This is a genomic window from Nostocoides veronense, assembly GCF_039531185.1.
Classification (GTDB): Bacteria; Actinomycetota; Actinomycetes; order Actinomycetales; family Dermatophilaceae; genus Nostocoides_A; species Nostocoides_A veronense.
Map to the genome: position 1 here is coordinate 2,068 of NZ_BAAAPO010000050.1, position 57,671 is coordinate 59,738.

The following is a 57,671-nucleotide window of genomic DNA, read 5'->3' on the forward strand; positions in this document are numbered from 1 at the left end:
CCGCCGCATGAACAGACCTTGACACGGAATAGGAGCATCAGACCCTGACCCGGCAACAGCAGCGCGTCGTGCTCTTCATGCAGGGAGACCTCACCGAGCTCAGAGAGCTGACGTCTCCGAGGCATTCCGAATCGGCAGCGCGGGTCACCCACCTGTTCTCCGCCCCAAAGCCCATCGAGATCGACGGCCGCTTCATGGAAGAGGGGTTGATCCACCACACACGCAAGGGCATCCACGTCCGCTCGAAGTCCGAGGTCATCATCGCCGACCTTCTGTACTCCAAGGGGGATCGACTTCGTCTATGAACGCGAGCTGGTCATCGGGGATTCGAAGCGGCTCCCCGACTTCACCATCGAGGACGCCGACACGGGCGAGACCTTCTACTGGGAACACCTCGGCATGCTCAACAACGCAACGTACCGGCGCAAGTGGAAAGCCAAGAAGGCGTGGTACGCGTCCCACGGCATCCATCAGCGGGGCGCGGGACCGGGTGACGATCCTCACGGCTCGCTGATTGTCACAGTGGACGGCCCGAACGGCTCCATTTCCTCCGCCGAGATCGAGCGGCTCGTCGACGAATCGGCGGCTAGCCGGCCTTGAACCCCGAATCGGAGACTTGTCGGCATCTCCCACTAGCCTTGTCAGGCGAAGAGTTCGCGATCCGGAAGGAGGCTAAGTGGGGTTCTGGCACACGGGATACATGGAGTTCCACGAGCCCACGGGCATGGGCGAGGGCTGGACAGCAGAGCCCAAGGTGCCGGAGTTTCCGTGCCCGGACTGCGGGCTGGTATTCGCCACCGAGCGCGACCAGCGCGCCCACCGCTTCGACGGTCACTCGACCAAGCGGCCGATGCTCGTATTCCGTGGTCGGGAGTGTGGCCGCACCCGGCTCATGGTCACAACCCCGAGCGTCCCTTCTGACTGGCACACCGCTGACGTCGCATCCATGAGCCTGAACGGTCGACCGTCCACTGTGGAAGCCATGGCGGACTATCTCTCCGACACAGAGTTCGGGGTGCAGACCGTGACTGTCGTGAACGGGCCGCTGGCGCGCACCTTCGAGTTCGATTTCTGCCTCGCCGAGGACGAAGACCTGAATCTCGTTGACCAGGCACTGGAGAAACTCATCGCAGGCCGAGAGCTGAGCCATTCGACCATCGACAACTTCATCATGCGCGCTGGGCCGGGGCAGACGGCGCGCCGTTACCGCGAAGGGCTTGCCAACTACCTATACGGCGTCCTCGCAAGGGAAGGCAACGCAGACCAAGCGCCGACGGACGCATCCGGAGCACAGCTCTACGAGCAGCGGTACAACCGCGCCGTCGATGAGCTCCGCGCCTTCGACCGTCCCGCCGCTGAGGCCATCTGCGGTCTTGTCGCACTTCACTACAACCAGTTCGACCTGGCAATCCGAAAGACGAACAGCCATCGTGTCTCTGATGTCGCCGCGCGGTTGAGCTCGATGATGGCGGGCTCGCAGTTCGTGACTTCCAGTCTCCTCGACCGAACCCACGGCGGCTTCGACAAAGCTCTGAGCGACTCCGTTACCGAGGAACTCATCAACGTCAGCGCAATGGCCCTCGACGGCACAGAGCGAGCGCCACTCGGTCCTGTATTGGCAGGGATCTCCGATCTCCGGCCAGCAGACCAGTTCAAGGTTCGCCTCATCGCCTCCGAGGCCCTCCTGGCCGCTGGCGACCTCGATGGCGCCCAGCGTCACAGTGAGGCGCTCCGCAACTATCGGGACACAGATGCGTGGTACTCCGGATTCCGCGCCCGAATGCAAGAGGTAGCACGTTGAGCAGCGAGACCCCATCTGAATCGAGACAGCCTGCTGGCGCGTCCGAGCCGTCGCCCGACGAGAGCGCGGCACAACTGCTGGGCGACCCCGCTCCGTCGTCCTCGACACCCACGAACGAATCCCGTGCAGTCGCAGAATCATCCGGGGACGGCGCCGCAGCCGACGTGACGGCGCCAGCAAGCAAGCGTCCAGTGAAGCCGGCCAAGCCGCAAATCGAGACGATCGAGGCCCTTCTCACGGAGGCGTTCGAGACGAAGCCGGAGGTGTTACTCCGCTTCGCCCCCGACAAGTTGAAGAAGCTTCCCGTTGTCGACGACCAGATCATGGCCCAGACAGAGGTAGTCGTTAGGCTGTCCAAGTCCGACCCGACATTGAACGGACCGTTCAAGCTACTGCAGTACGTCGCCAGCCGTGGGGTGCAACTCGGCCGAGGCACCGTAGCACCACTTGACGGCGTCCTTGAGCGCCTCCGCGATCTCGCCTTGTTGGCGCTAGGCCAACACCCAGTCTTCCGCGTGTGGAGCGACGAACTGGCAGATCCGCGCTGGACGCCGGAGCTCACCGTCGAGGTCGTGCGCGAGGCAGTCCAGAAGGTCAGCCGAGAGACCTTGGGGCTACCCGAAGAGCAGTTCAAGCAATCTGACAAAGACCGACTGCTCCGAAACGCCATCTCCTGCCTGAGTCTGGTCCGCGTCCTTCAGCGCGATTGGACGTTGGATGACTTCATCGACGAGACGCAGGCCGCGATCTGGTCGCCCAACGCTCCGAAGGAAGTTGGTCTCGAGAAGGCCGCAGGCCTCCTGAGCGCCTCTCGGGACGCTGGCCTAATCGGTCTTGTCGCGGGCGCGTATGAAGCCAGGGTCCGCGCCCGTGACCACGAGATCCAGAGGCTGAAGCATGATGCAGAGAGGGAAACCCGGCGCGTCGAGATCTTAGAGAGTCAGAAGCTGGAAGCCAGCATGCGCGAAGAGGCTCTGACTGCTCGCGCGGAAGCGTTCTCTGCGGAAATCGTGCGGCTGAGGAAAGAACTTGATGCCGAGCGCGACAACCGGGTGGTCGACAAGAGCCACGCCACAGACGACTACGAGACATTGCGGACTCGCGTCATTCGGCGCCTCACCGGCGAGATCGACCTGCTGACCGATGCCCTGCACGCCCTGCGCAACGGCGCCTCGCCCGTCGCCGAAGAGTTTCTCGACCGCTCTCTTCTCGCGTTGTCCCGCGAAGTCGAGCAACTGAAGGATGCCGCCGGGGGCCTCAAATGAGCGTTGGCTTTGACTTCGGCACCACCAACAGCCTCGTGTCGGTCGTCGTCGGTGATCGCGTCATCGACGTGATGGACGTCGAGACGGGCCGACCGCACCCTTCCGTTGTTCGCTACGAAGGCGAGGAAGTGATCGTTGGTCGTGAGGCCAAGGATGCACTCGGAGCCGCCGGCATCGGCGTCCACGGCAACACCGTGAAGTCACCCAAGTTCCTGCTCGGCGAGGAAGTCATCGCGGTCGGAGGTGTCGACCGCAGCCCCGTCGACATCGTGTCCGATGTGGTGCGCTACGTCCGAACAGAGTCGCTGCGCAGCCCACAGCGGAATGTGCTCGGCGACCTGGACAACGCCGTGGTAACGATCCCCGTCATCATGAACGGCCTCCGTCGGGCGGCGCTCCGTGAAGCGTTCGCCGGAGCGGGCATGAACGTTGTCCAATTCGTGCACGAGCCACTCGCTGCCCTCTATGGATTCATTCGTGGTGCCAAGGACCCAGAAGAGATGGCACGCCGCCTCGCCCGCCGTAACGTCTTGGTGGTCGACTGGGGTGGCGGAACGCTCGACCTCACACTCTGCCGTGTCGACGACAATCAGATTCGCCAGTTGCGAAACGGTGGGTCGGACCAAGTCGGGGGCGATGAGTTCGACAAGGTCATCCTCGATGAGGTCGTCACTCGATTCCGCGCTCGTGAAGGCGTAAGCGAGAGCGACCTTGCAAGCCCCGAGGCGCAGCTTCGACTTCTTCAGGATGCCGAGCGAAACAAGATCGAACTGTCTGCCGACCGTGTTGCCGTCACGTTCTACCGACCGAGCTACTTCCAGTCCGGTGGGACACTCCAATACCAGTTGACCCGGCAGGAACTGGAGGAAATCACCAGACCGCTGGTCTCGGCTGGCATTGCTGAGATTAAGTCCCTCCTCGCCAGCCTGTCGATGGCTCCTGGCCAAGTCTCATTGGTTGTGGTTGTGGGAGGCATGGCTGCAATGCCGGTCATCCGCAGTCGCCTGCACGAGTTGTTCGGACCCGATCGAGTCGAAGTCCCACCGAACAGCGCAACACTCATCTCACAAGGTGCGGCGTGGATCGCGCACGACCGCGCGCGGCTACGACTTGCGAAGCCCATCGAGCTCGAACTCGCCCGCGGATCGAGAATGCCGCTCCTTCTCGCAGGCACCGAGATGCCGATGGGTGGTGAGGTGAAGAGTGAGCGAGTCCACCTGTTCTGCGCCGACCCAACGGACGGGATCGCCAAGTTCCCGATTGCCACGCCTACACGGCTGGCGGCACACCCCCAGGCAAGCGCCCACAGAACCTCACTGGGCATCGTGACCATCAAAGTGGACGACACCGCGCCCCCTCTCCACGAGCGACTCGAACTGGAGGTCGTACTAGACGACGACCTCGTTCTGAGCCTGCGTGCTAGTTCCAGCCGGAGGCAGGACGAGGCCACGTCGCAGTATTACGACCTTGAGTTCGGCCTGGGCCTGCCAAATGGTGCTGACCCAAGGGTTGACCAGGACCCAAAAGAGAGTGACGAGGTCGGCGTCAGGCTCGCGCCCGGCCTCGTCGTGCGCGCGAACGTGACACGAGACAAGGACCTGTCGGCCGTGCCAGGAGACGTGCTCTACAAGCACAACACCTCGGCGTTCGCCCGCCACCTCGAGAACAGGCCCGACGGAGCCACCCAGTCGCAGGTCTTGGAACGCCTCTACTACCAGCCCTGCTCCGTATGTGGTCGCGTATGGGGTCACCCGCAGTGCCGGTGCGGGACGGTCGGGAATGGCAAGCGCTAAGTCACTAGTCACGATCCTCGATCATGGCGTCGAAGTCGAGACCGGCATACGACGCCCGGTGCGTGTGACCCCAGACGGATATGCAGGTGTTGCCTACGCGGGCTCGGTCTACCCCCTGCATCCGGGCGACATCGTCGAACTCAGCGGGCCAAGCTGGGAGCTTGCGGACTGCGAGAAGTTCCTGTTTGCGGGGTCGGGCATCCCCTACGCCTCGGCACACGGGGAAGACGGACACGCTGGCTTCGATCTCGAGTGGTATCTAGAGACGAACCAGTACGGCCACCACGTCGTCTTCAACGCACCCGAACGGCTCGCCAGTCAGTTCATCTCCGCGCTCGAACGCGCGGATATAAGCATCCAACGATGGGATGTCAGCCATCGTGCAGCCGACAACGGCAACTTCTACGACTGGTTCGCCCGTCTCCGGTTCAAGGGCTCGCGCGCAGACGCTCTCGCGATGGTTCAGGCCGTCGTGTCACCTCCGATCAGCGACGTCGAGGTCATCGCCCCCGTTGTTGACCCTCTAACCCAGCGCCTCGACAACGCCGAGGCCCGCATCGAGCAGTTGCTCGACCAGCTCTTCGGCGCGACCAAGCGAGCGGAGGCCGCCGAACGCGAGGTATCCCATCTCCGAAGCCTTGTCGAGGCCGCCGAGACGAGCGAGCAAGGTCACCGAGAAGCCCTCGCTCTTGCAGCCCGCCGCCACGCCGATCTCCAGGATCAGGTCTCCACACTTCGGGAACACATCGGCAGCGGACCGGACACGACCGAGCTGATCAAGAACCTCGCGGACGCCGAAGAACTCAGCGAGATGGCGCTGGCCGAGAACTCGGTCCTTCTTGAGCGAAATCGCTCTCTCGAATCGGAAGCAACGTCGCAGCGTGAGCGAGCCGATGGGCTAATCGACCAAGTCGAGGGGCTCATGGACCAGCTGATTGAGCTGCAAGCGTTGGAGACGGAGCGCATGCGAGCGGCAGCTGCCACACGGCCCAGACGCGGCGGTGTCGTGGAGTTCTTGGCTATCGCATTCAATCGGATTCAGTTCGTTGCTGATTCGGTCGACGTCATCGCCAACCTTGAGTCTCCAGCACCGACCATGCGAGCCCTTTCCGACATCGACAAAGGCGAGGTCATCGGCAAGGACCTCAAAGGGATGCGTGGGTGGTTCGAGGTCAAGAATCTGGCCACCGGGATCGCGGGAAGCCAACGACTCGGACGGATCTACTACAAGCCCGACGGCCAGCGCGTACTGGTCAGCCTCCACATCAAGCAAGACGAAAAGCAACAGCGTCGGCACATCGAACGGCTGCGGGCGTTCTGACCTGTAGTCCATCCGATGACCTGATCCACTCATCTCTCCCACTCAGGCCATCCGGCCGCCGTGGCCATAAAGCCTTCTGAGGGTCGGCACCGGCGAACTACCCGCATGGGATTGGGATCCTTCCTGTGCCGGTCCCGCGGTGGCGACTCCTTTGAGCAGGCGCCCGCACTGTCAAAGGCTGACATCGCACAGCGTGCGGGCGGCCGGCAATCCCTCCGCTTCAGTAACCAGTTCTGCCAAGAGTGCTCGCCCTGACTGAGGATCAAGCACACTGCCCCCGAACGCAGCGATCAGATCGCCCACCGCAAGACCAAGGGATCCAAGGGCGCCCGCCGCGTTCGACGCCGAAAGTACAAGCATCGCAAGACCGTCGAGCGGTCTTTCAACCGGTTCAAGCAGGGGCGTAGAACGGCCACCCCGCTACGACAAGTACGCCATGACCTACTGCGGCGGCGTCCTCCTTGAGCTCATCGTTCTGACCCACCGAGCCAACCGCTGGCAGACACGTCCTAGGACAGTGCGTGCCAGGCGGAGCGGATGTGGGTCTCCACCAACCGCTCGGCCTCCTCGGCGTCGCCGCGCGTCACGGCGGCCTGAATCGCTTCATGGTCCCGTCTCAGGTCCTCGACGATGTCGTCCCACGCGTGCACGTGCCGGAAGCGGTCGAGGATGGGCAGCCGCATCGATTCGCGGATGGCAGCCGTCATGTCCATGGCGAGTCGGTTCCCCGCCGCTGCGGCCAGAGCGACGTGAAACGCGGTGTCGGCGTCGTTGAAAACCTCCCGCTCGATGTCCGGGTCGGCCATGACGTCGATCGCCTTCTGGGAAACATCCAACTGCTCGGGCGTCGCGTTCTGCGCGGCGAGCCGGACGCTGAGCCTCTCCAGGGCGACGCGCACCTCGATGACGTCCTCGTGCGGGAAGTTGGCCAGGGCCACGTGCAGCCGGAGCAGTCGGGTCAGGGCGTCGGACGGGAGAGCAGTGATCGTCGTGCCGCTAGCGGCTCCGGCTCCGACCGACGAGCGCACGACTCCCTGGGCCTGCAGGGTCCGCACGGCTTCGCGGACGGCGGCCCGGCTGACGTTGAGCAGGCGGGCGAGTTCGCGCTCGGCCGGGAGCTGATCGCCGACGGCCAGGTCCCCACTGAGGATCTGCTCATCGACCCAGGCAAGGACGACCTCGAAGGCCCGGCCGGGACGTTCGGCAAAGCTCGGCTGAAGGGAATCGGCGTCCACGCGCCCAGCATGTCACCCCTGGGGTGCCGAAAGAAGAAGTGGTCAGACCATTGACACCGTATCGTCACCGCCCCTATCGTGGCGGGAATCAAGATTGGTCTGACCATCCAGGAACTCCAGCTCAATGACGTGCAACCGGAGGCCCCGCAGATGTCTCATATCCCCACCTTGGCCGGCTCCTTCAAGCCCGATATCGCGCCGGTGCTCGACAGCCTCGCGCTGTCAGCCCTCATCGCGACGCTGCCGCTCATCACCGTATTCGTTACCCTCGGCTGGCTGCGCTGGAAGGCCCACTGGGCCGGACTCGCGGCCGTCGGGGTCGCGATCCTCGTCGCCGTCCTGGCCTTCGGTATGCCGGTCGGTCTCGCCGCGCTCGCGGCCACCCAGGGCGCCGCGTTCGGCATCTTCCCGATCATGTGGATCGTCTTCACGGCGATCGTGCTCTATCAAGTGACGGTGAGGTCCGGCCACTTCGAGGACCTGCGCGCGACTTTCCACCTCATCTCGGACGACCCGCGCATCCAGGCGATCATCATCGCCTTCTGCTTCGGCGGTCTCCTCGAGGCGCTCGCCGGCTTCGGCGCACCGGTCGCGATCACCGGCGTCATGCTCATGGCCGTCGGCTTCTCACCGCTGCGTGCAGCAACCGTCGTTCTGCTGGCCAACACGGCACCGGTCGCCTTCGGTGCCATCGGCATCCCGATCATCACCGCCGGCAACCTCACCAAGATCCCCTACACCGAGATCGGCGCCTACGTCGGACACCAGACCCCGATCATCGCCCTTTTCGTGCCGCTGCTCCTCGTCCTCATGGCCGATGGTCGACGCGGCGTGCGTCAGACCTGGCCCATTGCCGTCGTCGTCGGGGCCACCTTCGCTGTCGCACAGTGGATCTCGGCCACGTGGATCTCGGTCGAACTCACCGACATCATCGCCTCCCTTGCCGGCCTGGCCGCCGCTGTCCTCTTCCTGCGCGTGTGGCATCCGACCGGTCGCGACGAGGCCCTCGAGGCTCTGAGTGCCGAGCGCGAACGGGACCTGGCATCGGTCGCGGCAGGCGACTCCACGGCATACGCCGCTGATGGTTCGGGCGACGCCGCCACCTCGGCTCCGCGAGCGCTCGACAAGGCGGGCGATGACTACAGCGTCTCCATCGTCGAACTCGACGAACGTGCCCGTAACCTCAACGCGCGGGGCATCAGCATGGCCCTGTTCCCCTACCTCCTCGTGATCGCGATCTTCTCGGTCGCCAAGCTCGTCCCTGCGGTCAAGGACTGGCTGGCCAGCACGGACGTCAAGATCCCGTGGCCGGGGACGTCCGGCGAGATCCTCAACCACGCCGGCGAACCGTCGGGTGCCACCACCTACACCTTCCAGTGGCTCAGCTCTCCCGGCACCCTGCTCCTCATCAGTGCGCTCGTCGTCGCTCTCGTCTATGGCGTCGGAGTCAGCGGGCTGGGCGCCGAGATGGCGGCCACGGCCCACAAGATGCGCTTCGCCTTCCTCACGGTGGCGTCCGTGCTCGCCCTGGCCTACGTCATGAACCTCTCGGGCCAGACGATCACCATCGGCATGTGGATCGCCGGTGCCGGCGGCGCATTTGCTTTCCTGTCACCGCTGCTCGGCTGGATCGGCACTGCCGTGACCGGGTCGGACACCAGCGCCAACGCGCTCTTCGCCACCCTCCAGCAGACCGCAGCCACGAACGCCGGGATCGATCCGACGCTCCTCGTCGCCGCCAACACGTCCGGTGGTGTCGTGGGCAAGATGATCAGCCCGCAGAACCTCACGATCGCCGCCACCGCGGTCGGGCTGGTCGGTCGCGAGTCCGACATCCTGCGCAAGGTCCTGCCCTGGAGCGTCGGACTGATTGTCGCGGTTTGCCTGCTTGTCGGGCTTCAGTCCACGATCCTTGCTTGGATGTTGCCATGATGGTAACGACGCCTCGCACGGATCTTCGGGTCGCGCTCTTCGCCACGTGCTTCAACGACACGATGTGGCCGGAGACGCCGAAGGCGATGGTGCGCCTGCTCGAGCGGCTCGGGTGCCGAGTCGAGTTCCCTGCCGCGCAGACCTGCTGCGGCCAGATGCTCACGAACACGGGGTATGCCGGTGAGGCCGTCCCGCTCGTGCGTCGCTTCGTCGACGTGTTCGGGGACTACGACGCGGTGGTCGCGCCGTCGGGGTCGTGCGTCGGCTCGGTCCGAGACCAGCACGCGATGGTCGCCCGGCGCGCCGGCGACGAGGGCCTGGCGAGCGAGGTCGAGCAGGTCGCGCCGCGGGTCCACGAGCTCTCCGAGTTCCTCGTCGACGTCCTCGGCGTCAGCGACGTCGGGGCGTGGTTCCCGCACCGCGTGACCTACCACCCGACCTGCCACTCGCTCCGGCTGCTGCGGGTGGGGGACCGGCCGCTGCAGCTTCTCCGGGCCGTCGAGGGCATCGACCTCGTCGAGCTCCCCGGAGCGGACGAGTGCTGCGGCTTCGGCGGCACCTTCGCCATGAAGAACTCCGACGTGTCCGTCGCCATGGGCACTGACAAGGCGGCACACGTCGCCGAGACCGGCGCCGAGGTCGTCGTCGCCGGCGACAACTCCTGCCTGGCCCACATCGGCGGGATCCTCGGAAGGCAAGGGGCCGGCATACGGAGCCTGCACCTCGCCGAGATCCTCGCCTCGACACGGGAGGAGCCAGCATGAGCACCCTTCCGGTCCAGCAGACCTCGCCGACCTTCGTGGGTATGCCGTCCTTCCCCGAGGCCGCGCGCGAGGCGCTCGCGAACACGCAGCAGCGCGACAACCTCCGCAACGCGACGCACACGATCCGGGCCAAGCGGGCAGCCGTCGTCGCCGAGGTGCCCGAGTGGGAGTCCCTGCGGGTCGCCGGCGCGGACGCCAAGGACGAGGCCCTGACGCACCTCGGCGACTACCTCGAGCAGCTCGAGGCAAGCCTCACGGCCAACGGCGCCACGGTCCACTGGGCGCGCGACGCCGACGAGGCCAACGCGATCGTCGTCGAGATCGCCCGGGCCAAGGGTGTCGACGAGGTCGTCAAGGTCAAGTCGATGGCGACCCAGGAGATCGAGCTCAACGAGGCGCTCGAGGCCGCCGGGATCGCGGCGTGGGAGACCGACCTCGCCGAGCTCATCGTCCAGCTCTTCGGCGACCGGCCGAGCCACATCCTCGTGCCCGCGATCCACCGCAACCGCACCGAGATCCGCGACGTCTTCCTGCGCGAGATGGCCAAGGTCGGCCGTCCCGCGCCCGAGGACCTCACCGACGAGCCGGCCCGGCTCGCCGAGGCCGCGCGGCTGCACCTGCGCGAGAAGTTCCTGCGGGCCCGTGTCGCGGTGTCGGGGGCCAACTTCGCCATCGCCGACACCGGGACCCTCGTCGTCGTCGAGTCCGAGGGCAACGGGCGGATGTGCCTCACGCTGCCCGAGACGCTCATCTCGGTCGTCGGCATCGAGAAGGTCCTGCCGACGTGGGACGACCTCGCGCCGATGCTCCAGTTGCTGCCGCGCTCGAGCACGGGGGAGCGGATGAACCCCTACACGACCATGTGGTCGGGAGTGCACGACGGCGACGGACCGCAGGAGGTCCACGTCGTGCTGCTCGACAACGGGCGCAGCCACGTGCTCGCCGACACCGTGGGCCGGCAGGCGCTGCGGTGCATCCGGTGCTCGGCCTGCCTCAACGTCTGCCCCGTCTATGAACGCACCGGTGGCCACGCCTACGGCTCGGTCTATCCCGGCCCGATCGGGGCCGTGCTCAACCCGCAACTGCGGGGGACAGCGAGCGAGGTCGACCAGTCGCTGCCCTATGCGTCGTCGTTGTGCGGGGCCTGCTTCGACGCCTGCCCGGTGCGGATCAACATCCCCGAGCTCCTCGTCGAGCTGCGGGGAACCGTGGCGGAGCAGGGTGGGCACCGGGCCGAGTCGGCCGCGATGAAGGCCGCGGCCTGGGTGCTCTCCGACCCTCGTCGACTGGCAGTCGCGCAACGCGGTGCCACGACGGCGGGGCGCCTCGTCGGCGACCGGACCATGCGTCGCGTCCCCGGCCTCGGCGCCTGGACCGACGCCCGTGACGTGCCGACGCCGCCGAAGGAGACCTTCCGACAGTGGTGGGCCAGGGAGCGGGGCGAGTCATGAGCGCGCGCGACGAGATCCTCGCCCGGGTCCGGGCCGCCACCGCCGATGTCACCACCCCGGTGGGCGCTCGCGGCGCCACACCCGTGGTCGAGGAGACCTCACCTGGCCCGGGTCGGACTCTCGACCTCTTCGCCGAGAACGTCGCCGACTACCGAGCCGAGGTGCTGCGCGTGCCCGCCGACGAGGTGGCCTCGGTCCTGGCGTCGACGCTGCGTGGGCGCGGCCTCGGCTCCGTCGTCGTGCCCAGCGGCCTCGACGAGGGCTGGCGGGCGGCGCTCGCGGAGGTCGTGACGGTCGTCGGCGAGGGTGATGCCGGCTCGGCCGCCAACCTCGACCGGGTCGACGCCGTCGTCACCGCCTCGGCCGTGGGCATCGCGTCGACCGGCACGATCGTCCTCGACCACGGACCGGACCAGGGCCGGCGCGAGCTCACCCTCGTCCCGGACACGCACGTCTGTGTCATCCGGGCCGACCAGGTCGTCCACGACGTGCCCGAGGCCGTGAACCGACTCGGGGGAGAACCGCACCGGGGCCGGCCGCTCACGTGGGTGAGCGGACCGAGCGCGACGAGCGACATCGAGCTCCAACGGGTTGAGGGAGTCCACGGCCCCCGCACCCTCGTCGTCGTGCTCGCGGAGTGACGGCCGCGCCGCCACAGGCGTGTGCCATGATCGGAGCCATGGGACCCCAGGACGCGGCCAGCGACACCCCGACGCCGGTCTTCTTCCTCGCCGGTGGCACCGGCATCTCCGCCGAGACGCTCGGCAACCTGCTGCTCGCCCAGTTCCCGGGGCTGAACTTCACGCGTCGCAAGATCCCGTTCATCACCTCGGTCGAGAAGGCTGCCGAGGTCATGGCGGAGATCGACGCGGCGATGACCGACTCGGTGACGCCACTGGCGTTCTCGACGGTGTCGGACGACCCGATCCGCCAGGTGCTCCAGGGCACGCAGGCCGCGTTCATCGACCTCTTCGGCTCGCACCTCGACACCGTCGAGCGGATCCTCCACGTCAATGCGACCCACAGCGCAGCCGCCCTGCACGGCGTGGGCGACACCCTGCGCTACGACCGCCGGATGAAGGCGATCGAGTTCGCGATGGAGCACGACGACGGGGCGAGCCTGCGCAACCTCGCCCAGTCCGACCTCATCCTCGTGGCGCCCTCACGGTGCGGCAAGACGCCCACCTCGATGTACCTCGCGCTGCAGCACGGGCTCAAGGTCGCGAACTACCCGCTCGTGCCCGAGGACTTCGACACCGGTGACCTGCCCCGGCCCATCGCCCAGCGGGCCGACAAGTGCTTCGGCCTGCTCTCCACGCCAGCGCGTCTCAGCCAGGTGAGAGGGGAGCGCAGGCCGGGGTCGACCTATGCCACGCTCGCCCAGTGCAGCTTCGAGCTGCGGCGGGCAGAGGCGATGTACAGGGCGCATCGCATCCCGTCGATCAACTCCGCCAAGATGTCCGTCGAGGAGATGGCTGCCGTGATCATGCAGAGCAGCCGACTGCCCGACCTGGCCTGAGCTCACGAGGGCGACGACGCCCCGACGAAAGGACCGCCATGACCGCCACCCAGCAGGGCGCTGGCAGCACCAACATCGCCTGGTTCGCCGAGCTCGGCCTCGACGACGTCGAGCACGTCGGCGGCAAGAACGCCTCCCTCGGCGAGATGGTCCAGCACCTCTCGAAGGCCGGAGTGCGCGTGCCCGACGGGTTCGCCACCACGGCCGACGCCTACCGCCGGTTCCTTGCCCACGAGGGTCTCGCCGACCGCATCAACGCCATCCTGCGCGAGCTCGACGTCGAGGACACCCGGGCGCTCGCCGCCGCTGGCGCGGAGATCCGCGACACCGTCGAGAAGCAGCCGTTCCCGGCCGACCTCGAGAACGAGATCCGGACGGCATACGAGCGTCTGGTCGGCGAGGCGGGAGCGGCGGCCGACGAGGTGAGCTGGGCGGTGCGCTCGAGCGCGACGGCCGAGGACCTCCCGGACGCGAGCTTCGCCGGGCAGCAGGAGACGTTCCTTAACGTCCGCGGCATCGACAACATCCTGCTCGCGATCAAGCGGGTCTTCGCCTCGCTCTACAACGACCGCGCGATCTCCTACCGCGTCCACAGCAACTTCGACCACGAGGCCGTCGCACTGTCCGCCGGCATCCAGCGGATGGTCCGCTCCGACATCGGGTCCTCGGGCGTGATGTTCACGATCGACACCGAGTCCGGCTTCCCCGACGCGGTCTTCATCACGAGCAGCTACGGCCTCGGTGAGGCGGTCGTCCAGGGCGCGGTCAACCCCGACGAGTTCTACGTCTACAAGCCGTCGTTGCGTGCGGGACGCCCGGCGATCCTCAAGCGCGGGGTCGGCAGCAAGGCCACCAAGATGGTCTACACGCAGGACTCCGAGGTCGGCCGCGCGATTGACTTCGTCGACGTCGACCCGGCCGAGCAGGGACGGCTCAGCCTCACGGACGCCGATGTCACCGAGCTCGCCGAGCACGCGCTCAAGATCGAGGAGCACTACGGCCGCCCGATGGACATCGAGTGGGGCAAGGACGGTGTCGACGGCAGGCTCTACATCCTCCAGGCCCGCCCCGAGACGGTGAAGTCGCGCCAGTCCGGCTCGACCCTGCAGCGCTTCCGGATGGACCAGCCCGGCGAGGTCGTCCTCGAGGGTCGTGCCATCGGCCAGAAGATCGGCGCCGGTGCCGTGCGCGTGCTCGCGTCCGCCGAGGCGATGCACGACTTCCAGGCCGGCGAGGTCCTCGTCGCCGACATGACCGACCCCGACTGGGAGCCGGTGATGAAGCGGGCCAGCGCCATCGTCACCAACCGCGGCGGCCGCACCTGCCACGCGGCGATCATCGCCCGCGAGCTCGGCATCCCCGCCGTCGTCGGCACCGGTTCCGCGACGCGTGACCTCGCCGACGGGCGTGAGGTCACGGTCTCGTGCGCCGAGGGCGACACCGGCTTCGTCTACGACGGCCTGCGCGAGTTCTCCGTCTCCGAGACCGCGCTGGACTCGATGCCGGAGATCCCGGTGCGCATCATGATGAACGTCGGCACTCCCGAGCAGGCCTTCGAGTTCTCCCGCCTGCCGCACAAGGGCATCGGGCTCGCCCGGCTCGAGTTCATCATCAACCGCCAGATCGGCATCCACCCCCGCGCGCTGCTCGAGCTCGACGACCAGGAGCCCGAGCTCAAGGCCGAGATCGAGAGCCTCATCGCGGCATACGACTCGCCTCGCGACTTCTTCGTCAAGCGCGTCGCCGAGGGCGTCTCGATGCTCGCCGCGGCCTTCGCGCCCGAGCCGGTCATCGTGCGGATGAGCGACTTCAAGTCCAACGAGTACGCCCACATGACCGGCGGCCCGCGCTACGAGCCGACCGAGGAGAACCCGATGATCGGCTACCGGGGAGCGGCCCGCTACCTCTCCGACGACTTCGCCGAGTGCTTCGCCATGGAGGCCGAGGCGCTCAAGCTCGTGCGTGACGAGATGGGCCTCACCAACGTCAAGATCATGATCCCGTTCGTGCGCACCCTCGCCGAGGCCGAAGGTGTCATCGACCTGCTCGCCTCGCACGGGCTCACGCGCGGCGAGAACGACCTCCAGGTCGTCATGATGTGCGAGGTCCCGTCCAACGCGGTCAACGCCGACGCGTTCCTCGACCACTTCGACGGGTTCTCGATCGGGTCCAACGACCTCACCCAGCTCACGCTCGGGCTCGACCGGGACTCGGCGCTCGTGGCCGGCTCCTTCGACGAGCGCGACCCGGCGGTCAAGAAGATGCTGAGCATGGCGATCGAGGCCTGCAAGGCCCGCGGCAAGTACATCGGCATCTGCGGTCAGGGCCCCTCGGACCACCCCGACCTCGCCGACTGGCTGCTCGACCAGGGCATCGAGTCGATGTCGCTCAACCCCGACACCGTCGTCGACACCTGGCTGCGGCTCGCCAAGCGCGCTGAGCCGGACTGTTGACCGCCCTGTCGCAATAGTCGCTCGTTGGCTAGTCGATAGGGCAGCCCAGGGCCGAGCCGTCCGCCTCGGGAACGAACACCATCACTCCGCCCCCACAGTGGACCGCCGCCCGCTCGACTGACAGCGCAGCTCGGCCGTGAACGCCATCACCATCACCTCTCCTCGTCCGGAATGCACTAGTGCTAACACCTCGATTGTTGTCGGTGGTGACCGCCACGAGAGCACCGGTGGCCTAAGGCCCACGAGATGCAGTGTCGTCCCCACCTACGACATTGCCGACCGACTTATCCGGCTCTTCGCCGGTAAGTGTGGGGTGAGCACGGCGCGCCGGGTCGCGGGTTGAGGGGTGGAATGAGTCGAGGCCCCTGAGGATCGGAGGACTTCTACCTCTCACCGATCTCAAGGACCTCGACGATGCCCGAGCCTACGTTGTGCTGCCGTGCCCCCGGCACCTATTGCGAGCGTTGCGATCTGCTTGTTGGGATGCCCGGCTTGCATGTCACCGCTGTCGAACGCGAGGAGGGTGACCAACTGGTCGTAACGCTCGAGTCCGCTGCGGAACCTGAGGGTTGCCCGAGGTGCGGGGTGATCGCTCACATTCACGGCCGGGTCAGCGTCCGCTTGGTCGACGCGCCCGCTTTCGGTCGGCCGGTCCGGCTCATCTGGCGCAAGCGACGCTGGTTGTGTCACGGTTTCGATGCGTGTCATGTCGGCGGGCGATGGCTACAAGTACCTGCTGAAGACGGTCGCGTCCGCCGATGGCGACCGTCCGCTCTCGACGCCGCTGACCCGCTACTTCATCGAGGAAGGCACCCCGCCGGGACGGTGGCTCGGCAAAGGAGTCGCGTCACTTGGCAAGGGGGAACTGGTCGTCGGTGATCAGGTCTCTGAGGCCCAGCTCCAGCTCCTCATGGGCATGGGGCACGACCCGATCACCAACGCGCCGCTGGGCCGGGCGTTCCCGCCTACAAAGATGCGTCGAAACGCATTGAGGCCCGAATCGCGAAGCTCGATCACCAAGTGGCACGCCTCGCGCCGTGGACAGGGGTTCGAGCGGGCGCTCGCCGATCACCTGCGTTATGGCGGTCTGGAGTTCACGGTCCGCTCCGCGCGGTCGGTGCCCACGAGCAGCCGATCCACTCCGGGGACCGGCCACGAGGAGGTGACGGTGGATGCCGTCCTGGACACCGGTGCCTTCACCATCATTGGCCCGGACGGATCCACGTCCGCCGTGGCGTCGGCCCCGGCGCAGGGGGTCCGCCTGGTTCTGAGCTGGTCGGGCGCGCGTTGGCAGGTGGCCCGAATACACCAGCAGAGCGGGTGAGTGAATGGCCGGTCCCTGGTTCGCCCGCCGAGCCCAGCCCGTCAGCCGCGCGCTGAGCCCAGCCCGTCAGCCACGCGCTGAGCCCAGCCGGACCGGGGCGGTCAGCGGCCGGAGTTGCGCCAGGGGGTGCGTCCCCACGACAGAGCCACCGCAGCAGGGTCGGCCGCAATGGCGCTCTTGTTGCGCAGGGCGAGGGCCTGGAGCATGGTCTCGCGGCAGTACAACTCCGGCTGCGAGGTCCATCGATCCTCCCAGTGGGGAGAGGAGCAGTCCCAGGCCAGGTTCATGCCCATGGTGCTCTCCACGCCGTCCACGATCCGATAGAACTGCACCACCCCCCACTTGCCCGGGCCTGGTTTGAGCATCTTGGCGATCACGTGCGGGCTGGTGGTCAGACGGTTGTTCGTCACCGCCATCCGGGAGCAGGGGAGCGCGGCGTTGTGGCAGCGGCCGCCATTCACCGACAGGGTGCGCATGGGATAGGGGAAGGTGGTGGCGGTGGCGCGAGAGTTGATCTCGGAGGAGTAGACCCGGCCGAAGGCGAACGAGCGCAGCACGATCTTCTGCACGCGGGCATCCTGCTTGTTGTTCGGATAGGCGAAGGCGCCCCAGGCCCGGTCATGCCCACGCGAGGTGAAGGACGGCAGGCTCCCGGTGCTCTCGGCGATGATCCCGGCATCGCTCAGCGTGGTCAGGTTGGGGTAGGTGTTGCTCTGCGACGTCAGAGACCACCCGTAACTGGCCCGCAGCCGGGCCAGGTCGGCCCAGGAGGATTCCAGGGCGAAGTTGTCCGGGCAAAGATGCTTGGTCTCATGGACCCGCGAGGTGACCACCTGGGCCACGGCCGGTAGCCCCAAGGCCGCCAGGTCGATGGCGTTCTGCTCGAGCGTGCGAGCGTTGTCGGGGCGATTGACGCACCCCACGCCACCGGCGGCGGACCAATTCGCCCGGCCCCAGAGGATGCTGATGAAGGAGGGATCCTCGGGAGCCTTGACGGCGAAGTCGAGAAGGGTCGAAGGGCCCTTCGGGGTGGTCGAATCAGTGGCGAAGGCGGCGACCCGCAACTTCGCCGTGGGCAGACCAGTCAGGGTGACCGACCAGGCTCCGGTGGTCCCGGCTGCGCTGTCGGGAGTCAGCCGGGTGAGGATCCCGCGCCAGCGGGTGGCGAAGGCGCCATTGGTGCTGGCGAGAAGGTAGTCCTTGCAGGTCGTCGGACTGTTCGGGCGGCAGAGGACCACAGTGACGGCAGTGACCTTGCTGGTCGAGGCATACCGGCCCCGGATCGTGACGCGCCCGTTCTCGGCCGTGCTGCCGGCACTCGGCTCGGTGATGGTGGTGCTCGGGCCCGTGGCGGCGGCCGCCTCGGGGAGTGCGTTCCCTGGCCGGGCTGCCGAGGCTGCGTGGCCTGCGCTCGTGGTGCTGGCTGCCGGGGCGCCGGCGGCTGAACTGGCTGCGGCCGCCACGGGGACGGTCACTGCGGCGGCGGCCACGGCCGCCAGGGTAGTTCGTCGGCGTGATCGGATGCGGGTCAGTGATGTGCGGGTCGGGCCCATGTTCGAAGTACCCCCGGAGCGAGAAGATTCGTCACGTGTATCGAAGTGCCGAGGCTAATACGGCCTCCAAGGTGTTGTCCTGGTGAACGAATCCCGATCCCAGCAGTCGATCAGGCAGCACTCGCTCGCTGGCCAGGACTTCTTGGGCAAACTGTCCAAGCACAAGGCGCAGTCCGAGACGTGGGGCGGGGAGTACCGCAGGCCGTTTCAGCAGCCGACCCAGGGCGGCCGCGACCTCCCGTTGTCGAGCCGGCACGGTACCGACCAGGTTCACCGGACCGGCCAGCTCACGATCATCGATCAGGTGAATCAGCGCAGCCACCTCGTCCCGCAAGGAGATCACCGGCCAGAACTGCTGGCCCGAACCCAACGGCCCGCCGAGACCGAGCCGGGCCAACCGCAGCATGGGGGCCATCGCACCGCCAGAGCTGGCCATGACCAGCCCGGTCCGGGCCAGCACGACGCTGCCGCCAGCATCGGCAAGGTCGGCTGTCGCACCCTCCCACGCCTTGACGACCTGCGCCAGGAAGCCGGTGCCTGGGGGGCTGTCCTCGGCCAGCACCTCCTCACCTCGATCGCCGTAGTAGCCCACGGCCGAACCGTTGACCAGGCGGATGGGCGCGCCGGAAGCCGTGATCGCGGCGCAGATGGTCTTGGTCGCCCCGAGCCGGGAACGCAGGATCTCGGTCTTGTATGCGGTAGTCCAGCGTCGGTCCCCGACGCCGGCTCCAGCCAGGTTGACCACGGCATCCACGCCGTCCAGAGCGCCCGGGTCGAATGTCCCGATCGCCGGGTCCCAGCGGAACTGCTCCGGCCCCTGCGGATCGCGGCGCACCAGGACCCGCACCCGGTCGCCGCGGGCGCGTAAAGCCGAAGAGAGGGCCCCACCGATGAGTCCGGATGCGCCGGTGATGGCGATCGTGCTCATGGCAAGGCCCTCTCTCGATTCGGCTGTCGGGTACCGCTGGTCAGGCTCCGGTCCGCGCAGTCTGTGGCATCACTGCCCGTGGGTTACAGGCAGAAGCTCACAGGCCGAGCGAGGCCTCGAAACGCCCTTCCTCAAGCCGCTCCTTGACCGTGCTGAGGAAGCGCGCGGCGTCGGCGCCGTCCACAATCCGGTGGTCATAGGAGAGCGCGAGGAACATCATCGAGCGGATGGCGATGGTCTCGGTGCCATCGGCGTCGATCACCACCGGCCGGCGCACGATGGCTCCGGTACCCAACATCGCCACCTGCGGCTGGTTCAGGATCGGGGTGTCGAAGAGGGCGCCCCGGCTGCCGGTGTTGGTGATGGTGTCGCCGGCGTTCTTGAGCACCGGAACGATGAGGCCCTTGGGGGTGTCCACGGCGATCGCCAGGTTCTCACTGCCGTGGTAGACGACCTCGTCGCCCTCGATGCTGGCGTTGACGCCCGGGTGGGCCTTGAGGGCCTCGCAGGTCGCCAGGGCGATGAACGGTAGGAAGGACAGCTTGGTGCCTTCACGCCGCTCGAAGTCGCCCTTGGCCCGGTCGCGCAGCCGCGCAACCTGGTCATGTCGACCTCGACCACGGTGGTGAGCTGAGCCGAGACCTGGAGGGATTCGACCATCCGCTGCGCGATGATCTTGCGCAGTCGGGTCATCTTCTCGCGGGTGCCCCGTCGCGAGTCCGTCGCTGCCGGGCTGGGCGTGGCCGGCGCCGAGCCGGCTGCCGGCGCTTCGGGCGCCGGCGCTGGGGCCTTGGTCTTCTCCGCGGCGTCCAGCACGTCCTGCTTGCGGATCCGGCCACCGATACCGGTCCCGGTGATGCTGGCTAGATCGATGCCATTCTCGGACGCCAGCTTGCGCACCGACGTCGAGGTGCACCTGGCGCCCGGCGAAGGTGAATCCGCGTCCGAACTCAAGAAGCGTCTGCTTGAGGCGATCCATCAAGGCTTGCTCGATATCACGCTCGACCGCCGGCGTTGTGACCACCGTGGAACGCGTCGTGCGTCTCGGCTTCGAGGTGCGGGTGGAGTTGCGTGATGAGGTCGGCGAGCGGTTCGCGGCGCAGATCACCCGCGCCGAGGTAGATCGGCAGCATCTGGCGGCAGGCGAGACGGTCTGGGCCCGGGCCTCCCGGGTCGCCGACGCGCCGGAACCGGCGCTGGCGCACTAAGGCCGTTCCGGAGGGCCCTACCCCCATCGGGGCCGGTCCGGCATACGGGCGAATCCCGAATAGTGCCGTCTCGGAGGGTGAGTTGGTCGGCGTCCATCACTCATGGCGCGACCGATTCGCCCTCCTGGACGGGCGGGCAGGTGAAGTCGACCCCGTCGGCGATCCGGTATGGCCCAGTGGCCACGAGGGCACCGATGGCGCGGCGCAGCCGGCTCATCTCGGCGCGGACGGTCACTTGATGCTCGTCGTCGCCGAAGAGGAGACGGCTCAGCGCAGCGGCCGTCAACCCCTCGGCACCGGCGCCCGCGATCAGGCGCAAGATCGTCGCGTGCCGCGGCGAGAGTTGCGCTCGCCACCCATCCCCGTCCGAGCCGGCGACCTCGAGCACGGCTTCCGCTCCCGAGGTTGCCAAGTGCGCCCGCAGGGTGGCGCCGCGCCGGTCCGGGCGCACGAGCCAGCCCTCGCCGAGCCGTTCGGGCAGGCATAGCCCGAGGCCAGGCACGTGCAGCGGCCGATCGGATCGAGGCGCCGCGATCCGATCGCGGACCAGCACGCCGCTGTAGTGCGCGACCCACCCCTCATCATCGACCAGGAGCAGCGGTCCGCTCGTCGTGGCCAGCACCGGGTCAGCCGAGCGCCGAAGTCGCGACAGCGCCTCCTCATGGCGCCGCCACAGTCGTGCCTCGGCGAGGCGGGTCGCGGTGTCGACGTGGGCAAGGAGGGCTGGATGGAGCATGAGGGCCGGACCGGAGACGTCGACGACGCCGACAAAGGTCCCGGTCCGCGGATCGTGCACCGGGAATGCCGTGCAGTACCACCCGTGCTGACCCTGCTCGAAGTGCTCGGCCGAGAAGAGTTGGACCGGGGCCTCCTCCGCGAGTGCGGTGCCTATCGCATTCGTCCCGACGTGCTCCTCGGTCCAGATCGCCCCCTCGGTGAAACCGAGCCCATCGGCCCGCCGTAGCACTCCGGCCGAGCCTTCGCGCCAGAGGATGACGCCCTCGGCGTCGGTGACGACGACGATGAAGCGGGATGCCTCGGCGACGGACGTCAGGACGGCCCGAATCTCCTGGACAACGAGGGCGAGCGGTGAGCCCGCGCGGCGACGCTCGACCTCGGACCAGGGGAGCGGGTCCCGAGCGTTGGCGTGGGTCGGGTCCAACCCGATGGCCAGGACGCGCGACCACGAGCGGGAGACCAGGGGGCGCAGGTCGCGCGAGGGGCGAGAGCCGCCCATCACCGCGTCATGAACGCGGCGCAGAGCGCGTGCGTGCTCAGCCAGGTCCGTCCCGGGGTGGACGGCGCTGCTGGTGTCCGACGCCATCGTCGACTCCTTCCGCCCGACGCCCAGGTGGCCGGGGGTGCACACAGCGTAGACCGGACCTGAGCGCAGCGCACCGAGTCGAGGGAGTGCCGCTGCAACACCGTGCAACCCTTTTCTCGGATCTCGCGAGGCGGTGTGATCTGCGAGACGCGGGTCGACGAGGACCCCGGCGAGCGGAGGAGAAGTCCGATGACCGACATATTGGAACGACCGGCGCAGGCCCCCTCGGCCGCGGATCGCGCAGACGCGTGGCTCGCCAGTTTCGAGGAGGCATTGGCCAGCCGCGATGTCGAGGCGGCCGCGCAGATGTTCGCGAGGCGCAGCTTCTGGCGGGACCTGGTCTCGTTCAGCTGGAATCTCACCACGGTCGAGGACCGTGACGGGGTTCGCGACCTGCTCACCGAGACCCTCGAGCGGACCGACCCGTCGACATTCGCCTCCAGCGAGCCGGGGACCGAGGCTGACGGGGTGATCACCGCATGGTTCACCTTCGAGACGGCGGTCGGTCGCGGGATCGGCCTGCTTCGGCTCGTCGAGGAGGACGGCCAGGACCGAGCCTGGACCTTCTTGACCGCCCTGCAAGAACTCAAGGGTCACGAGGAGCCGCGCGGCATCCGGCGCCCGATGGGCGCGGAGCACGGCGCCAGCCGGGATCGCACGACCTGGAAGGAGAAGCGAGAGCAGGAGGACGCCTCCCTTGGCCTGACGACCCAGCCCTACGTCCTGGTCATCGGTGGTGGCCAGGGCGGCATCGCCCTCGGCGCCCGACTGCGCCAGCTCGGTGTGCCGAGCCTGGTCATCGACCGTTACCACCGGCCCGGTGACCAGTGGCGCGGGCGCTACAAGTCGCTCTGCCTGCACGACCCGGTCTGGTACGACCACCTGCCGTACATCAAGTTCCCCGACAACTGGCCGGTCTTCGCGCCGAAGGACAAGATCGCCGACTGGCTCGAGTCCTATGTCAAGATCATGGAGGTTCCCTATTGGTCTGACACCCAGGCAAACTCGGCCTCGTGGTCGGAGCAGGAGGGACGCTGGACGGTCGAGGTGACCCGCGACGGTGAGTCGCTCACCCTGCACCCGACCCAGCTCGTCTTCGCCACGGGTATGTCGGGCAAGGCCCGGATGCCGCAGATCGACGGCATGGACATCTTCCGCGGTGAGGTCCACCACTCCTCCCAGCACCCCGGCCCGGATGCTTACACCGGCAAGCGGGTGGTCGTGATCGGCAGTAACAACAGTGCCTTCGACATCTGCGGGGCGTTGTGGGAGCACGGCGCCGATGTGACGATGGTGCAGCGCAGTTCGACGCATATCGTCAAGAGCGGCAGCCTGATGGAGTATGGCCTCGGCGACCTCTACTCCGAGCGCGCCCTGGCCGCTGGGGTGACGACGGAGAAGGCCGACCTCATCTTCGCCTCGCTGCCATACCGGATCCTGCATGAGTTCCAGATTCCCGCCTACGAGAAGATGGCCGAGGTCGACAAGGACTTCTACGACCGACTCGAGCAGGCCGGCTTCTGGCTCGACTGGGGCGACGACGGGTCGGGCCTGTTCATGAAGTACCTGCGACGCGGATCCGGCTACTACATCGACGTCGGCGCGGCGGACCTCGTCGCCAGCGGGGACGTCAAGCTGGCCCACGGTCAGGTCGTCCGGCTGACCGAGGACGCGGTCGTCCTGGAGGACGGCACGCAGCTCCCGGCCGACGTCGTGGTCTTCGCCACGGGCTACAACTCGATGAATGGGTGGGTCGCCGATCTGATCGACCAGGAGACCGCCGACGAGCTCGGCAAGTGCTGGGGCCTCGGTTCCGAGACCACCCTCGACCCCGGCCCATGGGAGGGCGAGCAGCGCAATATGTGGAAGCCGACGCAGGTGTGCAACCTGTGGATGCACGGCGGCAATCTGCACCAGTCGCGCCACTACTCGCTCTATCTCGCGCTCCAACTCAAGGCGCGACACGCGGGAATCGAGACTCCCGTGTACCGGCTCCAGGACGTCCACCACCGCTCCTGAGCAGGCGGTCCCGCCTTCGATACCCCACCCGGTGTCGAATGCGGGACCTGACCCTGACCCACCTCGACAACGGCTGAGCGGCGACCTAGGCACTCAGGCGTCGTGCACCCACAGGCCCCGAGGCAGATCGGTCAGGCATTCGACCCCATGGGCGAGCCGATCGGCACCCTCTGCCGGGGTGAAGGCCGCCATGGGTCTCCGCCGTCAGCTCGCCGCAGCCTGGCCGTAGGTCGTGACGTACAGGGCGCCGAGCTCGTCCGAATAGGGGCCGGACTCGCCGCACATCAGGACCTCGCCGGAACGCGAGGCGATGAGCACCCGCCCGCCGTCCAGGCCGGCCGCCTTCAGGCCCTCGTTGAGCTTGGCGGTCGAGGAGGAGGTGATGGTGATCCGATCGGCGGGGCCGCCGCGGTACCAGTGGTCGGCATCGAAGGTCGCCGTGGTGCCGTCCACGCCGATGAAGGTGCCGGTGACGGCGGTCGTCGCCCGCTGCAGAGCAGCGGTGTCGGCCTTCGTGCACTCTTTCTTGGCGTCAGCGGTCAGCGGGAAGATCTTCAGATCCACGACCGAAAGCGTCGAGTCATTGGTCCGTTCCCGCCATTCCTGGATCGAGGGCCACAGCAGTCCGAAGACGGCGATAGCGGCCAGGCAGAGGGCGAGAAGGAACCACTTGCCGTTCCCGCTCACCGTGCGGCCGTCGGGGCGGGCAGGCGAAGTCATAGCCCGTCCATGCTACCGGCCATTTCACCGACCACCGGTAGAGCCGGACCGGCCTCCCGAACCCCGCGGCAACGCTCCTAGGCGACGCGGCGCGTCTCCAGGAAGCCCGCGATCCGGTCGATCGCCTCGGTGAGCACCTCCACGCCGGGCAGGGTGACCAGCCGGAAGTGATCCGGTGTCGGCCAGTTGAAGCCGGTCCCGTGCGTGACGAGGATCTTCTTGGCGCGCAGCAGGTCGATGACGAATTCCTGATCATCAGCGATGGGATAGACCTCTGGGTCGAGGCAGGGGAAGCAGTAGAGCGCGCCCTTCGGCTCGACACAGGAGACACCCGGAATGTCGTTGAGCAGCTTGCTCGCCAATTTGATCTGCTCATAGAACCGGCCGCCGGGGACGATCAGCTCGTTGATCGACTGATAGCCGCCGAGGGCGGTCTGGATCGCGTGCTGGGCGGGCACATTGGCGCACATCCGCATATTGGCGAGCAGGGTCAGGCCCTCGAGGAAGTCGGTGGCCATGTGCTTCGGGCCGGAGATCATCACCCAACCGGCGCGATAGCCGCACACGCGATAGGCCTTGGACAGGCCCGAAAAGGTCAGGCAGAGAACGTCATCGGCGCAGAAGGTCGCCGCGTGGTGGTGGACCGCATCATCGAAAATGATCTTCTCGTAGATCTCATCCGCCATGACGACGAGATTGTGCCGGCGGGCAATATCGACCATCCCGCGCACGATGCCCTCGCTGTAGACCGCGCCGGTTGGATTGTTGGGGTTGATGATGACCAGGGCGTGCGTGTTTGGCGTGATCTTCGCTTCGATATCCGCGAGATCGGGATTCCAGTCGTTGTCCTCGTCGCACAGGTAGTGCACCGGGGTGCCGCCGGCGAGGGTGACCGCTCCGGTCCACAGGGGATAGTCGGGCGCCGGAACGAGAATCTCGTTGCCATCGTCGATGAAGGCCGTCAACACCATCGAGATCAGTTCGGAGACGCCATTGCCGATGAAAACATCATCGACCACGGTGTCCTTCAGACCCTTGGATTGGTAGTACTGCGCCACCGCGGTGCGCGCCGAGTAGATGCCACGCGAGTCGCTATAGCCCTGCGCGTCCGGCAGGTTGTGGACCATGTCGGCCAGGATCGCCTCGGGGGCGGCGAAGCCGAAGGGCGCGGTGTTGCCGATATTGAGCTTGAGGATCTTGTGGCCCTCGGCCTCGAGTCGCTGGGCCTCGACGAGGATGGGACCTCGCACGTCATAACGGACACCCTGCAGCTTGCGGCTCTGGACGATCGGCTTCATGCCGCGATTGTGCCTTCCCCGCCGGTGCCGGACGAACTCATTTCGGCGCGAGCGGCACCGGCTTGGTCACAGACCCGTCGTCGAGCGCGGATAGGCGATCTCCGGATCGGTCACGATATTGACCAGATAGGGCACGCCCGAGGCAAAGGCGCGGTCGATGGCCGGCCCGATCGCTTCGGGGCGGGTGACCAATTCCCCAGCGCCGCCGAGTGCTCGCACCACCTCGTCATAGCGCGTCTGCGGGGCCAGGTCGGCGAGGATGTCATAGCTGTAGACCATCCGCATCGGGCCCTTTTCCAGACCCCACGCGGAGTTGTTGCCCATCACCACGACGATCGGCAGCTTGTGCCGCACGAGGGTGTCGACGTCCATGAGTGACATACCGGCCGCCCCGTCGCCGACTAGCAGCACGATCGGGCTGTCCGGGTCGGCGACGCGGGCGCCGATGGCGGCCCCCAGCCCGGCCCCGAGGCACCCGAACGGACCTGGGTCGAGCCATCGGCCGGGCCGCTTGGGGTGGATGAAGCGGCCGGCCCACGACACGAAGTCGCCGCCATCGCCGATGACGATGGTGTCGTCGCTCAGACGCGGCATCAACTCGCCATAGATGCGGGCCGGGTGGATCGGATCGCGTTGCGCCGCAAGGATGTCCCCGTCCCCGAGGTATGCCGCCCGGGACGCCTCGCTCAGTCCGTTCACCCACTCGCCCCAGCGCCCGGGGTGCCCGACCAGGTCGCCCAGCGTGGTCAAGATGGTGGAGAGATCGCCGGCTGCGCTCGCCGCAAGCGGGCGGTGCGTGGCGACCTGCTCAGGCGAGTCGGCCAGGTGGACGACGGCGGCGGGGGCGTCATACGGCCCGAAGGCGCCATAGCCGATCCGGAAGTCCAGGGGGGTGCCGATGACCAGCGCGAGATCGCAGCCGCTGAAGGCGGGTTTGCGGGCGCGGGTGACGCAGCACGGGTGCCCGCCCGGCACGATTCCACGGCCCATCCCATTGCTCACGACGGGCAGGCCCAAGGTCTCGACGAAGGCCAGCGCCGCACCCTCCGCGCCATCGCTCCAGACATCGCCGCCGAGCACGACGATCGGGCGCTCAGCCGCTCGGATCAGGGCCGCGATCTGCTCCAGATCACCCGTCACGGCCCGCGGAGCGCCGGCCTCCTCACCGACGCCCCCAGCGCCGGGCGTCGAATCGCGCGGGCTGAAGAGGATGTCGATGCCCGCCTCCAGGAAGACCGGACCGCGATGCGCGCGACCAGCCGTCGCAAAGGCCTCAGCGGTGGCCGTGCCCGCCTCGGCGGCGGTTCGCACCGTGCGGCTGCCCTTCGTCACCGTGCTGAAGATCGGTGCCTGGTCCAGCTCTTGCAAGGCGCCGCGGCCCCAGGTGAACTCCGGGGCGCGGCCGCCGAAGACGACCAGCGGGGCGCCGGCGAAGCAGGCCTGCGTGATCGGGCTGAGCACGTTGGTGACCCCCGGTCCGGCTGTGACCACCGCGAAACCCGGTGTGCGCGTGAGCTTTCCGACAGCCTCCGCCGCGAAGACCGCGCTCGCCTCGTGTCGGACGTCCACCATCCGCAGGGGGGCGTCGCCGCGGTGCGCCGCGTCATACAGCGGGAAGATGTGCGCCCCCGAGAGGGTGAACATCGCCTCGGCCCCGGCGTTCACGGCAGCTTCCACGACCGCGGCGCCGGCGGAGGCGTTCGAGTCGATCGCGAGGCTCGGGAGGTGGCTCACCCCTCAAACCTACTCGCGAGTTGCCCAGTACGCGCGGTGTCAATTTCTTCGGGAGCCGATCACAGCACTGGGCACCCTAGATTGGCGCTCGTGAGCACGCACAGTGGCCTGCCGCGCCGCGTCCGGACCGGTTACGGGCTGGGCTCGGTGGCAACCGGATCCTTCGGCACCGTCCCCGGTCTTCTTCTGCTGCCTTTCCTCACCGATCACATCGGGATCGCCGCCGGGCTCGCGGGGCTGATCGTGCTCTTGCCGAAGGCGTGGGATGTCCTCCTCAACCCGATCGCCGGGCGTATCAGCGACGCCTCCACGCACCCCGGTGGCCGCCGCCGCCCCTTCCTCCTGCGGGCCGGGACGGCTCTCGCCCTGCTATTCGTCCTGCTTTTCGCCGGCCCGACGGCTCCCACCTGGCTCGGGGCGCTGTGGGTGGCCGTGGCCTTCCTCGCGTGCGCGACGGCATACGCCTTCTTCCAGGTGCCCTATGTCGCCATGCCCGCGGAGCTCACGAGAGATCCGGCCGAGCGCACCCGCCTGATGACCTGGCGGGTCGCGATCCTGGCCCTCGCCATCCTGCTCAGCGGCGGGCTCGCCCCCGTGATCCGTGACCTCGGGGGCGCCACCTGGGGCTACCGCCTCGTCGGTCTCTTCGTCGGGCTGCTCATCTTGTTCGGGACGTATGCCGCCTGGCGGGGCACCGCGGGCGCTCCGCTCGCCGACATCCCCGCTCCCAGCGCGGGGTTGGGCGAGCAGTTGCGGCTGGTCGCCGGCGACCGGAACTTCCGGCTGCTCCTTTTGACCTACGTCCTGCAGGCGCTGGCCATTGGTTGCCTGCTCGCCGGTGTCGACTATGTGGCCCGGTGGAGCATGGGGCGCTCCGGTGCCTCCACCATCCTCTTCATCTGCTTTGTCGCGCCGGCGCTCATCGTCACCCCGCTCTGGCAGCTCGTCGCGGCGAAGGCCGGCAAGCGGTGGGGCTATGGCGCCGCCACCCTCTGCCTGCTCCTCGGCGCCCTCGCGGTCTTCGCCGCCAAGGGCCGCTCGCTGGCCGTCCTCGCGGCGGCCGTCGCCGTCATCGGGATCGGGTATGCCGGGGCGCAACTCTTCCCGCTCGCGATGCTGCCCGATGTCGCGGCCGTCGACGCAGACCGCACCGGCGAGAACCGGATCGGCGTTTTCACCGGAGTGTGGACCGGCGCGGAAACCCTGGGCCTAGCGCTCGGTCCCGGGCTGTATGCCGCCGTGCTCGCGGCGGGTGGTTACGTCTCCTCCAGCGGCGGCGAGGTCGAGCAAAGCACCCGCGCCGTGACAGCGATCCACCTCGGCTTTTCGCTCGTGCCAGCTGTTGTGATCGCACTCTCGCTGCTCGCCCTCGCGCGCTATCGGCTCGATGAGCGGAGCGTCCGCGAGAGCGCGACCACCCGGCATACCTCCTGATCTGCCTGTGCGGCAGCGAGATTCAGCAGCCGGTCGGAACGTAGGGCGGGGCGTCCGGCGGCACGGCGGACGAGCCATTCCAGGTATTGGCCTGGGCGCTCCAATAGGTCTTGAGGTTCTTGCTCAGCCACAGCTTCGGCAGATTGTTGCCGGCGAAGGTGCCGTTCATCATCGCCCCGACGCCGAGCGCTTTGGACTTCTCGGTCAACGGATGGATCGCGACATTGCAGCGCGCGACCGACTTGTAGGAACTGCTGTGGAGTGACGGCGCACTGAGCGTGGCGTCCTTGAGCCGGAAGCCGATGCCATAGACCCGGTAGCCATCAACGGTGTTGTACTCCCATCGGTTGCCCCAGCCGGACATCTGGTCGTTGTAGCCGATGGCGACATTGCGAACCGTGTTGTGGTGGATGTAGTTCCAGCTCGCGTCGACATCGGTGTTGATGCCTCGGCCATCGCCGGGCAGGTCGTGGACGGTATTGCCGGTGATCTCGTTGTAGTTCGCCGCCGAGCCGATCCGGATGCCTTCCTGCATGAAGTGCGCTGCGGACGAGATAGCGATATCCGAGACGTCATTGCCTGAGATGGTCCAGCCATTGCTGAAGGTCATCAGCCAGATGCCAGGCCCGATGCCGCACGGGATCTTGTCGATGGTGTTGCCCGTGATCCGGCCGTATGACGTGAGCGCGCCGTAGACCCCACGTCCAGTGAGGTGGTTGTTGGCGATCGTGATGCCTTCGACCATGTCGAGATCGCCGTGGCCGGTGACCGTGCGCAGGAACGGAACCAGCGCGGTGCGCGCCGCGGCCGGGTCGTAGACGCCGTGACCGGGGGCCGCGCGGCGAGCCGACCAGTTGCCGGCATTCACATAGTTCGTGATCCAGTTGTAGGCGTTGTTGGACCGCTTCCCAGCAAGCCAGATTCCGTTGTTGATGCTCAGGCCCTGGATCGTCCAGTAGTCCGCGCCGTCATTGATGGTGATGGTGCGGTCGGGGGCCGGCCTGCTATTGCTGCACGACATGGTCGCCACGGGATGATCCAGCAGGACGGGGCCATTGCCCGCAGGCGTGATGGTGATGGGCGCGGACGCGGTGCCGGAGTTGCGGATCCGGATGGTCTTGTCGTTGCGGTAGGTCCCGGCATACAACCGGATCGTCGTGCCCGGGGTGGCTCGGTCCACGGCGAGTTGCACAGAGCGCAGCGGTGCCGTTGCCGAGCCGGCAGCAGTGTCGGAGCCCGTGGGGCTGACATAGATGCTCGGGCCGGTCGGCAGCGCCGCCGTGGTGAAAGCCACCGAGGTCGCCGGGGAGACGTTCCCCGCCAGATCGCTGGCCGTGACGGTGGCCGTGTATGCCGTTGCGGGGGTCAGCCCGCTGATCGTCGCGGAGGTGCCCGTGACAGTGAGCTTCTGGGTGCCGACGGTGACGGTATAGGCCGTGACCGCAACATTGTCGGTGGCCGCCGTCCACGTGAGGGCAGCCGACGTGGTGGCCGGGGTGGCCTTGAGATTCGTCGGGGCGGTCGGTGCCTGGGTGTCCGGCGCGGCCAGCGTGGTCACCGAGAGCGTGGCCGCTGGGGAGGCGTTGCCCGCCGCGTCCAGTGCCTTGACGGAGACGGAGTATGCCGTCGAAGGCGTCAGGCCGGTGACTGTCGCGGACGTGCCCGTCACGGTGAGGCTCTGCGAGCCGACGGTGACGGTGTATGCCGTGACCGCGACATTGTCGGTCGCGGCGGTCCAGCTCAGGGCGAGCGATGTGGACGCCGGGGTGGCCTTGAGATTGGTCGGGGCCGTCGGTGCCTGAGTGTCCCCGCCGCCACTGGACGGCCTGGTGGTGAAGGTGATCTTCGTTGCGGCAGAGACATTTCCGGCGGTATCGACGGCCTGCACCCTGGCGGTATATACGGTGCTCGGCGCGAGGCCGCCGAGGTAGGTCGAGGTGCCCGTGAGCGTCTTGGTTTGCCCGGCGAGTGTCACGACATAGTTCTTGACGCCGATGTTGTCGGTGGCCGCGGTCCAGGCCAGGCCGACGCCATTGGTGTAGGGCGTCGCCGTCAGGCCGGTGGGCGCGGTGGGTGCCTGAGTGTCGGCCGGCGGCAGGGTGCGGAAGGTCAGCGTGGCCGGGGCGGACTTGTTGCCGGCGGCATCGACGGCCCGCACCGTCGCGGTGTAGTCGGTGCTGGCCGCGAGTTGCCCGACGAAGGCCCGGGTCTCCTTCGGCTGGCGCGTTTGGGTGCCGACGGTCACGAGGTAGTAGGCGACCCCCACGTCATCGGTCGAGGCTTTCCACGTCAGTTCCACACCATAGGTCGCGGGGACCGCCGCGAGGCCAGTCGGCTGGCTGGGGGCCGTCGTGTCGGCCAGGACGCTCGCCTGCTCATCCGCCAGCGGACGAGCCGAGCTTGCCGTACTTCCGGTGAGAATCACCGCCCCGCTGGTCAAGGTGACAAGGGCCAGACGGCCGATTGCGCGCGGGCGGGCCGAGTCGGTGCTGGGCAATGGGGGGACTTCCTCGCGGGGGGGGTGTCCCTATGTTCGGTGTCAAGCGGCAGCGGCGGTGCGGGGCTGGTAGGGCTGGCGGTTGCGGAGCATGGCGTGTATGACGTCGCAGCGACGTCTGGCGAGACAGATCAGGGCCGCGTTGTGCTTCTTGCCTTCGGCTCGTTTGCGGTCGTAGTAGGCGCGGCTGTTGGGGTCGGCGCGCAGGGCGGCGAAGGCGCTGAGGAAGAACGCTCGCTTGAGGTGTTTGTTGCCTGATCTGGCTGGGTGCTCACCGCGGATCGAGATACCGGAGCGGTGGGTGACGGGAGCCAGGCCGGCGTAGGCGGCCAGGTGGCCTGCGGTGGGGAAGGAGGAGCCGTCGCCGACTTCAAGCAGGATCCTTGCGGCGGTCCTGACTCCGACTCCGGGCATCGAGGTCAGGACCTCGGCGAGAGGGTGGACATCAAGGACCTGTTCCACTTCGGCCGCGATCTGGCGACGTTGATCCAAAGTGTCGGCCAAGGAGCGGGCGAGGTTAGGCAGCACCCGGTCCGCGGCAGCGGTTCCTGGGACGGTGACGGTTTGCTCGGCCAAGGCCGCCACGATGGCCTCGATGAGGGTGTCGGCGCCGCGCGGGTTGGCCTTGCGGGCTGCCTGGAGCAACCGGGCTCGTCCGGCCTTGCGCAGGCCGGTGGGGCCGCCGTACTGGGTGAGCAGCGCGAGGGTGGCCTTCTGTGAAACGCGTGGTCCGAGAACGCGTTCGAGCGCGGGATGCACCTGGGTGAGCAGGCCGCGGATCCGGTTGCTCAGGCGGGTGGCTTCCCCGGCCAGGTCATCGTCGAAGCCGACGAGCACCTTCAACTCGGCCAACGCTTCTTCGCCGACGTCGACCCGGCGCAGGGTGTGCGGCAAGGCGCGGGCTGCGTCGGCGATGATGTAGGCGTCACGAGCATCAGTCTTCGCGCTGCCCGGATGGAGATCAGCGATGCGTCGCATCGCCAACCCGGGCAGGTACGCGACATCGATGCCCATTGAGCGGGCGACCGCGATCGGCAAGGCGCCGATGGTGTTCGGTTGATCGACCACCATCAAGACCCGGCCATGGCCGGACAGGTCAGTGAACAGGCGACGCAGCCGGGCCTCGTCTTGGGGCAGCTCCGCATCGAACAGGCGCTTGCCCTCAAGATCCAGGGCGCACGCGTGATGGGCCTCTTTGCCCACATCCAAGCCGCAATACGCGGCGTACTCGGTCATCGTCGGCATCCTTCCATCCGCGCCGAACGGTCGCCGATCGGAGGAGCGTCAGCTGCCGGCACCCACGTTACGAAGAGACCACGCATGGTGGCCATGTCCCTATCAGCGGTCGGCCAACGCCACCGAGCCCGGTGACAACACCCCCCGGATCATCGACGACAGGGGCAGTAAGTCATGCCGGACTCAGCGACCGAGATCCTCAGGTCGAGGACCCATCACGAAGGTAACGGGGGGGGGGGAGGCCGGGCCCGCGAGATCGGGGGGAGGATCCTCGCGCGGCCGACATTGGTCGATCAGGGACGATTTGTGCTGCTCAGAGTGAGTGACCGAAAAGTGCGCAGTCGGCGGGAGACTAGCGGGCCCGCCCACGGGGAGGCAACAGCGCACGGCGCGTCGGTCCACCAACGACCGTCCCCAGGCCGGGCTGGGGCGGCCTACCTCTAGGCTCACAGGCATGGGCCACATCTCTTGGTCCGGTGCCCAGCGCGGGGTGTCGGCGTCGCACGATCCGGCCGCTTTGCAGCACCCGCGGAGGCGCCGATGACGGCGCAGGAGATCCTCGCTCGGCTGCGCGCTCTGGGCGAGCGCGATGTGCCGACACAGGGGGGTCGCACCCTGTCCTATGTCTACGACTCCGGGCTCGCCGAGGCTGACGAACTCGGCCGCAGCGCACTGGGGATGTATGCCGGCACCAACGGTCTCGATCCCACCGCCTTCCCCTCCTTGCTGGCCATGGAGAACGACCTCGTGGCGATGGCCGGTGGGCTGCTCGGGGCGCCCGCGGGATTCGTCGGAAGCGTGACCTCGGGCGGCACCGAATCGATCCTCTTGGCCGTGCTGGCAGCCCGGGACGCGCACGGGGCCACCGAGGCGCAGCGCGCGGCACCGTCCATGGTGTTGCCCACGACGTCCCATGCCGCCTTCCACAAGGCCGCGCATTACTTCGGGGTTCGGCCGGTCTTCGTCGATGTCGATCCCGACTCTCACCGCGCCGATGCGGACGCGATGGCAGCCGCGATCGACGACACGACCATCCTGCTCGTCGGCTCGGCCCCGTCCTATGCCCACGGGGTGATCGACCCGATTCCGGCGATCGCCGCGCTCGGTCGGGAGCGGGGGATTCGCGTCCACGTCGATGCCTGCATCGGCGGGTGGTTGCTGCCCTTCCTCGACGATGCGCCACCGTGGCATTTCGCGGTCGACGGAGTCAGCAGCATCTCCGTGGATCTGCACAAGTACGGCTACACGCCAAAGGGTGTCTCGATCCTGCTGCACCGCGACGCCGCGCTGCGCCGATCACACTTCTTTGCCGCCGCCGACTGGCCCGGCTACACGATGCTCAACACGACGATGCAGTCGACGAAGTCCGGCGGCCCGCTGGCGGCGGCGTGGGCCGTGAGCCGGTTCATCGGCATCGACGGCTATCGCGACCTGGCGCGCGTGGCGCGCAGGGCAACGCTGGATCTCGCGCACGTCATTGCTGCGGAGCCGCTCGGATTGTCCGTTGTCGCCGAGCCGGACAGCACGCTGCTGGCGCTCGCCGCGTCGCCGGACGCCGGCTTTGATGTTTTCACGCTGGCGGACGAAATGCACTCTCGCGGTTGGCTGCTCAGTCCTCAGCTGCCCTTCCGCGGGGGACCAGCGAGCGTGCACCTCAGCCTGTGCGCTGCAACGGCCGCGCGTCTTCCGGAGTTGCTTGAGGTGTTGCGTGCTTCGGTGGCGGCGGCTCGTGCGACCGGACCCGTGAGCGTGGATCCGGCCATCGGTGCCGCCGTGAGTCAACTCGACCCGGCGCACCTCGACGACGCGACCTTCGACGTCTTGCTGGCCATGGCCGGCCTCGGCGGCTCGGCCGGTCTGCCGGAGCGCATGGCGCAGATCAATGCTCTCCTGGCCGTTGCCGAACCCGCGCTGCGCGAGGCGCTGCTGCTCGCCTTCATCGACCGACTCGCACGCCCGCAGGAGTTGTAATGCCGGATCTCGACGAACTCAAAAGCATTGTGGGAGAAGACTTCCTCCTCACCGATCCGGATCGTATGGAGTCCTACCGGCTGGACTGGTCCAAGGGCGCGGGGGCGGGTATGCCGCTCGCCGTGGCTCGGCCGGGCACCGTCACCGAGGTGCAGGGCGTCGTCCGATGGGCATCCGAGCATCGCATCGCCATCGTCCCGCGCGGCGCCGGGTCCGGACTGTCCGGCGGCTCGCTCGCCGTCGACGGGGCGATCACTCTCAGCCTCGACCGGATGCGTTCGGTGTCGATCGACCCGGCCACGCGCGTGGCTGTCGTGGAGCCCGGGGCCCTCAATGCCGAGGTCAAGCGGGCGGCCCGTGAGCATCAGCTGCACTACCCACCGGACCCCTCGTCATACGAGATCTGTTCCATCGGAGGCAATCTCGCGACCAATGCCGGAGGCTTGTGCTGCGTGAAGTATGGCGTGACAACCGACTATGTCCTCGGCCTCGATGTCGTCCTGGCGGACGGGACACTCGTCCGGCTCGGCGGGCAGACCATCAAGGATGTCGCCGGCCTGTCGCTGTTGAAGCTCTTCGTGGGCAGTGAGGGGACGCTCGGCATCATCGTCGGCGCTACCTTGCGGCTCATCCCCGCACCCGCGCCTGCGGCGACCCTCGTCGCGAGTTTCCCCACGGTGCAGGCAGCCGCGAATGCCGTTGTCTCCCTGGGCAGCCGGTTGCGGCCATCCCTGGTGGAGTTCATGGACAACTACGCCATCAACGCCGTCGAGGACTTCCGGGAGATGGGCCTCGACCGGTCCGCGGGTGCGCTGCTCGTCGTGCAATGCGACTCACCCGGGGATGCGCGCGCAGCGGAAATGCTTGTGGTGGAACAGATCTGCACGACCGCTGGTGCAAGCGAGGTCTTCTCGACGACCGATCCGGACGAGGGCGAGATGTTCCTCGCCGCGCGGCGCGCAGCACTGCCCGCCCTGGAGCGCAAGGGATCGATGCTGCTCGAAGACGTCGGCGTGCCGGTGCCGCGGCTGCCGGCGCTGCTGGATCGGATCGGCGCCATTTCCGCCGAACACGGACTCCCCATCCCGGTCGTCGCGCATGCTGGCGACGGCAACACACACCCCAATGTCATCTACGACCCGGCGCAGCCGGGCGCCCTGGAACGCGCTGAGCGGGCCTTCGCCGAGGTCATGCAGGCCGCCATCGAGCTGGGGGGAACGATCACCGGCGAGCACGGAGTCGGGCGCCTGAAGAAGTCGGCGCTGGCGGATCAGCTTGGGCCCGAGGTCACGGCGTTGACCCGGCGGATCAAATCGGCACTAGACCCCGACGGCTTGCTGAACCCCGGCGCAATTCTCTGAATCCCTAACCGCCACAAACCCATTCAGGAGGTCACCATGAGCGACAGCACGATCGCCCACGACCGCGGCGAGACAACCACGCCGCTGCTGACGACCACGATCGATGCCAATCTCCAAGCGACCATTGAGCGCTTCGGTGACCGGGAGGCGCTCGTCGACATCGCCGGCGGCATCCGGATGACCTACGCCGAGTTCGGTGCCGAAGTCGATCGCCTCGCGCGGGCGATGCTGGCCCGGGGGTATGCCGTGGGGGAGAGGGTGGGCATCTGGGCTCCGAACCGGGCCGAGTGGACGATCGTGCAATACGCCACGGCGCGCGCCGGGCTCATCCTCGTCAACATCAACCCGGCCTATCGCACGCACGAGTTGGAATATGTCCTCAAGCAGGCCGGGATCAGCCTGCTCTTCGCCGTGGAATCCTTCAAGAACAGCGACTATCGAGGCATGGTCGACGCAGTGCGCGACCACTGTCCGGACCTGCGCGAGGTCGTCTATTTCGCCACCGACTCTTGGTCGGCACTGCTGACCAACGCCGACCAGATCGCGCCCGATGCGGCGGCGAAAGTCTCGGCCACGCTGCAGCCCCAGGACCCCATCAACATCCAATACACCTCCGGCACAACAGGTTTCCCCAAGGGCGCCACGCTCTCCCACGCAAATATCCTCAACAATGGCTACTTCGTCGGCGAGGTGTGCGGCTATTCCGAAGAGGACCGGATCTGCATACCCGTGCCCTTCTACCACTGCTTCGGCATGGTGATGGGCAATCTCGCAGCGACCACGCATGGCGCTTGCATGGTGATTCCCGCCCCTGCCTTCGACCCCGCGGCGACGCTCGCTGCCGTGCAGCAGGAGCGCTGTACCTCCCTCTATGGCGTGCCCACGATGTTCATTGCCGAGTGGGCGCTGCCGAACTTCACGGCATACGACCTGAGCAGTGTGCGCACCGGCATCATGGCCGGCTCACCCTGCCCTGCGGAGATGATGAAGAAGCTCATCACCGCCGGAATCGACGAAGTGACGATCTGTTACGGGATGACCGAAACCTCCCCCGTATCGACGCAAACGCGCACCGACGATGGATTCGAACACAAAGTCGGCACCGTGGGACGGGTGGGCCCGCACTTGGAGATTCGCATCGCGGATCCGGTCACGGGCGAGACGCTGCCGCGTGGCGAGGCGGGCGAGTTTTGTACTAAGGGCTATTCGGTGATGCTCGGCTATTGGAACGAGCCGGACAAGACGGCCGAGGCCATCGTCAACGGCTGGATGCGGACCGGCGATCTGGCCATCATGGACCCCGACGGCTATGTCCGGATCACCGGACGGATCAAGGACATGGTCATTCGCGGCGGCGAGAATATCTATCCCCGGGAGATCGAGGAGTTCCTCTACACCCATCCCGACGTCCTCGACGCGCAAGTGGTCGGGGTGCCCGATGCGAAATATGGCGAGGAACTCTGCGCCTGGCTGCGCCTGCGCGAGGGGGCCGAACCGATCACCGCCGAGTCGCTGCGGGCCTTCTGCACCGGTCATCTCGCGCGTTACAAAATCCCGAAGTACGTCAAGCTCGTCGAGGAGTTCCCGATGACCGTGACGGGCAAGGTGCGCAAGGTCGAGATGCGCACTGCCTCTGCGCGCGAACTCGGTCTGGGCGAATAAGCGCACTTCGGGGGAGCACCGGCGCCACAAGGAGCCGGTGTGGGGAATATCGTTCGCCGTATGAATGGGTGGCCATCGCCCGTTAGCACGAGCCGGCGCGCGAAGTCCGCGCGCTCGGACAAGACAGGAGCTGTCATGCCCAAAGGCCAAAACCTCGTCCTGCTGTTGATCTTCTTGCTGCTGCTCGGCGTGATCATCTGGTTGCTGCTCGGCTCTCGACGACGCCCGGACGCCCCGATCTCGCCTGCGCGGGAGGTCGATCCGGCGGCCGGCGCCGGGTCCGGGGCGTATGCGGATCCGGACGGCCTGTCTGCCGCTGCGGCCGCCACCGCGGGAGCGGGCGTCGCCGGTGTGGCCGGAGCCGGCGCGCTCGGCGCGGCGGCGTGGGAGGCCTCGCGGGGCGAGGACATGAACGAGCCGGTCGTCTCCGAGGTCGCCGATGTTGAGGCGCACGAGGCGATGTCGGCCGAAGCACAGGCGAGCGACGAATCTCTGGCCGGGGCCGAATCTTTCGATGTCGGGGCCGATGGCGTGCTCCACGAGGCGCGGCTCGCGGACGACGAGGGCGATGCGGCCTTCCGGGCGGCCGAGGCCGAGGCATTGGAGGCCACGGACCGCGAATTCCCGATGCCCGACCTCAGTGGGGACGCCGACGACTTCGACCTGCCGAAGGATGGCGGCCTGCCCGGGCTGACGACGCAGGATGGCGAACTGGCCTCGGAGGTTGACGGGCTGGCTGGAGATGGCACGGCGACGGGTGCGGACAGCGGCGCACTGCGCGCGGCCGAATTCGAGGGCGGACAGGCCCACGAGAGCCATGACGTCACTGCTGAGGTAGCGGCGGACGCTGAGGGTGCTCCGGACGTCATCGAGTCCGAGGGTTTCATTGGCGTGTCCGCAGCGGGCCTCGCCGCTGACGAAGCGGACGGTCACGTCGGGGCTGGCGCCGTCGACGGCGACGTGAGCCTCGCGGATGACGCCGAGATCGACGCATCCGGCTTGGACGACGAAGGCTCGGCGGCGGCATACGCCGAGGTGGACGCCTCCGGTCTCGACGACGAGGCGGTCGGCATTGACGCCTCCGGCCTCGATGCGACCGATGCGGACGCGGACGACGGCGGGCCCTTCATCGACGCCTCCGGCCTCGACGCCGACGCAAGCGACGCCGCCATGACCGATGACGATGCATCGGTGCTCGCCGAAGACAGCGAGGCGCAGGAGTATGCCGCCCGCGATGGCGCCATCGGTGACTCGCTAGCCGCGGACGCGGAGACCTCGTCCGATGGTGCGGCGGAAACTGCGGCCACGGCGCCTGCGGAGACTGCCGCGGATGCCGACGTGACCTGGGTCGACGATGCGGGCGACCGCGCCGACATCGAGGGCACCGCAACCGACGACACGTCCGTGCCTGCGGAGGACTCGGTCGGTGACCTTTCCGGTGACGACTCGCTCGCCACGGATGGTGCGACCGGCGAGTTCTCGGACGACGCGGCTGACAGCGGGTCCTCGGCCAACAGCGCCGCGCTCGCGGCCGGTGCCGGGCTCGCAGCGGCCGCGACCGGCGTGGTGGCCGCGCACTCCCGGGACGACCACGGTGCTGGGCAGGACGACCACGGCCATGACGAGGCTCAGGCAGCGGAGTCTGCGGATGCCGCGGGTGCGCTGGAGGCATCGGAAGGCGGCGGCCAGCATGCGAACGCGCCGGCCACCGAGCAGGGCGAGCACTGGGTCGCCAGTGGCGACTTCCAGGCGGATGCCGCAGCCGAAGGTGGTTGGGTCGCCGAGTCCGAGCAGGTCCGCGCGAGCGAGCACCACGACCTCGCGGCCGGGGCCGAGGTCTACGGCGAGTCCGATGAGGGCGGCGTGGTGACGACTCGGGATGGGGCGGCATACCACCAGCACGAGGTCCGCGATGGCGGCTGGAGCGTCGGCTCCGCCGCGCCGATCGAGGACGGCTGCCAGCCGCTCGGCCACCCGATCAAGGGCGTCTTCGCGCTGGGGATCTACCAGGTGCCCGGCTCGGATTGGTATGAGGCCACCGTCGCCGATGTGTGGTTCACCGACGAGAACGCCGCCCAGCGCGCGGGCTTCCGCCGCGGCGAGGGCTGACCGCCGCGATCCACGACCGACCGCGATCTAGCTCCTGACCTACCGCCTGGTTCTGGCTGTGATTACGGCCAAAACCAGGCGGTAGGTCCGTCTTTAGGGGCCCTCCTAGGCCGCCTCCCAGCCTCTCGTCGGGCCAGCGGAGCGGGGTTGTTGCACGCGAGCGGCTTTTGTGTCGAGCGGAGCGGGGTTTGCGGATGGGAGCGGCCCTTTAGTCCCGCTCGCGTTCACAAGGGCCGCTCGGCTCGCGGCGCCGAGCAGCGGAGGGTCCGTCTCTAGGGGCCTCGGCAAACCGCCGTGAGGTGCGCGCAGGCGCCCGGGTATGACGTGGCTCTCGCTCTGCGCGCGCCGGGGAAGAGATGGGCGTGACATAGGGTTTGAGGAAAGAGTTACTCGCTGGTATCAAGGAGAGAATCCACATGGCTCGTTATGACGTCAACACCACCACCATGGGCACCCTGCTCGACGACCCCGAAGTCGCGGCGATCATGGAGAAGCACGCCCCCGGCGTCACCTCGAATCCGATGATCGGCATGGTTCGCGGTATGTCCGCTGCCCAGGCGATCGGCATGGCCGGCGCGATGATCGGCGCCGACAAGATCGAGGCCATTAAGGCCGAGATCGACGCGCTCGCCTGACCCCACCCCAACCTCCGCGCCACCGCGCGGGCCCGGCCCGGACAGGGCTGGACATCCGGCCTCGGCTGGACCTCGGCGCCGCCGCGCGCACCCGACCCGGGTGTTGCGCGGCGGCGCTGTCTTTGGCCAGAGGCGTCCGCCCACCGGGAAGAAAGTTGCCCGGAGCGGCGTTTGCATGGGATAGTTGAAACTGCAAGGACGATTTCAGGAGTAATTATGCCCGCCATCAGCGTTCCCGATCTCGCCGTTCTGCCCCGGGTCGCGCCCCTCGCGCCGACCGCCATGCAGCGCCGGGTCGTGTCGATCACGAACGCTCCCAGCGGCTTCGAGGGCGAGGGCTTCCCGGTTAAGCGGGCCTTCGCCGGCATCGACCTGGCGCACCTCGACCCGTTCATCATGATGGATGAGATGGGCGAGGTGGACTATGCACCGGGAGAGCCCAAGGGCACACCGTGGCACCCGCACCGTGGCTTCGAGACCGTCACCTACATCATGGACGGCTCCTTCATCCACCAGGACAGCCATGGCGGCGGCGGCAGCATCACTAATGGCGACACCCAGTGGATGACTGCGGGCTCCGGCCTGCTGCATATCGAGACCCCGCCCGAGGAGCTCGTGATGTCCGGCGGGCTTTTCCACGGCCTGCAACTGTGGGTCAACCTCCCGCGCGCGCAGAAGCTCGTGACCCCGCGCTATCAGGACCTGCGCGCCGACGCCTCCGCGCTGTTCAGTTCGGCCGACGGTGCGAGCATCGTGCGGCTCATCGCCGGTGATCTCGGCGGCCACCGCGGCCCCGGCTCGACCTACAGTCCCATGGTCATGGCGCACGCCACGATCGCCCCGGGGGCAACCCTGGAACTGCCGTGGCGCACCGACTTCAACTCACTCGTGTATGTCATGGGCGGGGTCGGCACGGTCGGTCCCGATGGCACCGCGATTCGTGCCGGCCAGAGCGCCGTGCTCGGCCGCGGTGATGCGCTGCGCGTCGCCGCGACCGACCGCCCGGACACCAAGGGCCAGCGCGGCATGGAAGTCATTCTGTTGGGCGGCAAGCCGATTCGCGAGCCGATCGCGTGGGCCGGCCCGTTCGTCATGAACACCAAGGCCGAGGTCATGCAGGCCTTCGAGGACTACCAGCGCGGCGCCTTCGGGCGCGAACTGCCCCACCTCGGGGCGTCCCAGCTCGCCGGCTGAGGTGCGCTGGCGCGCCGTCGGAACCGGAAGTATGCCGCAGCCACAGGGCTAGGACGCGGCTTCGGTTAGGGCGACGACGCGCTCCCAATCCTCGCCGCTGATCGCAATATTCGCGGCGGGAAAGAGGCCGTTGTCCTCCCGATCGATATGCCGGTGCAGGAGCAACTCGAACTCCTCGAAGCCCTCGAACCACCCGTCCGCGAGGCGGTCCAGCAGATCGTCGAGCAAGGCGTGTTCCGAGCACAGGCTCCCGATGTGCTCGGTGAAGACGTCGTCCTCCGCGAGCACCGCGAAGAGTCCGACTTCCTCGGCCTGGGTATGCGGATGCAGCAGCCCGGCCATCACCGCTACAGCAGCCTCGGCGCGTTCCGCCTCTCGCTCATGGCACGCCGCACGCAGGTCGGTTAGCGCGTTGATGATCTCGACATGCTCGTCCATGAACCGGCCGATGATCGAGTTGGCCGAGCAGCCGCAGTAGGAGCACATCCCTCAGCCGGACAGGGCGACCGTCAGCAGGAAGGCGGAGTCTTCCAGCGCGTCGACGGCATGCCGCTCCGGGGGGATGGCGACGACCTGGCCCGCCGAGACAAACCACTCGGCGGCGTCCCCGGCATACAACCGGATCCGGCCGCGGAGCACGTGCAGGGTCGCCGCAGGCGGCGAGGCATGCTCGGCGAGCCCGCCGCCGGCGAGAATCGCCATCAGGACCGCGCGCTGCTTGGTCCCGTGTATGACGAGCCGGCTCGCCTTGCGCTGCAGGTCGTTTCGCGCAGCGTCGAGGAGTTCGTCAGCGAGGGCGGAGAGGTCAAAGACGCCCTCCTGCTGCTCACCGAGTTCGCCGCCCTGCCAGGGTTCGGGAGTCATGACTTGCCTTTCGTCGGGGCGCTGCTGAGCTCCGGCTTGTCCCAGCCGCGCTGCGGGGCGCGACTGCCGCCGGCCGCTTGCTTGTCGCGACTGCGGTAGACGATGTAGGGCCGGTTGAGGTAGCCGATGGGGGCGCTGAAGACGTGCACCAGGCGGGTGAACGGCCACATGGCGAACAGCAGGAAGGCGAGCACCGCATGCACCTTGAAGCCGAGTGGTGCCGCGGCCATCAGGTCGACATCGGGGCGCATCTCGAAGATGCTCCGGAACCACGGGGAGACGCCGTCGCGGTAGTTGTAGTGGCCACCGAAGGAGAGCAGGCTGCCGGCGATGGTGTTCCAGATGCCGAGGAGAATGACCGCGCCGAGCACGAGGTACATGACCTTGTCGTTGGTGGTCGTCGCGCTGAAGACCGGGCCGGTCGTGCGGCGGCGATACACGAGGATCGCCAAGCCGACGACGGCCGCGACGCCCGCCGGGATGCCGCCCACGAGCGCGAGCACGTGGTAGGCCTCGCGGGAGAGACCGATGGCGTCGGTCCACTTCTGCGGGATAAGTAGGCCGAGGATATGGCCGCCGACGACACCGAGCATGCCGAAGTGGAAGAGCGGGCTGCCGATGCGCAGGAGGCGGTCTTCATACAACTGACTGCTGCGGGTGGTCCACCCGAACTTGTCGTAGCGGTAGCGCCAGACGTGGCCGACGACGAAGACGGCCAGACACAAATAGGGGAAGATCCCGAAGAGGAAGCGGTTCATCGCGGGGCTCCTACGGTCGACGGCGACGAAGGAGCCTTGTCGACCGGATAGATCGGTATGGGCGAGCGCAGCGAATTCGGCGCTCCTGGGGGGAGCATGGGGGGCGGAGCCCCCCATGGATTGGGATTCAGGCGCGGGTCGATGGCGTAGCCCGGCAAGTCGAGGCCGACCTGCTCACTCGGTGGGCCCTCGGCGATGAGGCGGGCCAGTGCTTCCTCGTCGGTGCCGTCGAGGACCGGCAGGGTCGCCCGAAGCGACTCGACCGCCGGGAGCCATGGAGAACTCTTGGCGTTGAGTGCGCGCTGCAGCAGTTCGATGCCGACTCGGTTGTCGCACAAGAGTTTCCAGGCGGTGTCGAGGTCGTGCGCCGCACCAAACTCCAGCAAGACGCAGAGGTGGTCGGGCAGCTCACGGTCATCCATCTCGACGCCGGCGCTGCGGTATGCCTGCTTGAACCGGATCAGTTCCACGCCCCGCTTGCGGGTGTCGCCGCAGGTGTAATAGGTCAAGTGCAGGGCGCACCGGCGGGTGACGTCGAAGGTGTCGATATAAGCCGACTGCACCTGTTGCAAAGGCCTGGACTCCAAGTGCTCCAGCACGGCCCGCAGCGGGTCGGCAACGGCCGATGGGGCATCGGCCAGGGCGTCGCGCAGGGTCGGCAGCAGCTCGATCAGCCGCTCGTCGGGATAGTCCAGCAGCAACGAGGTGACCTGCCAGGACGTGCGAATATCGCTTCGGGACAGGGACGGCGAGCTGCGCCGGTGGCGGCGCCAGATCATTTCGGCGTCCCCGTCTTGTCGCCGGGGAAGATGCCATCCGGCATCCCCTTGCCGTCCCAGTTCAGCAGGTTGAGGCGGCCGCGCAGCGGGTTCTCCACCGGCAGGTCGTCGAGCGAATCGGCGGTCTGAGCTTCCTTCAACACTCGAAGGTTCTCGACCGCGACCGGAGTCAGGCCGCCCGTGCCGGAGCCCTCGCCGAAGGCCGCGGACTGGCCGCCGCCATATTCGCTGACGGGGCAGTCGGTCGCCAACTCTTCGAGGGCGTGCGCCTGCTCGACGTGCGCGGTCGGGATGACGTAGCGGTCCGCATACTTCGCAATCGCGAGCAGTCGGAACATTTCGTACATCGACTCGGCCGTCATGCCGACGGCTTCCGCGATCTCTTCGTTCGGATCGCGGCCGAGGTTGATATCGCGCATGAAGGACCGCATCGCGGCGAGCTTCTTCAGGACACCATTGACCGGTGCGACATCGCCCGCGGTGAAGAGGTTGGCGAGGTATTCGACGGGGATGCGGAGGGTGTCGATCGCCGCGAAGAGGTTGGCCTGGTCCTCGGCGTCGTGGCCGGTGTCCTTGATGACATCGACGACCGGCGAGAGCGGCGGGATGTACCACACCATCGGCATCGTGCGGTATTCCGGGTGCAGCGGCAGGGCGACCTGGTAGTCCAGGATCAGGCGCTTGACCGGAGACCTGCGCGCTGCCTCGATCCAGTCGCCCGGGATGCCCGCCTGCTCGGCCGCGCGACGCACCTGCGGGTCCTCGGGGTCGAGGAAGACGCCGCGCTGGGCGGCATACAGATCGTGCTCGTTCTCGACGCTCGCGGCGTCGAGGACGGCGTCTGCGTCATAGAGCATCAGGCCGATGTAGCGCAGTCGGCCGACGCAGGTCTCGGAGCAGACGGTCGGGATGCCGACCTCGATGCGGGGGTAGCAGAAGGTGCACTTCTCGGCTTTGCCGGTCTTGTGGTTGAAGTAGATCTTCTTGTAGGGGCAGCCGCTGATGCACATGCGCCAGCCGCGGCACTTCTCCTGGTCGACCAGGACGATGCCGTCTTCGGCGCGCTTGTAGATCGCCCCGCTGGGGCACGAGGCCGCACACGAGGGGTTGAGGCAGTGCTCGCAGATGCGGGGCAGGTAGAACATGAAGGTCTGCTCGAACTCGAACTTGACCTTGTCCTCGATGCCCTTGAGCATCACATCCTTCGGGCCGTATTGCGTGGCCCCGCCTAGGTCGTCATCCCAGTTCGCCGACCAGGTGACATTCATCGGCTTGCCGGAGATCAGCGACATCGGGCGAGCGACCGGAAACTGTTGCTGCCGAGGGGCATTCAGAAGCGTTTCGTAGTCGTAGGTCCACGGTTCGTAGTAGTCGTCGATGCTCGGCATCTTGGGATTGGAGAAGATGTTGAGCAGCTTCTTGACGCGCCCGCCGGCTCGCAGAGTCAGCCGCCCGTTGGGCTTGCGCACCCAGCCGCCCTGCCACTCCTCCTGGTCCTCGTAACGCCGCGGATAGCCCAGGCCGGGCCGGGTCTCGACATTGTTGAACCAGACATATTCCATGCCGGTGCGATTGGTCCACGCCTGCTTGCAGGTGACCGAGCAGGTGTGACACCCGATGCATTTGTCGAGGTTCATCACCATCGCCATCTGGGCCATGACGCGCATCAGAGTGCCTGCCTTTCGGGGTCCTCGCGAAGTATCGGAGCGAAGCAAAGAACTTCGTGGGGGGCCATGTCAGTACTCCACGTTCTGGTTGGTGCGGCGGCGGATCATCGTGACTTCGTCGCGGTTGTTGCCCGTCGGGCCGATGTAGTTGAAGAAGTAGGCGAATTGGGCATAGCCGCCGATGATGTGGCTGGGCTTGATCAGGATGCGGGTCAGCGAGTTATGGATGCCGCCGCGTCGGTTGTTGGTCTCGGTCAGGGGGACGTCGATGAGCCGGTCCTGCGCATGGTGCATATAGACCGTGCCTTCGGGCATCCGGTGGCTGACGATTGCTCGGGCCGCGACGACGCCATTGCGGTTGACCGCCTCGATCCAGTCGTTGTCTTTGATGCCGACCTTCGCCGCATCCCGATCAGACATCCAGATCGTCTGCCCGCCTCGAGACAGCGAGAGCATGAAGAGGTTGTCTTGGTACTCGCTGTGGATCGACCACTTGTTGTGCGGCGTCAGGTAGCGCACGGAGACACCGAGTTCGGTCTGCTCTCCGAGCGGGGTCTCGCCGAAGAGGGTCGTCATATTCAGGGGCGGCCGGAAGACCGGCAGCGTCTCGCCCATGCCCTGGATCCAGTCGTGGTCGAGATAGAACTGCTGTCGGCCCGTCAGGGTGTGGAAGGGCTTGGCGCGCTCGACATTGATCGTGAAGGGCGCATAGCGGCGACCGCCGGACTCCGAGCCCGACCACTCCGGGGAGGTGATGACCGGGATCGGCTGGATCTGGGTGTCGGCGAAGGTGATCTGTTTGCCTTCATGCTCGGCCGAGAGGTCGTGGAGCATTGTGCCCGTGCGCTTTTCGACATTCTTGAAGCCGAGGGTGGCGAGGTGCCCATTGGTGGTGCCGGACAGGTGCAGGATCGCGTCGGCGACGTGGATGTCGGTTTCCATCCGCGGCTGTCCGTCGCCGGCGCCGCCTCGCGCCACGCCATTGCGCTGACGCAGGATGTCCATCTCGCGCTGCACGGTGTAGGGCACGCCCTTGGTCACCATGCCGACCTTTTCCATGAGCGGGCCGATCGAAATCATCTTGTCGTAGATCGCGGTGTAGTCGCGTTCGGCGACGGCGAGGACCGGCATCGTCTTGCCTGGCACCGGCTCGCATTCGCCCGCCTTCCAGTCCAGCACGCGACCGTGGACCGTGGCGAGCGCCTCGGGAGTGTCATGCCACAGCGGCTTGGCGACGACATCCGAGCGGGTGCCGAGGTGGTCGACCGCGAGCTCGGAGAACTTCTTGGCGATCTCTTTCCAGGAGTCCCAGTCGGTCTTGGACTGCCACGGCGGCGCGATGGCCGGATTGAAGGAGTGCACGAAGGGGTGCATGTCGGTCGTCGAGAGATCGTGCTTTTCGTACCACGTCGCCGCCGGCAGCACGACATCGGAGAAGAGCGTCGAGCTGGTCATCCGGAAGTCGAGCGTGGTCAGCAGGTCGAGCTTGCCGTCGGGTATGTCGTCCGGCCACTCGATCCCGGCCGGCCGGTGCCCCTCGCTCGCCTGCGTCGCGTTGACGGCACCGTCCGTGCCGAGCAGGTGCTTGAGGAAATATTCATTGCCCTTGGCGCTGGAGCCGAGCAGGTTCGAGCGCCATAGCGACAGGATGCGTGGGTGGTTCTCCTCGGCCTCCGGGTCCTCGACGGCGAAGCGCAGGTCGCCCGACTTCAGTTGCGAGACAACATAGTCCGCGGGCGGCATACCTGCGGCTTTGGCCTCGTCGGCGAGTGTGAGGGACGAGCGGTTGAAGGTCGGATAGCTCGGCGCCCAGCCCAGCCGCGCGGACAGCGCGAGCAGATCCATGACGCCCTTGCCGGCGAAGACGCCGGTGCCCATGTCGAGATCGTCGGCGGTGAAGGTGTCGTAGCGGTACTGGCTGGTGTTGACATACCAGTACGCGGTTTGGTTCATATGCCGCGGCGGCCGGTGCCAGTCCAGCGCGAACGCCATGTGCTGGAAGCCCATGATCGGGCGGATCTTTTCCTGCCCGACATAGTGACCCCAACCGCCGCCATTGCGGCCTTGGCAGCCGGTGATCGAGGTCAGCACCAGCATGGCGCGATAGATCTGATCGGAGTGGAACCAGTGGTTGGTGCCGGCGCCCATGAGGATCATGCCGCGCCCGCCGGTGTCGATCGCGTTTTGCGCCCACTCGCGCGCCAGGCGGGTCACCTGGGCGGCGGGGACGGTCGTGATCGGCTCCTGCCACGCGGGCGTGTTGACCGCGCTCGCATCGTCATACCCGGTGCCCCACTGACCCGGAAGGCCTTCTCGCGCAACGCCATAGTGCGCAAACATCAAGTCAAGGACAGTTGTGACGAGTTGGTCGCCGACCCGCTTGACGGGCACACCGCGCGATTCGTAGACGACGCGACCGTCGAGGGAGTCGAAGCGCGGGAAGCTGACGAGGGCGACCTCGTCGTGGCGGCCGAGCAGGCTCAGCGCCGGCTCGATCTCGCCGAGTTCGAGGTTCCACTTGCCCCAGCCCTCCTCGCCATAGCGGAAGCCCACCGAGCCATTGGGGATGGCGATCTCGCCGGTCCGCTCGTCGAGGACAGCGGTCTTCCACATCGCGTTCTCGGAGTCCTTCTCCGGGATGTCGAGGTCGCCCGCCACGAGGTATTTGCCTTGCTGGTATGCCGATTCGCTGTCGGTTCCCTGCTCAAGGGTCACCAGCATCGGCAGGTCGGTGAACCGGCGGTTGTAGTCGACGAAGAAAGGGACCTGCTGGTCGGCGAAGAACTCCTTGAGGACGACATGGCCCATCGCCATCGCGAGCGCTCCGTCGGCGCCGGGATTGCAGGTCACCCACTCGTCGGCGAATTTCACATTCTCGGCATAGTCGGGGGCGACCGCGAGCACCTTCTGGCCGCGGTAGCGAGCCTCGGTCATCCAGTGGGCATCCGGCGTGCGAGTCAACGGGACATTGGAGCCCCACATGATGAGGTAGCCGGCGTCCCACCAGTCGCCGGACTCCGGGACATCGGTCTGGTCGCCGAACATCTGCGGCGAGGCGTTCGGCAGGTCGGCATACCAGTCGTAGAAGGAGAGCATCGGCGCGCCGATGAGTTCGTGGAAGCGGGCACCACTGGCATAGGACACCGGCGACATCGCCGGGATCGGGGAGAAGCCCGCGATCCGGTCTGGCCCCCACCGCTTGACGGTGTAGACGTGGGCGGCGGCGATGAGTTCGACGACCTCTTCCCAACTCGCGCGGACCAGCCCGCCCTTGCCGCGCGCGCTCTTATAACGCCGGGTCCGCTCGGGGTCCTGCATGATCGACGCCCACGCCACAACCGGGTCGCCGCCGACGGCGCGCTTGGCTTCGCGGTACATCTCCAGCAGCACGCCACGGACATACGGATAGCGAATCCTGGTGGGAGAGTATGTGTACCAGGAGAAGGAGGCGCCGCGGGGACAGCCGCGCGGTTCATACTCTGGCTTGTCGGCACCGGTGCTGGGATAGTCGGTCTGCTGGGCCTCCCAGGTGATGATCCCGTCCTTGACGTAGACCTTCCATGAGCAGGAGCCCGTGCAGTTGACGCCGTGCGTGGACCGCACAACCTTGTCGTGACTCCACCGGTCGCGATAGAAGCTGTCGCCCTGACGGCCCCCCTCGGCATACAAAGCGCGCTTGTCCTCGGACACTTTCGATCGCGTGAAGAAGCGACGAGTGCCGACGAGGGCGTCGGTCAGGGGGGAGTCCAAGCCGGCAGTGGTCATGGCGAATCTTCCTGATCAGTAACGGGATTGGGGGTCTTGGTGGATTCGAAGGGGGTCGTGCGCCGCACGTGCGCGATGCAGGTGGTCCCGTTGGCGAACGGGAGCAGCGTGACATCGGTGTCGGATTCGCCGAGCTGCTGCATCGTCCCGGCGATCAGCCCACGGTGTATGCCGCAGACAACCTCGGTGTTCTCCTGCGCCAGCTCGCGGAAAGGGCAGTGCGGCAAGTCGAGCCGGGCGGCGCGGCCCTGGTCGGAGGTCGACAGTTCTGCGGCATACCCCCAGCGTTCCAGAACATCGATCAGGCCGCCGACCTTGCCGAGCCATTCGCCCGCCGTCGTGGCGGGAGGTGAGTCCGTGGCCGCGATGTGGTTTTCCGCCCACACGAATCCGGCCTCGTCGGGAGTGACTATCCGCTGGTGGCGCCGGGTCGCGGTGAAGGTTTCGGCGAGCAGCCCGGTGAGCAGCCGGACGGCGCCGATATCGTCGGTCTCCTGCTCCTCTTCCGGGGGCAGGGCATAGACCTTGCGGGGCCGGCCGGCACCGGGATGTTTGTGCGACGAACTGATCAGCACCTGGGCCGATTCGAGTTGATCGAGATGGAAGCGTGCCGTCGTGACGTGCAGGTCGATGGCCTTGGCGATCTGTGCCGCGGTCAGGCCCTCAGAGCCCAAGGCCTCACCATCGACCTCGCCCGTGCCGCGTCCCTGGGCCTCTCGCACCAACTCCACGATCCGGCGACGCACGGGCGAGGACAGCAGGACGGTCGCGGCCTGACTGTTGCCCCTCGGCATGGGGGACCTCCATCTGCCTCGTCGCATCGTGCTAGGAATCCGTTTTATTCAACCATACGGATGCTCCCCAGGTCACTAAGGTCACCCTACCTGTGCAAACACCCAGGGAGAGCGTACCGTCTTCTCGGTTTGATAAAAATGATCCTTCTCCTCTAAAAGGAGCGAGCGTGTCTCGTCGCGAGTCGACCACAGGGGCAACCCGGGTCCTCATCATGTCCACGACGGCCTTCACCTTGATGTTCGCCGTCTGGCTGATGTTCGGCATCCTCGGTGTCCCCATCCAAAAGGAGCTGAAGCTCAGCGATCCGCAACTGGCCTGGCTGTCCGCGGTGGCGGTCCTCAACGGCTCCCTGTGGCGCCTGCCGGCCGGCATGCTGACCGATCGCATCGGTGGCCGCAAGGTGACGATCGCGATGCTGCTGCTCACGGCGATTCCCTGCTTCTTCCTCACCCAGGCGCAGGGGTATGGCGCCCTGCTCGTCCTCGCCTTCCTCGTCGGTTTCGCGGGCAACCTGTTCAGCGTCGGCGTCGCGTGGAACTCCGCGTGGACCCCGAAGGAGCGCCAAGGCTTCGCCCTCGGTGTCTTCGGCGCCGGCAATGTCGGGGCCTCGGTCACCAAGCTGCTGCTCGTCCTCTTCCCGGCGATCATCGCCGGGACCGCCGGGCACGTCTACTTCGGGGTCTTCGAGGGTGGCTGGCGGATCTTCCCCGCCATCTATGCCGTGGCCCTGATCGTCATGGCGATCGCGGTCTTCGTCGTCGTCCCGCGGCGCGACAAGGTCGCCGGCGCCGGCAAACCGATCGGCGAGATGCTCGCCCCGTTGAAGCAGGTTCGCGTCTGGCGATTCAGCCTCTATTACGCCGCAGTCTTCGGTGCCTATGTCGCCCTGTCCGCCTGGCTGCCGCATTACTACGTCGAGAACTTCGACATCGAACTACGCACCGCGGCGCTGCTCACGGCGACCTTCATCTTCCCCGCGTCGCTGCTGCGTCCCGTGGGCGGCTGGTTCTCCGACCGCTTCGGCGCCCGGCGCGTCATGTACTGGACCTTCGGGCTGATGATGCTCAGCACCGGCCTGTTGATGATGCCCAACGGGCACATCACGATCAGCCATGCCGATGGCACCGAGAGCCAGCACCTCGCCTACCACCTCGGGCTGCCCGCCTTCGTCATCCTGGTCTTCCTGCTCGGGTGCGCGATGGGCATCGGCAAGGCCGCGGTCTACAAGCACATCCCCGAATACTTCCCGGACAATGTCGGCTCCGTCGGCGGGCTCGTCGGGATGTTCGGCGGACTCGGCGGCTTCGTGCTGCCTCCCCTGTTCGCCTACACCAAGGAGTGGAGCGGCTTCCCGACGAGCACCTTCTTCGTGCTTTTCGTCCTCACCGTGATCTGCGCCTTGTGGATGCACTGGACCGTTGTCAGGATGCTGCACGAGAAGACTCCGGAACTGGCCCGGCACCTGGAGAGCCCAACAGCCTCGTGAGGCGCACGGCATACCCGGACCCCCCTGCACGGCATACACAATCCAACAAGAAAGAAGAAACCCGATGAGCACCGCACCAGCCCGCAGCGGCGGGGAATGGTTGCAGTCCTGGGATCCTGAGAATGAGGAGACCTGGGATTCCGGCCTGGCCTGGCGAACCCTGTGGATCACGACCTTCTGCCTAACCCTGGCCTTCATCGCCTGGTTCCTGCCCAGCGCGATCATCCCGAAGCTCAACGCCCTCGGCTACACGTGGACCAAGAGCCAGCTCTACTGGATGGCCGCCATGCCCGGCCTGGCTGCCGGTCTGTTCCGGCTGGTCTGGATGGTGCTGCCGCCGATCATGGGCACCCGCAAGATGGTCGCCCTGAGCACCCTGCTGCTGACCGCCTCGACCCTCGGCTGGGGCGTGCGAGTGCAGCAACCCACCGCCCCCTATTGGGAGTTGATGGTGCTGGCCTTCCTCGCCGGCATCGGGGGTGGCGTCTTCTCCGGCTTCATGCCCTCGACCTCCTTCTTCTTCCCACGGCGGATGCAGGGGACCGCGCTCGGTCTGCAGGCCGGCCTCGGCAACTTCGGTGTCTCGGTTGTTCAGTTGCTGACGCCCTATCTGATTGCGATGTCCGGCCTGGCGATCTTCGGCGGCTCGCAGATCCTCAAGACCCCCGGCAAGCCGGACAAGGAAGTCTTCTTCCAGAACGCCTCCTTCATCTGGATTCCGCTGATGATCATCGGCGGTCTGCTCGCGTGGACGATGCTGAAGTCGGTGCCGATCAAGGCCAACATCCGCCAGCAGTTCGACATCTTCGGCAACCAGGACACCTGGTGGATGACGCTGATCTACATCATGACCTTCGGCACCTTCTCCGGCCTGGCCGCGCAATTCGGCCTGCTGATGTCGAACCTCTATGGCGCCGGCAACGACAAGGTCGTCTCCGGCGCCGGTGCTGCGGCCAAGGTCCTCATCGAGGGGTATGCCGTGCCCGACCCCGTGAAGTACGTCTTCCTCGGCCCACTCATCGGTGCCGGTGCGCGCGTGGTCTTCTCCCCGCTCACCGACCGGATGGGCGGCGCCAAGTGGTCGCTCGTCTCCGGCATCGGCCTGATCGCTTCGATCGTCTACACGATCCCGGCCCTGACCCCGGACTACTCTTCCGCCGCCGCGCTCAAGGGTGACTTCAGCCAGTTCCTCTGGGGCATGCTCGCGATCTTCCTCTTCTCCGGCATCGGCAATGCCTCGACCTTCAAGCAGATGCCGATGATCTTCGAGAAGCGGCAGGCCGGTGGCGTCATCGGCTGGACCGCGGCGATCGCGGCCTTCGGACCGTTCTTCTTCGGTGTCGGCGTCAACCTGCTCGGCCCGACGGTCTTCTATTGGATCGGCGTCCTCTGGGCGATCATGTGCACCGCCATCGTGTGGATGCGGTATGCCCGACCGGGAGCCCCCAAGCCCAGCTGACCCAACTCAGCACAAACTCGATGTGGGCAACGACGATGTCGTTGCCCACATTGGGTTTCGAGGGTTCCGACAGGATGAACCCATGTCCGGTGCGATCTCGATCCGTGGTGCCGTCCTCGAGGAGATCGGGCGCCCCCGGCCGTATGCCGAGTCCCGCCCCCTCGTCGTCGCGGACCTGCTCCTCGACTCGCCCGGGGATGGCGAGTTGCTGGTTCGAGTGGAGGCGGCAGGCGTCTGTCATGCGGATCTGTCCGTGGTGGACGGCAACCGGGTCCGCCCGGTGCCGATGCTGTTGGGGCACGAGGCATCGGGGATTGTCGAAGCCGTGGGCGCCGACTGTGCCGGCGTCGCGGTGGGGGATCGGGTCGTGATGACTTTCCTGCCGCGGTGCGGCGAGTGCCCGGGGTGCCACACGGGTGGGGTGGTTCCCTGTGCCCCGGGGACGGCGGCCAATGCTTCGGGTGCCTTGCTCGGCGGTGGCAGCCGGTTGCGCCGGGATGGGGCGCCCGTGCTGCATCACCTCGGAGTCTCCGCCTTCGCCACCCATGCTGTCGTCGATCGTCGCTCGGTGGTCGTGGTGGCGCCGGACGTCCCGGCCGATGTGGCCTGCCTGCTTGGCTGCGCCGTGCTGACCGGGGGCGGGGCGGTATTGAATGCGGCCCGTCCGGCTCCTGGCGACACCGTGATCGTTGTTGGGCTCGGTGGGGTGGGTATGGCGGCGTTGATGACGGCGATCGGCTTGGGCGGACTGCGCGTGGTGGGTGTGGACACGCTGCCGGCCAAGCTCGGGCTCGCGTCCGATCTCGGCGCTGATGCGGCGCTCACGCCGGAAGAGGTTGCGGCGCAACAGCTTCGCGGTGCCGTCGTCATTGAGGCTGCGGGGCACCCGCGCGCCTTCGAAGCCGCCGTGCGGGCCACGGCTCCAGGCGGGCGGACCGTGACGGTGGGACTGCCGGGGCCGACCGCCCTCGCGGAAATCTCCCCGCTGGACCTCGTGGCGCAGGGCCGGACGATCATCGGCAGCTATCTCGGATCGGCGGTTCCCGAGCGCGACATTCCGATCCTGCTTCAGATGTGGCGGGCCGGCCGGCTGCCGGTTGAATCGCTGGTCTCGGCCACCATCACACTGGATGAAATCAACGAGGCGATGGATGCGCTCGCGGACGGGCGCGCCCTGCGCCAGTTGATCGCCTTCAGTTAGAGACACCCCACGAAGTTCTACGTTCGTTCCTCACGTCGATACTTCGCGAGGACCCCGCCCGGAAGTTTCGCAACAAGGCCTAGGCCGGCCGTCACGTCCGGGCTCAGGCGGGCTCGCAGATACCTTCCAGGACCGCCCGGATCGCGGGCGGGATGGCGACGGTCGCGCGGGAGGCGGGATCGACATACACATGCACCCACCGGCCCTCCGCAGCGAGGACCGCCTCGTCGCCGACGCTGCGGAACATCGCGAGCTGATACGTGACGCTCTTGGTGCCGAGTCGCTCGATCCGCAGCCCGACGAGGACCTCATCCGGGAAGCCAACCTCCGCGAGGAAGCGACAGGATGACTCGGCGACGACGCCGCGAGCTTCGTGCTCCAGGGGTGAAATGCCGGTGGCCTCGGCGAGCCAGCCATTGATGACGCTGTCGAAGATGCCGTAATAGACGGCATTGTTGAGGTGGCCGAACATATCGTTGTCGGCCCACCGGGTGGCGACGGGACGGACGATCGGGTAGTCGGCGAGCGCTGGCTCGGTGCTCACGCGAAGATCGAGATCGTCTGCCGCGAGATGGCCACCGGGTCGCCCGCGCGCGTGAAAACCGTTGCGTGCGTATGCGCGTAGCCGTCGTGGGCTGCGTCGGTTGCCACCTCATACCACCAGAACTGATCGGCCGCTCCCGTTGGCTCGGCGAGTATTTCAACCGTCCACGAGAGGGTGCTCATCGCGGCGGGCGCCTTCAGGAGGGAGCCCGTCGCGGGGGGCCAGCCGTCGACGAGGCACAGGAAGTGCGGAAGCGTCATCGCGGCGGGGGCGGTCCGATAGCGCATGAAGCCGGTGATATCGCCGGAGTCGGCGCCTGAGAAGGACATGCCACCGGTCACCGGGGTGAGTTCGATCTGCGCGAGGAAGTCCGGCGTCAGCCCGGGCAGGTGCGGCACCGCGAACCGGCCTTCGGTTTCGGGCACGGTGGCCCGGGGTGCCGCGACCTCGACGGAGGACTCGCGCGGGGCGCCATATGACGAGAGCTGCAGCGCCCGGACGGTCTCCTGGCCCGTCTTGGGATCGGTCTGCCACAGGCGGACCTCGGTCTGCGTCGCAGAGCTGCCCTGGCGAAGCAGGAGAGTCTCCAGGCGCGCTGGCCCGGCGTTTGCGGGGGCGACGAAAGAGGTGGTCACGGCGCGCAGGGTGGCCGGGGCGAGATCCCACTCGCCGAGGCTGCGGGCCTGCAGCAGACCCCCGATCGTGCCGCCGAAGGTGGCGCGGCCTTGGCCCCAGCCCGGGGGGATCTCGACCTCCGCGGAGTCCTTGGCGGCGTCGAAGAGCAGGTCCATCGGGTGCGCGCTTGTCACGGACAGAGCCTAGGCCGTAATGCGAAAGTCGTGGGGTGTCCTCATTGGCGCGGGGAGAGTGACGCGGACCATGCGGCGAACCTCGGGGCTCTGGGGTTGGTCGATGACATGATCGCGGGATGCCGCAATTGCACCGTGACGGACCGGTTTGGATCATCGACTTCGGCGCCGACGAGAACCGATTTTCGCCCGATTGGCTGGACTCGCTGGACGCACTTCTCGACGATCTCGTCGCCTCCGCCGAGCCGGCCGCGCTGGTGACGACGGCCACCGGGAAGTTCTTCTCCAATGGTCTGGACCTGGAATGGGTTGCGGCGCAACCGGATCAGTTCTTGCCCTATGTGCACCGCGTGGAGCGCCTGCTGGCGCGGCTGCTCACCCTGCCGGTGCCGACGGTCACGGCCATCAACGGGCACGCCTTCGGCGGCGGGGCGCTGGTGGCGCTCTGCCATGACTACCGCCTGATGCGCGCCGACCGGGGCTTCTTCTGCCTGCCCGAGGTCGACATCCGCATCCCGTTCAGTGCGGGGATGAGTGCCCTGGTGCAGAGCAAGCTGACGCCGCGTGCCCAGGTCGACATGATGACGACGGGGCGGCGGTATGGCGGGCAGGATGCCGTGGCGGCGGGCATCGTCGATGCTGTTCACGGCGAGGAGGAGTTGCTGCCGGCTGCCGTGGCGCTCGCCACGAGCCTGGCAGGCAAAGACCGGATGACGCTCGGGACGATCAAGGAGCGGATGTTCGCGCACGTCACAGCACCCCTTCTCAAGGGCGCCGCTGGCTAGCCTGGCACGAGGCGCCCCCGGGAGGACCGGTGGCGGAAAGGCCAGGACCATGACGGCATACGAACCCTCCCACCGGATCGAGCACGACTCGCTCGGGGAGATCGAGGTGCCCGCCGAAGCGCTCTGGGGTGCGCAGACCCAACGAGCGCTCGCGAACTTCCCGATCTCGGGGACAGGTGTTCCCGCGCCGGTGATTCATGCGCTAGCGCTGATCAAAGGGATTGCTGCGCAAGTCAATTCGGATCTCGGCTCGTTGAGCGAGGAGCAGGCGGCGGCCATCGAGTCGGCGGCCCGATCGGTGGCTGCGGGGCGCCACGACGACGCCTTCCTGATCGACGTCTTCCAGACGGGCTCGGGGACCAGCACGAATATGAATGTCAACGAGGTCATCGCGCACCTCGCTGCCGCGGGCGGCGTGCGCGTGCACCCCAACGACCACGTCAACGCTGGGCAGTCCTCCAATGACACCTTCCCCTCCGCGATCCACATCGCCGCCGCGATCGCGGTGCGCCGGGAACTGCTGCCAGCGCTGGCGGAGCTCGAAAAGGCGCTGGGAGAGAAGGCGGTCGAGTTTGCGGAGTTCGTCAAGGCCGGGCGCACGCACCTTATGGATGCCACGCCGGTCACGCTGGGCCAGGAGTTCGGAGGGTATGCCGCGACGCTCGCCATCGCCCAGGAGCGGCTGACTAGCGTGCTGCCGCGCGTCCAGGAATTGCCCGTCGGCGGCACGGCCGTGGGGACGGGGATCAACGCGCCCGCCGGCTACGCGGCGGCGGTGATCGCGGGGCTCTCGCGGGAAACCGGGATTGCGTTCACGGAAGCGCGCAACCACTTTGAGGCGCAGGGCACGCGGGACTCCCTTGTGGAGCTGAGCGGGGTGTTGCGCACCATCGCCGTCGGGCTGACGAAGATCTGCAATGACCTGCGGTGGATGTCCTCTGGGCCGACGGCTGGGCTGGCCGAGATTCACCTCCCGGATCTACAGCCCGGGTCGAGCATCATGCCGGGCAAGGTGAAT

45 protein-coding genes and 2 pseudogenes (1 of these 47 running past the window's edge) are annotated in these 57,671 nt (G+C 67.3%); 28 read left to right on the forward strand and 19 right to left on the reverse strand.

All coding sequences use genetic code 11. The features are described from left to right. Window positions 1-68 precede the first annotated feature (68 nt). The 6 genes from ABD225_RS15795 (at window position 69) to ABD225_RS15820 (ending at window position 6,180) form a co-directional block, all read left to right on the forward strand. Complete coding sequence (locus tag ABD225_RS15795; protein WP_344087649.1) at window positions 69-305, forward strand: hypothetical protein; 237 nt, start codon at window positions 69-71, stop codon at window positions 303-305. Window positions 306-399: 94 nt separating this feature from the next. After that, window positions 400-600: a hypothetical protein gene (locus ABD225_RS15800; RefSeq protein ID WP_344087652.1), complete on the forward strand. Its 201-nt coding sequence runs from the start codon at window positions 400-402 to the stop codon at window positions 598-600. A 124-nt stretch (window positions 601-724) separates the two neighbouring features. Then, a complete protein-coding gene (locus ABD225_RS15805; protein WP_344087654.1) occupies window positions 725-1,801 on the forward strand; it encodes a hypothetical protein in 1,077 nt (358 codons plus the stop codon). Beyond that, entirely contained in the window at window positions 1,798-3,066 is a 1,269-nt protein-coding gene (locus ABD225_RS15810; protein ID WP_344087656.1) for a hypothetical protein, read from the forward strand. The genes ABD225_RS15805 and ABD225_RS15810 overlap by 4 nt, the downstream gene beginning before the upstream one ends. Further along, window positions 3,063-4,859, forward strand: coding sequence for an Hsp70 family protein (locus ABD225_RS15815; RefSeq protein ID WP_344087659.1), 1,797 nt, complete (start codon window positions 3,063-3,065; stop codon window positions 4,857-4,859). Before ABD225_RS15810 ends, ABD225_RS15815 begins: the two co-directional genes overlap by 4 nt. Then, on the forward strand, window positions 4,846-6,180 hold the full coding sequence (locus ABD225_RS15820) for a hypothetical protein (RefSeq protein ID WP_344087662.1): 1,335 nt from the start codon (window positions 4,846-4,848) through the stop codon (window positions 6,178-6,180). Before ABD225_RS15815 ends, ABD225_RS15820 begins: the two co-directional genes overlap by 14 nt. Window positions 6,181-6,689: 509 nt before the next feature. On the opposite strand, the gene ABD225_RS15830 is transcribed toward ABD225_RS15820, so the two are convergent. Further along, window positions 6,690-7,415, reverse strand: coding sequence for a FadR/GntR family transcriptional regulator (locus ABD225_RS15830; protein WP_344087665.1), 726 nt, complete (start codon window positions 7,413-7,415; stop codon window positions 6,690-6,692). Window positions 7,416-7,565: 150 nt separating this feature from the next. Between ABD225_RS15830 and ABD225_RS15835 the strand changes: the two genes are divergently transcribed. From ABD225_RS15835 to ABD225_RS15870, 8 genes and pseudogenes are all read left to right on the forward strand, one after another. Next, a complete protein-coding gene (locus ABD225_RS15835; protein WP_344087819.1) occupies window positions 7,566-9,347 on the forward strand; it encodes an L-lactate permease in 1,782 nt (593 codons plus the stop codon). Next, the gene (locus ABD225_RS15840; RefSeq protein WP_344087668.1) at window positions 9,344-10,111 is read left to right on the forward strand and encodes a (Fe-S)-binding protein; all 768 of its coding nucleotides are present in this window, start codon (window positions 9,344-9,346) and stop codon (window positions 10,109-10,111) included. Before ABD225_RS15835 ends, ABD225_RS15840 begins: the two co-directional genes overlap by 4 nt. Continuing rightward, window positions 10,108-11,562 carry a LutB/LldF family L-lactate oxidation iron-sulfur protein gene (locus tag ABD225_RS15845; protein ID WP_344087671.1) on the forward strand — a complete coding sequence of 485 codons (1,455 nt, stop codon included), beginning with the start codon at window positions 10,108-10,110 and terminating at the stop codon, window positions 11,560-11,562. Before ABD225_RS15840 ends, ABD225_RS15845 begins: the two co-directional genes overlap by 4 nt. Then, entirely contained in the window at window positions 11,559-12,203 is a 645-nt protein-coding gene (locus tag ABD225_RS15850; protein ID WP_344087674.1) for a LutC/YkgG family protein, read from the forward strand. Before ABD225_RS15845 ends, ABD225_RS15850 begins: the two co-directional genes overlap by 4 nt. A gap of 38 nt (window positions 12,204-12,241) precedes the next feature. Further along, window positions 12,242-13,081, forward strand: a complete 840-nt coding sequence (locus ABD225_RS15855) for a pyruvate, water dikinase regulatory protein (protein ID WP_344087676.1) — start codon at window positions 12,242-12,244, stop codon at window positions 13,079-13,081. Between the two features lie 38 nt (window positions 13,082-13,119). Further along, entirely contained in the window at window positions 13,120-15,534 is a 2,415-nt protein-coding gene (ppsA, locus tag ABD225_RS15860; RefSeq protein ID WP_344087679.1) for a phosphoenolpyruvate synthase, read from the forward strand. Window positions 15,535-16,017: 483 nt separating this feature from the next. Next, a pseudogene (locus tag ABD225_RS15865) lies at window positions 16,018-16,164 on the forward strand (ISL3 family transposase); the annotation flags it as partial. Between the two features lie 76 nt (window positions 16,165-16,240). Then, a complete protein-coding gene (locus ABD225_RS15870; protein WP_344087682.1) occupies window positions 16,241-16,858 on the forward strand; it encodes a relaxase domain-containing protein in 618 nt (205 codons plus the stop codon). Between the two features lie 101 nt (window positions 16,859-16,959). On the opposite strand, the gene ABD225_RS15875 is transcribed toward ABD225_RS15870, so the two are convergent. The 3 genes and pseudogenes from ABD225_RS15875 to ABD225_RS15885 form a co-directional block, all read right to left on the reverse strand. Beyond that, complete coding sequence (locus tag ABD225_RS15875) at window positions 16,960-18,348, reverse strand: polysaccharide deacetylase family protein (RefSeq protein ID WP_344087685.1); 1,389 nt, start codon at window positions 18,346-18,348, stop codon at window positions 16,960-16,962. Window positions 18,349-18,442: 94 nt separating this feature from the next. Beyond that, complete coding sequence (locus ABD225_RS15880; protein WP_344087688.1) at window positions 18,443-19,339, reverse strand: TIGR01777 family oxidoreductase; 897 nt, start codon at window positions 19,337-19,339, stop codon at window positions 18,443-18,445. Between the two features lie 97 nt (window positions 19,340-19,436). Next, window positions 19,437-20,281, reverse strand: a pseudogene (locus ABD225_RS15885) (2-oxo acid dehydrogenase subunit E2); the annotation flags it as partial. Window positions 20,282-20,355: 74 nt separating this feature from the next. On the opposite strand from ABD225_RS15885, the gene ABD225_RS15890 reads away from it, so the two are divergent. After that, the gene (locus ABD225_RS15890; RefSeq protein ID WP_344087694.1) at window positions 20,356-20,547 is read left to right on the forward strand and encodes a TOBE-like domain-containing protein; all 192 of its coding nucleotides are present in this window, start codon (window positions 20,356-20,358) and stop codon (window positions 20,545-20,547) included. Window positions 20,548-20,647: 100 nt separating this feature from the next. Here the strand turns inward: ABD225_RS15890 and ABD225_RS15895 are convergent, their stop codons facing one another. Continuing rightward, complete coding sequence (locus ABD225_RS15895) at window positions 20,648-21,871, reverse strand: GAF domain-containing protein (protein ID WP_344087697.1); 1,224 nt, start codon at window positions 21,869-21,871, stop codon at window positions 20,648-20,650. Window positions 21,872-22,060: 189 nt separating this feature from the next. Here ABD225_RS15895 and ABD225_RS15900 point away from each other — a divergent pair, with 189 nt between their 5' ends. Continuing rightward, window positions 22,061-23,890 (forward strand): NAD(P)-binding domain-containing protein, encoded by a 1,830-nt coding sequence (locus tag ABD225_RS15900; protein WP_344087700.1) that lies wholly within the window; start codon window positions 22,061-22,063, stop codon window positions 23,888-23,890. Window positions 23,891-24,094: 204 nt separating this feature from the next. Here ABD225_RS15900 and ABD225_RS15905 read toward each other — a convergent pair whose 3' ends face one another. From ABD225_RS15905 to ABD225_RS15915, 3 genes are all read right to left on the reverse strand, one after another. After that, a complete protein-coding gene (locus ABD225_RS15905) occupies window positions 24,095-24,610 on the reverse strand; it encodes a hypothetical protein (RefSeq protein WP_344087703.1) in 516 nt (171 codons plus the stop codon). Window positions 24,611-24,687: 77 nt separating this feature from the next. Next, complete coding sequence (locus ABD225_RS15910) at window positions 24,688-25,908, reverse strand: pyridoxal phosphate-dependent aminotransferase (protein ID WP_344087706.1); 1,221 nt, start codon at window positions 25,906-25,908, stop codon at window positions 24,688-24,690. 66 nt (window positions 25,909-25,974) lie between these two features. After that, a complete protein-coding gene (locus ABD225_RS15915; RefSeq protein WP_344087709.1) occupies window positions 25,975-27,642 on the reverse strand; it encodes an acetolactate synthase in 1,668 nt (555 codons plus the stop codon). Between the two features lie 90 nt (window positions 27,643-27,732). Here ABD225_RS15915 and ABD225_RS15920 point away from each other — a divergent pair, with 90 nt between their 5' ends. Then, a complete protein-coding gene (locus tag ABD225_RS15920) occupies window positions 27,733-29,076 on the forward strand; it encodes an MFS transporter (protein WP_344087712.1) in 1,344 nt (447 codons plus the stop codon). A 22-nt stretch (window positions 29,077-29,098) separates the two neighbouring features. Here the strand turns inward: ABD225_RS15920 and ABD225_RS15925 are convergent, their stop codons facing one another. Continuing rightward, a complete protein-coding gene (locus ABD225_RS15925) occupies window positions 29,099-31,573 on the reverse strand; it encodes a fibronectin type III domain-containing protein (protein WP_344087715.1) in 2,475 nt (824 codons plus the stop codon). 42 nt (window positions 31,574-31,615) lie between these two features. Next, on the reverse strand, window positions 31,616-32,818 hold the full coding sequence (locus ABD225_RS15930) for an IS110 family RNA-guided transposase (RefSeq protein ID WP_425564467.1): 1,203 nt from the start codon (window positions 32,816-32,818) through the stop codon (window positions 31,616-31,618). 531 nt (window positions 32,819-33,349) lie between these two features. On the opposite strand from ABD225_RS15930, the gene ABD225_RS15935 reads away from it, so the two are divergent. The 6 genes from ABD225_RS15935 (at window position 33,350) to ABD225_RS15960 (ending at window position 41,741) form a co-directional block, all read left to right on the forward strand. After that, window positions 33,350-34,780 (forward strand): pyridoxal phosphate-dependent decarboxylase family protein, encoded by a 1,431-nt coding sequence (locus tag ABD225_RS15935; protein WP_344087721.1) that lies wholly within the window; start codon window positions 33,350-33,352, stop codon window positions 34,778-34,780. Next, window positions 34,780-36,141: an FAD-binding oxidoreductase gene (locus ABD225_RS15940; protein WP_344087724.1), complete on the forward strand. Its 1,362-nt coding sequence runs from the start codon at window positions 34,780-34,782 to the stop codon at window positions 36,139-36,141. The genes ABD225_RS15935 and ABD225_RS15940 overlap by 1 nt, the downstream gene beginning before the upstream one ends. 36 nt (window positions 36,142-36,177) lie before the next feature. Further along, window positions 36,178-37,803 carry an AMP-binding protein gene (locus ABD225_RS15945; RefSeq protein WP_344087727.1) on the forward strand — a complete coding sequence of 542 codons (1,626 nt, stop codon included), beginning with the start codon at window positions 36,178-36,180 and terminating at the stop codon, window positions 37,801-37,803. Window positions 37,804-37,938: 135 nt separating this feature from the next. Then, window positions 37,939-39,912 carry a sunset domain-containing protein gene (locus ABD225_RS15950; protein WP_344087730.1) on the forward strand — a complete coding sequence of 658 codons (1,974 nt, stop codon included), beginning with the start codon at window positions 37,939-37,941 and terminating at the stop codon, window positions 39,910-39,912. Between the two features lie 416 nt (window positions 39,913-40,328). After that, complete coding sequence (locus ABD225_RS15955) at window positions 40,329-40,547, forward strand: hypothetical protein (RefSeq protein WP_344087733.1); 219 nt, start codon at window positions 40,329-40,331, stop codon at window positions 40,545-40,547. 216 nt (window positions 40,548-40,763) lie between these two features. Continuing rightward, window positions 40,764-41,741 carry a pirin family protein gene (locus ABD225_RS15960; RefSeq protein ID WP_344087736.1) on the forward strand — a complete coding sequence of 326 codons (978 nt, stop codon included), beginning with the start codon at window positions 40,764-40,766 and terminating at the stop codon, window positions 41,739-41,741. 48 nt (window positions 41,742-41,789) lie between these two features. Here the strand turns inward: ABD225_RS15960 and ABD225_RS15965 are convergent, their stop codons facing one another. The 7 genes from ABD225_RS15965 to ABD225_RS15995 all read right to left on the reverse strand — a co-directional run bounded on the left by ABD225_RS15965 (window position 41,790) and on the right by ABD225_RS15995 (window position 50,368). Further along, a complete protein-coding gene (locus ABD225_RS15965) occupies window positions 41,790-42,227 on the reverse strand; it encodes a hemerythrin domain-containing protein (protein WP_344087739.1) in 438 nt (145 codons plus the stop codon). Between the two features lie 3 nt (window positions 42,228-42,230). Continuing rightward, window positions 42,231-42,605 carry a cupin domain-containing protein gene (locus tag ABD225_RS15970; RefSeq protein WP_344087742.1) on the reverse strand — a complete coding sequence of 125 codons (375 nt, stop codon included), beginning with the start codon at window positions 42,603-42,605 and terminating at the stop codon, window positions 42,231-42,233. Further along, entirely contained in the window at window positions 42,602-43,363 is a 762-nt protein-coding gene (gene narI / locus ABD225_RS15975; RefSeq protein ID WP_344087745.1) for a respiratory nitrate reductase subunit gamma, read from the reverse strand. The genes ABD225_RS15970 and narI overlap by 4 nt, the downstream gene beginning before the upstream one ends. Continuing rightward, complete coding sequence (narJ, locus tag ABD225_RS15980) at window positions 43,360-44,142, reverse strand: nitrate reductase molybdenum cofactor assembly chaperone (RefSeq protein WP_344087748.1); 783 nt, start codon at window positions 44,140-44,142, stop codon at window positions 43,360-43,362. Before narJ ends, narI begins: the two co-directional genes overlap by 4 nt. Beyond that, the gene (narH, locus tag ABD225_RS15985; protein ID WP_344087751.1) at window positions 44,139-45,809 is read right to left on the reverse strand and encodes a nitrate reductase subunit beta; all 1,671 of its coding nucleotides are present in this window, start codon (window positions 45,807-45,809) and stop codon (window positions 44,139-44,141) included. The genes narJ and narH overlap by 4 nt, the downstream gene beginning before the upstream one ends. Before the next feature lie 69 nt (window positions 45,810-45,878). After that, on the reverse strand, window positions 45,879-49,574 hold the full coding sequence (locus ABD225_RS15990) for a nitrate reductase subunit alpha (RefSeq protein WP_344087754.1): 3,696 nt from the start codon (window positions 49,572-49,574) through the stop codon (window positions 45,879-45,881). After that, window positions 49,571-50,368 carry a helix-turn-helix transcriptional regulator gene (locus ABD225_RS15995; RefSeq protein ID WP_344087757.1) on the reverse strand — a complete coding sequence of 266 codons (798 nt, stop codon included), beginning with the start codon at window positions 50,366-50,368 and terminating at the stop codon, window positions 49,571-49,573. Before ABD225_RS15995 ends, ABD225_RS15990 begins: the two co-directional genes overlap by 4 nt. 167 nt (window positions 50,369-50,535) lie before the next feature. Between ABD225_RS15995 and ABD225_RS16000 the strand changes: the two genes are divergently transcribed. The 3 genes from ABD225_RS16000 to ABD225_RS16010 all read left to right on the forward strand — a co-directional run bounded on the left by ABD225_RS16000 (window position 50,536) and on the right by ABD225_RS16010 (window position 54,515). After that, window positions 50,536-51,855 carry an MFS transporter gene (locus tag ABD225_RS16000; protein WP_344087760.1) on the forward strand — a complete coding sequence of 440 codons (1,320 nt, stop codon included), beginning with the start codon at window positions 50,536-50,538 and terminating at the stop codon, window positions 51,853-51,855. A 64-nt stretch (window positions 51,856-51,919) separates the two neighbouring features. Beyond that, the gene (locus tag ABD225_RS16005; protein WP_344087763.1) at window positions 51,920-53,314 is read left to right on the forward strand and encodes an MFS transporter; all 1,395 of its coding nucleotides are present in this window, start codon (window positions 51,920-51,922) and stop codon (window positions 53,312-53,314) included. Window positions 53,315-53,408: 94 nt separating this feature from the next. Next, a complete protein-coding gene (locus ABD225_RS16010) occupies window positions 53,409-54,515 on the forward strand; it encodes an alcohol dehydrogenase catalytic domain-containing protein (RefSeq protein WP_344087822.1) in 1,107 nt (368 codons plus the stop codon). 103 nt (window positions 54,516-54,618) lie between these two features. Here ABD225_RS16010 and ABD225_RS16015 read toward each other — a convergent pair whose 3' ends face one another. Together ABD225_RS16015 and ABD225_RS16020 are read right to left on the reverse strand one after the other, a co-directional pair. Beyond that, window positions 54,619-55,059 (reverse strand): acyl-CoA thioesterase, encoded by a 441-nt coding sequence (locus tag ABD225_RS16015; protein WP_344087765.1) that lies wholly within the window; start codon window positions 55,057-55,059, stop codon window positions 54,619-54,621. Continuing rightward, window positions 55,056-55,868, reverse strand: a complete 813-nt coding sequence (locus ABD225_RS16020; protein WP_344087767.1) for a thioesterase family protein — start codon at window positions 55,866-55,868, stop codon at window positions 55,056-55,058. The genes ABD225_RS16015 and ABD225_RS16020 overlap by 4 nt, the downstream gene beginning before the upstream one ends. 119 nt (window positions 55,869-55,987) lie before the next feature. On the opposite strand from ABD225_RS16020, the gene ABD225_RS16025 reads away from it, so the two are divergent. After that, entirely contained in the window at window positions 55,988-56,653 is a 666-nt protein-coding gene (locus ABD225_RS16025; RefSeq protein ID WP_344087770.1) for an enoyl-CoA hydratase-related protein, read from the forward strand. A 49-nt stretch (window positions 56,654-56,702) separates the two neighbouring features. Beyond that, window positions 56,703-57,671: the 5' portion of a class II fumarate hydratase gene (locus tag ABD225_RS16030; protein ID WP_344087773.1), read on the forward strand. The gene runs 432 nt beyond the window's last position; 969 of the gene's 1,401 nt are visible here — the first part of the coding sequence; the start codon lies at window positions 56,703-56,705; its stop codon lies off the right edge, out of view.

Bases quoted from the DNA above. Each gene is read 5' to 3' on its own strand.
- ABD225_RS15800 (WP_344087652.1), top strand. From the start codon at position 400: ATGCTCAACAACGCAACGTACCGGCGCAAGTGGAAAGCCAAGAAGGCG.
- ABD225_RS15805 (WP_344087654.1), top strand. From the start codon at position 725: ATGGGCGAGGGCTGGACAGCAGAGCCCAAGGTGCCGGAGTTTCCGTGC.
- ABD225_RS15815 (WP_344087659.1), top strand. From the start codon at position 3,063: ATGAGCGTTGGCTTTGACTTCGGCACCACCAACAGCCTCGTGTCGGTC.
- ABD225_RS15820 (WP_344087662.1), top strand. From the start codon at position 4,846: ATGGCAAGCGCTAAGTCACTAGTCACGATCCTCGATCATGGCGTCGAA.
- ABD225_RS15835 (WP_344087819.1), top strand. From the start codon at position 7,566: ATGTCTCATATCCCCACCTTGGCCGGCTCCTTCAAGCCCGATATCGCG.
- ABD225_RS15840 (WP_344087668.1), top strand. From the start codon at position 9,344: ATGATGGTAACGACGCCTCGCACGGATCTTCGGGTCGCGCTCTTCGCC.
- ABD225_RS15845 (WP_344087671.1), top strand. From the start codon at position 10,108: ATGAGCACCCTTCCGGTCCAGCAGACCTCGCCGACCTTCGTGGGTATG.
- ABD225_RS15850 (WP_344087674.1), top strand. From the start codon at position 11,559: ATGAGCGCGCGCGACGAGATCCTCGCCCGGGTCCGGGCCGCCACCGCC.
- ABD225_RS15855 (WP_344087676.1), top strand. From the start codon at position 12,242: ATGGGACCCCAGGACGCGGCCAGCGACACCCCGACGCCGGTCTTCTTC.
- ppsA (WP_344087679.1), top strand. From the start codon at position 13,120: ATGACCGCCACCCAGCAGGGCGCTGGCAGCACCAACATCGCCTGGTTC.
- ABD225_RS15870 (WP_344087682.1), top strand. From the start codon at position 16,241: ATGTCGGCGGGCGATGGCTACAAGTACCTGCTGAAGACGGTCGCGTCC.
- ABD225_RS15880 (WP_344087688.1), bottom strand. From the start codon at position 19,339: ATGAGCACGATCGCCATCACCGGCGCATCCGGACTCATCGGTGGGGCC.
- ABD225_RS15895 (WP_344087697.1), bottom strand. From the start codon at position 21,871: ATGGCGTCGGACACCAGCAGCGCCGTCCACCCCGGGACGGACCTGGCT.
- ABD225_RS15900 (WP_344087700.1), top strand. From the start codon at position 22,061: ATGACCGACATATTGGAACGACCGGCGCAGGCCCCCTCGGCCGCGGAT.
- ABD225_RS15905 (WP_344087703.1), bottom strand. From the start codon at position 24,610: ATGACTTCGCCTGCCCGCCCCGACGGCCGCACGGTGAGCGGGAACGGC.
- ABD225_RS15910 (WP_344087706.1), bottom strand. From the start codon at position 25,908: ATGAAGCCGATCGTCCAGAGCCGCAAGCTGCAGGGTGTCCGTTATGAC.
- ABD225_RS15930 (WP_425564467.1), bottom strand. From the start codon at position 32,818: ATGCCGACGATGACCGAGTACGCCGCGTATTGCGGCTTGGATGTGGGC.
- ABD225_RS15935 (WP_344087721.1), top strand. From the start codon at position 33,350: ATGACGGCGCAGGAGATCCTCGCTCGGCTGCGCGCTCTGGGCGAGCGC.
- ABD225_RS15940 (WP_344087724.1), top strand. From the start codon at position 34,780: ATGCCGGATCTCGACGAACTCAAAAGCATTGTGGGAGAAGACTTCCTC.
- ABD225_RS15945 (WP_344087727.1), top strand. From the start codon at position 36,178: ATGAGCGACAGCACGATCGCCCACGACCGCGGCGAGACAACCACGCCG.
- ABD225_RS15950 (WP_344087730.1), top strand. From the start codon at position 37,939: ATGCCCAAAGGCCAAAACCTCGTCCTGCTGTTGATCTTCTTGCTGCTG.
- ABD225_RS15955 (WP_344087733.1), top strand. From the start codon at position 40,329: ATGGCTCGTTATGACGTCAACACCACCACCATGGGCACCCTGCTCGAC.
- ABD225_RS15960 (WP_344087736.1), top strand. From the start codon at position 40,764: ATGCCCGCCATCAGCGTTCCCGATCTCGCCGTTCTGCCCCGGGTCGCG.
- ABD225_RS15965 (WP_344087739.1), bottom strand. From the start codon at position 42,227: ATGTGCTCCTACTGCGGCTGCTCGGCCAACTCGATCATCGGCCGGTTC.
- ABD225_RS15970 (WP_344087742.1), bottom strand. From the start codon at position 42,605: ATGACTCCCGAACCCTGGCAGGGCGGCGAACTCGGTGAGCAGCAGGAG.
- narI (WP_344087745.1), bottom strand. From the start codon at position 43,363: ATGAACCGCTTCCTCTTCGGGATCTTCCCCTATTTGTGTCTGGCCGTC.
- narJ (WP_344087748.1), bottom strand. From the start codon at position 44,142: ATGATCTGGCGCCGCCACCGGCGCAGCTCGCCGTCCCTGTCCCGAAGC.
- narH (WP_344087751.1), bottom strand. From the start codon at position 45,809: ATGCGCGTCATGGCCCAGATGGCGATGGTGATGAACCTCGACAAATGC.
- ABD225_RS15990 (WP_344087754.1), bottom strand. From the start codon at position 49,574: ATGACCACTGCCGGCTTGGACTCCCCCCTGACCGACGCCCTCGTCGGC.
- ABD225_RS15995 (WP_344087757.1), bottom strand. From the start codon at position 50,368: ATGCCGAGGGGCAACAGTCAGGCCGCGACCGTCCTGCTGTCCTCGCCC.
- ABD225_RS16005 (WP_344087763.1), top strand. From the start codon at position 51,920: ATGAGCACCGCACCAGCCCGCAGCGGCGGGGAATGGTTGCAGTCCTGG.
- ABD225_RS16025 (WP_344087770.1), top strand. From the start codon at position 55,988: ATGCCGCAATTGCACCGTGACGGACCGGTTTGGATCATCGACTTCGGC.